Raw genomic sequence first — 57,671 nt, forward strand, 5'->3', positions numbered from 1 at the left:
CGCCCAGGTGTTGATTGCCATCGGATTGACGTATTGCAACAGCGTCGCGTCTGGACATAGCTGCATCATGTCCTGCGCCACATCCCACAGCACAGGCACGGTACGCAGCCCGCGCATTATCCCCCCCACACCCAACGTATCGGCAATGGTTTGACGCAGCCCGTATTGTTTGGGGATCTCAAAATCCGTCAGCGTACAAGGTTTGTAACCGCCAACCTGAAAGGCGGTGATAACGAAATCCGCACCATCCAGCGCTGCCTGACGATCCGTATGGGTGGACACAGTTGCCCCACTGCCGACCGAACGGATCATGGCGCGGGCCACGGCTTCGCTTTCGGCCAGACGGGTCGGGTCGATATCCATCAACGCAAAGTGGCTGTCGGACAGGGCGGGGGTCAGCAGAGCATCGCCCACGATATTCTGCATGAAGATCGTGGAGCCTGCTCCAACAAAAGTAATTTTAGTCATGTGGCAAACCTTGGTTTGACGTTATTTTACGGCACCGAGGGTCAATCCCGCGATAAAGTGTTTCTGCATCAGGAAGAACATGGCCACCGGCGGCAGGGCTGCAACGATGGAACCGGCGCTCATTAATTGATACGCGGCCCTGAACTGCGCATTAAAGCTGGTGATCCCCGCCGTTACAGGCTGGCTCTCTGCGCCTTGGGTCAGAACAACGGCCCAAAAGTAATCGTTCCAGATGAAGGTAAAGATCAGCACGCTGAGCGCCGCGATTGCGGGCTTCATCAGCGGCAGGACAACATACCAGAAGATGCGCCATTCGCTGATGCCTTCGACCCGTGCGGCCTCGATCAGTTCGAACGGCAGGGCACGGATGAAATTGCGCATGAACAGCGTGCAGAATCCGGTCTGAAAGGCGATGTGAAACAGAACCAGTCCCGTTTTGGTGTTGTACAGCCCAAGCTCGAGGGTCAGGTCGCGGACCGGCACCATCAGAATTTGGAACGGTACAAAATTGCCTGCAACGAACATGAAGAAGATCCAGATGTTCGATTTGAACTTATAGATCCCCAGCGCAAACCCGGTCATACTGCTGAGCGCGACGCACCCGAGCACCGTTGGGATGGTGATCAGGAACGAGTTCATCAGATAGCGTGGCATGTCCGAATTGAAGAAGACTTGCCCATAGTTGAAAGCACCTTCAAAACGGGACGGCATCCCCCAGTAATTTGCGTTGGTGAAATCCGCTTCGGGCTTGATCGAGAAAAGCGCAACCGCAAGCAGGGGGCCTAGCCACAGCAGCAATGCAACCGGCAGCATCGCCTTATAGGTGATTTGTGCTGCACGGGGTTGTTTTTCGATGGGTTTGGGAAACATTTCAGTGCCCCCTTTCTTCGCGGTACATCGACCACAGGAAGTAGGCGATGAAGCACAGCATGATCAGGAACAGGATGACCGCAATTGCAGCGCCGTATCCCATGCGGAACCCGTATTCGGACAGCGCGACTTCGAACATGTAATAGGCCAGAACGCGGGACGACCCGAACGGCCCACCTTGCGTCATGATTGAAATCAGGTCGAACGAACGCAGCGCCCCGATGATTGTCACAACAAATGCGATGAAGGTTGCCGGGCGCAGTTGCGGTAGGATGATGTGCCACAACATCCGCGCGCCCTTGGCGCCGTCGAGGCGACCAGCTTCGATCTGTTCGGGGTCAACGGCGTTCAGGCCAGTCAGATACAGGATCATGCAATAAGCCGTTTGCGGCCATAGACCCGCAAAGATGATGCCGTAAGTCACGAACCGCTCATCCCCCAGCACGTTCAGCGGGCCAAGACCGAAGAAGCCCAGAAACTCGTTCAGCAAGCCAAAGGTCGGGTCATAGAACCAGGTGAACACGAGGCCCACGACCACCTGAGAGATGACAAACGGGAAGAAGAAAAGCGACTTATACAGACGAATGCCCCAAACTGTCTGGTTCAGAAACAGCGCAATGAACAAACCCGCCGGGATCGCTGCCAGATACAGAAGCAGCCAGATCAGATTGTTCTTGAGCGAGATGTAAAACGCATCCCGGTCAGCCCATTCCCAATACAGGTCTTCGTAGTTGCGAAAGCCCACGTATTCGGCGGCACCAAGACCATCCCATTCGTACAGGGACAGATTAAACGACTGGAACACCGGGATGATCACATAGACCATAAAAAACAGCAGACCGGGGGCCAAAAACAGCCAGGGCGCGATGCGCTGTTGGTTTCGATGGAACCAGCTTTCTTGTTCTGGGACGTCAACGGCTGACATGGGAAATCTCGGGTTAGGTCAAAGGAGTAAGGCGGGTTGTCACCCGCCTTACGCAGGTCTGGGTACAGCCCGGGCCGTGGCCCGGCCTGACCGGATCAGTTGTCGTAAATGCGCTGACGCGCGCGTTCCAGTTTGGCCAGAATACGGTCTGCATTGTCCGGCTTGACCATGAACTCCTGGAAGCCTTCCATCGACGCCTTGGCCATTTCAGCCGGGGCATCGCGGTCCCAGAACTGGGCCACACCGCCTGGGCTGTTGGACGACAGCATCTCAAAGCCCTGGTTCAGGAACTTGTCGCTATCAACCGAAGACTGCGCATTTACCGGCAACTGGCCCAGGTTTGCACCATTGTTGATCTCGGTCTGCACGTCCGGTGAGACGACAAAGCGCAAGAATTCGCGCGCGGCTTCTTTGTTGGCGGCATTTGCCGGAATGTGGAAGGTATCCGTCGGCGCATCTTCGGCCAACTCAACGTCAGGGTTGATCGCAACAAACTGATAGAAATCAATCTGATCGTCGGACAGACCCGCTTCGCGCAGGGGCGCGACAGCAAAGTTGCCCATCAGATAGGCAGTGGCGTCCCCATTGACCATGAAGGGCAGGGCTTCTTGCCAGCTGTAAGTCTGGTGGTTGTCGATGAACGCGCCCATGTCGATCAGCTGTTTCCAGTTGGCGAAGGTCTGCTTGACCCGATCATCTTCCCAGCTGATTTCCCCATTAGCCAGCTGCTGGTGAAAATCGAACCCGTTGGTGCGCATGTTCAGGTAGTCGAACCAGCCACCAGCGGTCCACAGGAACTTGGTGCCGATGGTGTAACAGGCGCGGCCCGAATCGACGATTTTCTGGCAGTTGGAAATCTCTTCTTCCCAAGTGGTCGGCTCGCTCAGGCCCAGTTCGTCAAAGATGTCTTTGCGATAATAAACGCCCCACTGATAGTAGGTGTAGGGCACGCCCCACTGCTTGCCGTCGATGGTCATCGCACCTTTGGTCGAGGCCAGATTGTCGGCAATCGCAGGCTCGGCCCACAGGTCCGAGACGTCTTCGAACAGGCCGGCGTCAACATAAGGCTTCATCCGGTTGGCGGCATACCAAGTAGCAACATCCGGCGTATCCGCCGTCAGGAAGTTGCGGATCTGGGTCTTATAGGCTTCGCGGTCGATAACCGTTGTTTCAATTTCCAAACCCGGATGCTGGGCCGCGAACTGATCGATCATTGCCTCCATCGTTGCACGCGGAGCCGGGTTCGATGTGTCCAGGAAAATGCGCAGTTCGCCAGTCAGTTCGGCAGCCGCCGGTGCAGCGAGCGCAACGCTCATGGCCAGCGCGGCCGTTGTGCGCGTGAAGATGGAATGCATGGTTTCCTCCCTTAGCTTCCATTTTAGTTCCAATTAATGAAACCGAGTTTTATATATTGAAAACTACACATCATATCGGTTAGTCTTGTCAAGACCCTCGTGCCATCGGTCGGGGGAAAGTGGAGGAGAATACGCGCCGTGGCTGGTGACGGAACAATAGGAAAAGCATGTGACGTGCTGGAGCAGGTGGCGGCGTTTGCCCGCCCTGTTCGATTCGCGGAATTGCTGGAAAGCAGCGACTTTCCCAAGGCTACGCTGTACCGGTTTCTGCAGACTCTGACCAATCAAGGCATGCTGTCCTACGACCCGGATCGGCAGACCTATGCACCCGGAATGCGTCTTGTGCGTCTGGCTCATGCGGCGTGGACACAAAGCTCTCTGGCGCCGATTGCGCGGCCATTTCTGGATTCACTCAGTCGCGAAACCGGGGAAACAGTGCATCTGGCCCAGCTTGATTCCAGTCAGGTCTTATATGTCGACAAACGCAACGCAGCCCAGCCGATAGAGATGTATTCACAGGCGGGCAAGGTTGGACCGGCCTATTGCACCGGTGTGGGTAAGGCGATGATGGCCTTTCTTGAGGATGAGGCCCTGAACAAGGCGGTCTCTCAGCAAAGCTATCACCGGTTCACCGACAAGACACTGGCCTCGGAAAAAGCCTTGCGCGCCGATCTCGACCTGATCCGCGGCCGGGGCTATGCCGTCGATGATGAGGAACACGAGCCGGGGATCATCTGCATTGCCTGCCCGATCCTGACTTCAGGCGGACGAGTGCTGGGGGCAATCTCGATCACCGGATCAACCGAACGTATGAATTTTGACCAATTGGAATCCTGGGTTCCCCGAGTTCGGCGCGTGGCCGAACAGATCGGAATCGAAGCCCAGGCCTGGCGGTTCCCTGAGACCCGCACAAACGCTCACAACGACAGGATGCAAGCAACATGACAGGTGTCACTCTGAACCAGGCAATCAAACGCTACGGACAGACTCAGGTCATTCACGGCATTGATCTGCAGATCGAAGACGGTGAGTTCTGTGTGTTTGTCGGCCCCTCGGGCTGTGGCAAGTCCACATTGCTGCGGATGATTGCAGGCCTTGAGGAAACGTCCGAGGGGCAGATTCACATCGGCGCACGTGATGTGACCGATATGGATCCGGCGAAACGCGGCGTGGCGATGGTGTTTCAGACCTATGCCCTCTACCCACACATGAGCGTGGCCGAGAATATGGGCTTTGGCCTGCGGATGAACGGGGTCGCCAAGGACGAGATCAACAAAAAGGTGCAGGAAGCATCAAATATTCTGAAGCTGGACCAGTACCTAAAGCGCAAGCCCAAGGCCCTATCGGGTGGTCAACGCCAACGCGTGGCCATTGGGCGGGCCATTGTACGCGGACCCGAGGTGTTTCTGTTCGACGAACCTTTGTCCAACCTCGATGCTGAACTGCGCGTTGAAATGCGGGTTGAGATTGCGCGTCTGCATAATGAAATCGGCGCGACGATGATCTACGTGACCCATGATCAGGTCGAAGCGATGACCATGGCCGACAAGATCGTGGTGCTGCGCGATGGCCGGATCGAACAGGTTGGCGCTCCGATGGATTTGTATCGGGACCCGGACAATCGGTTTGTGGCCGGATTCATCGGCTCTCCGGCTATGAATTTCCTGGATTGCGATATCGTGGACGGAAAGATCGCGCACCCTGCGCTCAGCGAAGCTTTGGTGCCGACCGTAAATGTGCCTGCAGGCATGACCAAGGTGACACTTGGCATCCGCCCCGAACACATTGAGATTGACCGGTCTGGCGATACTTGCACCGTTGATCTGACCGAAGCGTTAGGGGGCGTAAGCTATACCTATCTGCTGACACCAAATGGTGACAAACTGATCGTGGAAGAGCGTGAGGATCAACGCAGTGCGCAGGGCGAACGCATTGGGATCACTTTTCGCCCCGAGCGGACCATGTTGTTTGATCCCGAGAGCGGACAGCGATTCCGGTAACGCATTTAACCACCTTCAATGCAAGCGCGCCGATCTTCCGATCCGGCGCGTTTTTTGTGGCAGATTTGATATGGATTTTGTATCCAATATCCGATATGGCGAGTCGAAAGGGTCATTTCTGTAGGCCCAGGCCCTGTTTCTTTGGAAGGATGACATCGATGTCGACCAATGTTTTCGCCGGCACTATGCCTGCACTGATGACCCCTTGTACGGCAGATCGTGCTCCTGATTTCGATGCGCTCGTTCGAAAGGGACAACAGATGATCGATGTCGGCATGTCGGCTGTGGTCTATTGCGGTTCGATGGGGGATTGGCCGTTGCTGACCGATGAACAGCGGATGGAGGGGGTCGAGAGGCTGATCGGGGCAGGGCTGCCCGTTGTTGTCGGCACCGGGGCCATCAACACCAAGTCCGCCGTAGCCCATGCGGCCCATGCGCAAAAAGTGGGCGCGGTCGGCCTTATGGTCATTCCTCGGGTTCTGTCACGAGGCAGTTCTCCGACCGCGCAAAAAAATCACTTCAAGGCGATCTTGTCAGCAGCACCGGACGTACCGGCAATCATCTACAACAGCCCCTATTATGGCTTCGCAACGCGCGCTGACTTGTTCTTTGCCCTGCGCGCCGAACATCCCAACCTGATCGGGTTCAAGGAATTTGGCGGAAAAGATGATCTGCGTTACGCGGCCGAAAACATCACCAGCCAGGACGACCAAGTGACCCTGATGGTCGGCGTTGACACCGAAGTTTACCACGGCTTTGTCAATTGCGGCGCCACTGGCTCAATCACCGGGATTGGTACTGCCCTCCCGCGTGAGGCGCTGATGCTGGCGGAATTGTCCAAAAAGGCCGCAAAGGGCAACGCCGAAGCTCGCCTGCGCGCACAGGAATTGACGGAAGCCATCCAGGTTCTGTCCACCTTCGACGAAGGTCCTGACCTGGTGCTGTATTACAAGCATCTTCTGGTTTTGAATGGAGAACAGGAATATCGTCTGCATTTCAACGAAAGCGATGAGCTGACTGACGCGCAGCGCAATTATTGCGAACAGCAATACGCGCTGTTCGGAGCTTGGTTCTCTGATTGGTCCAAACAGGGTGGGGTGATCGCTGAATGCATGTGATCGACAGCCATACGGGGGGCGAACCAACGCGTGTTATCCTGGACGGCGCGCCTGATCTGGGATCCGGCCCGCTGGCCGACCGCGCCCTCCGTCTGGCCACCGAACATGAAGAGTTTTATCGCTCGGTGATGCTAGAGCCGCGCGGCCAGCCGGCTATGGTCGGCGCGCTGCTGGTCGAACCCGTTGACCCGACCTGCGTAACCGGCGTGATCTATTTCGACGTGGATGCCGTTCTGGGCATGTGCGGGCATGGCACTATCGGACTGACAGTCACGCTTGCCCATTTAGATCGGATCGACGTTGGGATGCATCGGATCGAAACCCCTGCCGGAATTGTTACGGTCGAATTGCACGATACCCACACGGTCACTGTCACAAATATCGAAAGCCGCCGGGTGGCCGCTGATGTCACTCTGGACGTGCCCGGGTATGGCATGGTTACCGGGGATGTTGCCTATGGCGGCAACTGGTTCTTTATCGTTGATCCCAGCCCGATCCAGATTGAGGCCAGTAACATCCAACACCTGACCGACATGGCAATCGCTATTCGAACGGCGTCCATTGCGCAGGGCATCGGTGGCGAACAGGGTGAACCGATTGACCACGTGATCTTTCAGGACGCATCACCAGCCCCTGACATTCACAGCCGCAATTTCGTTCTGTGCCCCGATGACAATTATGACCGCTCCCCCTGCGGCACAGGCAGTTCCGCGCGGTTGGCGTGCCTGGCCGCTGACAGGGCGCTGCCACCGGGGCAGGAGATCGTCCAACAAAGCGTCATCGGCAGCACTTACCGCCTGTCGTATCAGCCGGGTCCGACCGGAGGCATCATCCCCTCGATCACTGGGCAGGCCCATATCATGGCCGAGGCCAAGTTGATCTTTGACCCAAACGATCCCTTCCGAAACGGGATCGCCCCATGACCCAGAAGGTTGTCGTGATCGGGGCCGGTGTCATCGGCATCACGACAGCGCTGGACCTACAGCGCCGGGGGCACTCTGTTCTGGTTCTGGACCGCGGGGATGCCGCCACGCAGGCCTCAGCCGGAAATGCCGGGGCTTTTGCCTTTCCCGAAGTGGAGCCGCTGGCAACGCCAGGCATTTTGCGAAAAGCGCCAAAATGGTTGCTGGATCCACTGGGCCCATTGTCGATCCCACCCGCCTATGCGCTGCAGATTTTGCCCTGGATGGTGCGATTCCTGCGGGCCAGCCGTTCGGATCGCTACGCATCCCTTTTATCCGCCCAAGTTAGTTTGATGAAACTGTCCAGCACGGCCCTGAACCGCCTGATCGCGTCAGTTGATGCCGAGCCTTTGCTGCAGCGTGACGGCCAGATGCAACTTTACGAAAGCGAGGCAGAGTTCCAGGCCAGCCTGCCGACCTGGACCCTGCGTCGGGATCACGGGATTGAATTTGAACTGCTGGACAGCCGCGAAGCGATTGCAGAAAAACAACCTGGCCTAAGCCCTCGATTCACCCATGCGGGCTATACGCCCAACTGGATGAACACTGTCGATCCGGAAAAATGGGTTGCGCATCTGGCACAATCCTTCCGAGACCGAGGGGGGCGGATCGAAACACAGGATATCCGGGCACTCTCCCCGGCGAATGACGGGATAAAGATTGCCTTTGGCGATGGCCATGTCGACGCGAGCAAAGTCATAGTCTGCGCCGGGGCGTGGTCGCATCACCTTGCCCGCACGCTGGGTGATCACATCCCCCTTGAGACCGAGCGCGGCTATAACACAACCCTGCCCGCAGGGACCTTTGACCTGCGCATGCACCTGACATTTTCGCGCCATGGTTTTGTCGCTAGCCGCATCAATAACGGCGTCCGGATCGGTGGCGCGGTTGAACTGGGCGGGCTGAACCTGCCGCCGAACTACCGACGGGCGGATACTTTGCTGACCAAGGCCAAACAGTTTCTACCCGGACTAAAAACCGAAGGTGGTACACAATGGATGGGGTTTCGCCCCTCGATGCCGGACAGCATCCCGGTTGTCGGACCTTCGCCGAAATCGGCCAGGGTCATCTATGCTTTTGGTCACGGACATCTGGGACTGACACAATCTGCCGGAACAGCCGAGCTTGTGGGCGCATTGGTCGACGGCCAGCCCAACCCGATCGCGATGACCCCATACTCTCCCAACCGGTTCTAAGGAGGACACATGCGCAGTGCCAAAACCATCCATGTCATCTCGGCCCATGCAGAGGGCGAGGTCGGCGACGTCATCATCGGCGGGGTACAGCCACCACCCGGGGATACTATCTGGGACCAACGCTCGTTCATTGCGCAGGATCAGACTCTGCGCAACTTTGTCCTGAACGAACCGCGCGGCGGCGTGTTCCGCCATGTCAATCTGCTGGTCCCGCCCAAACACCCCGAGGCTGATGCTGCCTTTATCATCATGGAGCCAGAAGACACACCGCCCATGTCGGGATCGAACTCAATCTGTGTGTCGACCGTGCTGCTGGATGGCGGGATAATCCCGATGCAGGAGCCGGAAACACATCTTACCCTTGAGGCACCCGGAGGGCTGGTTCGCGTGCGCGCTGAATGCCGCCAAGGCAAGGCCGAGCGCATATATGTACAGAATGTCACCAGCTTTGCCGATAAACTGGACGCGCAGGTTGAGGTCGAGGGGATCGGAACCCTTCGCGTGGATACCGGGTTTGGCGGCGATAGTTTTGTGATCGTCGATGCCGAGGATCTGGGGTTTGCCCTGACCGCGGATGAGGCCGCCGATCTGGCGCGATGCGGCGCAAAGATCACCGATGCGGCCAATGAACAACTGGGCTTTCATCACCCCGATGCCGACTGGTCACACATCTCGTTCTGTCAAATTGCCGGCCCGCTGAGGCGCGAGGGCAAAGTTTTGACCGGCCGCAACACGGTTGCAATCAAGCCGGGCAAACTGGATCGGTCCCCCTGCGGAACCGGCGCATCGGCGCGTATGGCGGTGATGCTGGCCAAGGGTCAGATGGGCGCGGGTGACATTTACCACGCGCGCTCTGTTATCGACAGTGAGTTCCGCTGTCGCATTGTGAAACAAACCGAGTTGCAAGGCCGTGCAGCCATCATCCCGGAAATCTCGGGTCGCGGCTGGATCACCGGTACCCATCAACACATGCTGGACCCCGATGATCCGTGGCCCGGTGGGTATCGGTTGAGCGACACCTGGGGCGTATAAACAACCATTACGGTTAAATGTGTTACTTTTCAGACTCACTTTCAAAGGGTTGGAGGTTAAAAGACTTGAGGGACAGCCGGACTCATACCACCTAAAGATTAGTATTGCTGACCCAAAGGAGCCCTGATGCACATACGTCTTGCTGCCCTGATCATCGTTATCGTCACCCTGATTTTGTCGTTCAATTCGCCCTCCAAATCGGGACCGGATTACACGCAAATGGCCGAGGCATGTCTGGGCAACAAAGGTGGGATGTCACACGTGGTCGCAGCCTGCACAACGCTGATGGAAGGCGAGGGTGTTAGCCTGGAAAACCAAAGCAGGCTGCTGAGAGCCCGTGGTTGGGCCTACTACTGTGGCAAGCAGTATAAAGACGCAATTTCCGACTATGAAAAAGCACTGGACTTGCGCCCCGGCGATACAATTTCACGCTTGAGGCGCGCCAAAGCTCTGGATGCCCACGGCAACCCGGATGCGGCGAAGGATGATTACGCCAAAACACTGTTGATGGATCCGACCAACACAACTGCGTTGCTCGGAATGTCGAGAATAGATGAAAAACAGGGAAACCTTGCGGAAGCCATCCTGGGTTATAAGCGGGTGCTCGAGATCGAGCCTAGTAGTGAAGGAAGCGGTTATGCAGTTGCGTATCTGATAAATAAAATTGATGGGAAAGAAGGCGTTAAGCAGTTTTTGGATCACGCTTCAACGCGCTGGCCAGAACAGCCTTGGGCTTACGAGCTGCTCGTGGAATACCACCTCAGTTACACTGGCAATCACTTGGAGGCGTTGGAAGCTATATCAGAAATCGCCTGTTTGACGTCTGACATTGAGACGGTGTTGGCGTTACGGGCCCGCGTGCACCTTGGAATTGGTGATGAAAAAAAGGGGATAGACTACGTTAAGAAACTGGCTGCTCACCAATATGCAAATGATGATACCAAAAAAGGCTTTTTCATAAGGCGTTGGTTTAATGCTGCGATCAAATGGTATTTGTGGAGAGACAAAGAAGAACTGTTTTTTCGCGGGTATCTCTTTGCAATTTTTAACCGACCGGACTTGGCGGCGCAGGACTATGAAAATGCTCTACAGGCGCTAGGATATAGAGGTCGAAAAGAGATTTTGGATATTTTCGTTCGGGACGGAGTGTCAGTCTCTCAACAAGCGTATGCCGGATCTGCCGAGCATCTTGAGAAAGTGATTTCGGACTACGTGGTACAATCTGGCAAAAGGTTGGAGCGCCTCAGGTTTCAACCAGTAAACGCAGCGCCACACGACTTGAAAGAAAATTAGCCTGACGGTTCAGAGATGTTACAGCTTTCAGCAATTGCTTGCTTTCTTAACCCCGTGTCAATTTGCGCCCCCTCTAAACGATTGATCCCAAGCCAAACCTGATTTATGGGAGGCCCTGTCAAATCAGAGTCACCAGCGGGGCGGCTGCATTCACAAGCCCCGATATCCGCCACGCAGATGTGGCACGCTCTTGGATCGCACGCCCCGAAAGGCTTAAAAAAGGTAAAAGAATATGGCAGATAAATCAAACTTCGACATATTGTATACCATTGTAGACGAAGCGCCCGAACTGGCCAGCGCCTCGTTCCTGCCCATTATTCGCAAGTTCGCCTCGGCCGCGGGCGTCAGCGTTGGCACCAAGGACATTTCCCTGGCTGGCCGCATCCTGGCGACCTTTCCAGAGAATCTGACTGACGCGCAGCGTATCACCGATGATCTGGCGGCGCTGGGTGAATTGGTAAAAACACCCGATGCAAACGTGATCAAGCTGCCCAACATCTCGGCCTCGGAGCCGCAGCTGGTGGCCGCCATTGAGGAACTGCAATCGCAGGGCTATGATATCCCGACCTATCCCGAAGAACCCTCGACCGAAGAGGAAAAGGCGATCCGCGCGCGCTATGACGCAATCAAAGGCTCAGCCGTCAATCCGGTACTGCGCGAAGGCAACAGCGACCGCCGGGCCGCGCGGGCGGTAAAAAATTACGCTCAGAAGAACCCGCACTCGATGGGTGAATGGGCATCGGACAGCAAGACCAAAGTCTCGTCCATGCCGGGCAATGATTTTTACGCCAATGAAAAATCGGCCACCATCACGGCTGCTAAGGCCGGCGATGCCAAGATCGAATTTGTTGGCAAAGACGGCAGTAAAACCGCCCTGAAAGACGGCTGGCCGCTGGCCGAAGGCACTGTGGCCGACGCGACATTCATGTCGGTCAAAGCGCTGTCTTCATTCCTGGCGGAAGCTATCGAAGACACCAAGACAGACGGCACCATGTTCTCGCTGCACATGAAGGCCACAATGATGAAAGTCTCGGACCCGATCATTTTTGGCTATGCGGTCAAAGCATGGTTGGCCCCGGTTTTCGAGAAGTTCGGCGCGGAGCTGGACGCTTTGGGTGTGAACCCAAACTCGGGCCTGGGTGATCTTCTGGATCGCGTTCAGGGCAATGCCGGCATCATGGCCGCCATCGACGCGATCAAGGGCGAGCGCCCGGCCATGTACATGGTCGACAGCGACAAAGGCATCACCAACCTGCACGTGCCGTCAGACGTGATCATCGACGCCTCAATGCCAGCCGTAATTCGCGCAGGCGGCAAGGGCTGGGACGAGACCGGTGCAAAGGGCGACACCAACTGCGTCATCCCCGACCGGTGCTATGCCACTGTCTATGACGAATCGATCAATTTCTTCAAAGCCAATGGCGCGCTGAACCCGGCCACGGTTGGTGCCGTTGCCAACGTTGGTCTGATGGCGCAGAAGGCCGAAGAATATGGCTCTCACCCGACCACGTTTGAGGCCCCGGCCGATGGCACCATCCGCATCGTTCTGGCCAATGGCGAGATTTTGCATGAACATGCGGTTGAAAAAGGCGATATTTGGCGGGCCTGCACTGTCAAGAAAGCACCGATCGAGAATTGGATTCAGTTGGCCATGGACCGTCAACGCCTGACCGGGTCCGAGGCGATTTTCTGGCTGGATTCAAGCCGCGCCCATGACGCAGAGTTGATCAAATACGTCAAACCGGCACTAGACGCTGCAGGCGTTGCCGACAAGTTCCTGATCATGGCCCCCCGCGAAGCGACCCGTCAATCGCTGGAGACGATCACCGCAGGAAACGACAGCATAGCAATCACTGGCAACGTGCTGCGCGACTACCTGACCGACCTGTTCCCGATCCTGGAACTAGGCACCTCGGCCAAGATGCTGTCGATCGTCAAACTGATGAATGGCGGTGGTCTGTTTGAAACCGGCGCGGGCGGGTCGGCCCCGAAACACGTGCAGCAGCTGGTTGAAGAAAATCACCTGCGCTGGGACTCGATGGGTGAGTTCTGTGCGCTGGGGGAATCTCTGAATTTCCTGGCCGACAGCAAGGGCAACGCCAAGGCAGGTGTTTTGGGCGCAGCGGCAGAGGCTGCAACGCAAGGCATTCTGGACGACAACCGCTCACCCAGCCGCAAGGTTGGTCAGCCGGATAACCGCGACAGCCATTATTGGTTCGCGCGCTACTGGGCCGAGGCATTGTCAGCGCAATCCGACGATGCCGCCCTGGCCGCCGAGTTTGCGCCGGTTGCGGCAGAGCTTGCGGCGAAGGAAGAGCAAATTCTTGGCGAATTGGCTGCTGCACAAGGGCCCGCAGCAGATCTGGGCGGCTATTTCCACACCGATCCTGCCAAGACAGCTGCGGTAATGCGCCCAAGTGCAACACTGAACGCGATCATTGACTAAGTACACAAGGCCACGCCCGACGGGCGTGGCTTTTATCGTCAAAAAACAATCTGTTGGATAGAAAAAGGGCCGACCCCCAAAGCCGACCCTTTTTGAGTGAGTGGAGAGGCCTGAGCCTCACCGGTGTAGTTGTCCTTACCGTAACAGCCCCAGAAACTATGGGTATTAGGGATTTCCCGTAGCCTGTACTTGCCTGCAACTGGAACGAACAAAAAGGGGCCGGTCCCAAGACCGGCCCCAAAGCGTTTAGTTAACCCGAAGGGTCAGTTCGATGCTGCATTCAGCTTTTCGTTTTGCTCACGCAGGGTATCCGAGATAATCGCATACCACTCTCCGGACTCACGCATTTCGATCAGACCCTTGTTCATCATCGCAACGTATTCCCGCGCGAACGGGTTGGTGCGGTGCGCAAGGAAGCTCATGGATGACAGCGTGGAAACATAAGGGTTTTCCACGATGTCAGCAGATGTCAAACCCATGTCCTTCATGGTTGATGCGAACAGATCAACTTCGAATGCTGCCACATCCGCCGTACCTGTCAAAACGGCGTCAAGACACTCGCGGGCAGAGCTGGGGTGGACCAACGTCAAGTTTTCGGAATTAAGCCCGACTTCTTCAAGCACAACCATGCTCCAGCCATCCATACGGCAAAGGGTTGCGCCTTTGAGGTCTTCAAAGTCTGTAGCCTGTACGTATTGGCTTTCCGGCAGGGTAAAGAAACCGCCAACAACATCATAGACAGGGACCGAAGCAACAAACTCGTTACAGCGGGATTCTGTAGCTGCGGACCACTCGTAGGTCCGGTTTGTACAATCTGGCACTGTCCAGGCGATCGAGATATCGAAAGCACCAAGCGGCAAGAGAGTCTCCAGATGCGAGCTCCAGTCATCTACAAAGCTAACCGAGAAATCGCGTTGGTTGCCCGCGCGCTGAAGACTGGTCGTTGCCAGGCGGGTCATGATTCCACCACCACTCAGGCTTTCAGTTGTAAACGGTTCCCAGCCGTTGCCAGCCACCAGCTTGATCGGCGGCGCATAGACGTTCGAGCGTTTGACGCTGGCCGCACGCTGTTCTTCAGCTGCGATCAGTTCCTGCGCGGACTGACCGTTCGGCAAGCTTCCATCCTCACATGGCAAGGTCAGAACCAAGCCGGGTGCCAGATCGTTAGGGTTGGTAATGACATTGCGGTTGGCGTTGAAGATCGGCTGATAGTTCGATGTGCCATAGGCCGCGATGGCGATTGTTGCCATCGTGTCGCCGTCTCCGACTGTATAGTTGGTACAGGCCTCTTGTGCGGCGGCTGCGCCGGCGCTCAGGGCGGTGAGGGCTGTCGCCGACAGTACTGCTTTCTTCAGTTTCTTGTTAAACATGTCCACTTCCTCCAGACTTTTTGTTTTGTCAGGCCAATTGCTGCTTTAGCCATTTTCCATTTGGTGACGCAGGGCGGTTGACACGATGTCACGCCATTCGCCGGATTGCTGCATGATCGCCAGACCCTGGTTGAGCGTCTCAAGGATCGCTTCCCCATCCGGATTATCTTTGTGGGTCATGACGTTAAGCGACTTGATGGCCGCTAGGTTGGGGTTCTCAATGATACGGTGCTGGTAGCCCAACCGCCCGATGGTCTCGACGGCCAAATGGGCCTCAATCGCGACGATGTCGGCTGTGCCGTCCATCACTGCGTGAAAACAATCATCCGGCGAGACGGGCCGCATAAGAGAGACCGCTGGTTCGTAAAGCCCAACGGCGTCCATGTGGGACAGTGACCAGCCTTCTGGACGACAGATGGTTGCTCCGGCAAAATCCGCATATGTCAGGGTTTCTTCATAACCCGACCCCTCGCGCGCAAAGAATGTGTCTACCACTTCGTAGAACGGGTTCGAGAAGTTGTAGGTTTCACAGCGCGACCGATCCTTTTCAGACAGCGCCGCCGGTTCTTCGCAATTCGGGCGCGACCAGGGGAACGTGCCGTCAAAGGCCAGCGTTGGCATCAACAGGTCCAGATGCGAGGACCAGTCATTGACGAACTGGATCTTGTAAGACTGCTCAGGCGCGGCCCGCAGCATCGCGGTTTCCACAAGGTCTGTATACAGCCCGCGATTGGGCAAGGCCTCATCCGTGAACGGCGCATAGTTGCCGCCTGTTATCAACAACAACTGACGATCGCGGATTTCCGGGCGCTCACCCGCATCCGCGTTACGGATAAGTGCTGCGGCTTCGGCGCGCGCGGCTTCGATTTCTTTCTTCGCCTCAGCCCGTGCCGCAACAACAGCGTCTTCGCTGGCTTTGTTCGCCTCAGCGATGGCTTTGGCGGCACGATCTTCGGCAGCTTTGACCATCTCGGACGCCATTTCAGCAGCCATGGCTTCGGCTTCGGTCTGCGGTGCAGCAGGTGCCCGGCCAACGTCTTCCAGACAGGGGAATGTCAGCACGTCACCGACCCTGATGACATTCGGGTTGTTGCCGATGACATCGCGGTTGGCGTCAAAGACGATGCGAAAATCTTCGGTTGAATAAACCTGGATGGTCAATTCCCGCAGGCTGTCGCCGGGTTGAATTTCGTATGTCGAGCACGCCTCTTGCGCCGAGGCGGCACCGGCCGCAGCAGCAAGTGCTAGGCTGGATATGAACAGATGGTGTTTCATGGGTCCTGTATCTTTGCCTTGGTTAGTTTCTTGTTAGTTTCACAACGCCGATTGAAGCATTGTCTTGGTCCGGATGATCTTTGGCTTTCAACGCCCGCAGCAAGGTATCGGCAATGTCTTGTGCCAGCGCGTTCACATTGTCCTGCAGGATCGTCTGAATTTCCGCGTTACTGAGGTACTGCAACCCGTCGCTGCCCAGGATCAGAATGTCTGATGCTGCCAGGGCCAGTGGGTCTTCGGGGCAGTCGACTTTGGGAATGGCTGCGCCCATGATCACCGACGTCAGTTGGTTGCGATCAGGATGCGCAAGTGCTTCAGCCTCGGTCAGGGTGCCTTCTGCAAGCTGCGCATCAATCATCGGCGCCATGGAATGGTCTTCGTTAATCTGACGCAGCGCCCCGCCCCGGAACAGGTATAGAGGGCTGTCTCCGATCGAGATCCAGAACACGCGCGGGCCGATTAGCAAGACACCCAACATGGTAGAGCCCATATTGAACCCTTCACCCTGTTCCTCGCAGAAATTGGCGATTGAGGCGTTGGCCTGCATTGCCGCCAACGGCAGTGCGTCTGCCAGTGCAGCCTCTGAAGGCGTTGGACCCTCAAGCTGAACGTCCAGCGCGTCGCGCCAGGCTGAGATCACCAGATCCGAGGCAACCTCGCCAGCTGCGTGCCCGCCCATTCCGTCTGCCACGACAACATAACAAGCATCCGCCGCATCGAACGTGCGCGCCGCGACCGCATCTTCCTGCGTGTCCCGCTGCCCCTGATCCAGGATCAGTGCAATATCATATGCCGGAGTAGCCAGCATCTATCAGGCATCCCGCCAATCAAAGCCATCATCACAGAAGGCTGAAAAGCGCAGCGAAGTTTCGCTGATCCGGATCAGGTCGCCACTGGCCAGTGGAACGGTACTGAGCACTGGTTTGCCGTTCAGGCGTACCAGATTGGCTTTGCCACCATGTCCGAGATAGCATTTACGATCTTCGGGGTCGTAGGCGATCACAGCGTGACTGCTGCGCGATATACCCGTGTCACCGAAGTCCAGCTGAATCGCCTGATCATCGTTGCGACCAATCTGCATCAGACCTTCGGTCACAGTAACGCAGGATCCACGACCCGGCCCGTTTGTGATAACCAGCCAGCCAACCGGAAAAGTCTCTTGTGCGGCTTCTGCTTTCGCAACCGGTTCGGCCGTTTCGATCAAGTCCTGAACATGAGTATCGGCACGCTCAAACCCAAGGAAAGTGGTTTTGACGCGACCACGGCGATCCGAGGACGGGGCAGGCTGCTGTGGCTCGGGTAGTACTTCCGCTCCGGGTTGATTTTCTGGTTCTAACACCGGCTCAACAGAAATTGGCTCAACCGCGGCGGTCTCGACGGTCTCCGTGATCACTTCAACAACAGGTTCTGCATGCTGCGCTACAACCTCAGCGGCCTCTTGCGGTTCGTCAACCTGAGGGGCCACCTCGGCTGTGACATCTTCATCCGTGGCCACATGCAAAGTAACCACAGCATCTTCTACCTCAGCTTCGGCTTCGGGGGCCTCAAAGATGTTGTTCTGTACCTGGGCGACCACTTCAGTCACCACAATCTCATCTTCCGCTTCAGCGGTGACCGCGTCTTCGCTCTCAGAAAACTCGGGCATATCCTCTTCCGGTATCAGCTCATCGCTGTCTTCGTAGCTGTCCGAAGACATGTTGCCACCCGCCAAGGCCTGGCGCAGCGCGTTAAAATCCGCAATGGGCTGAGGTTTTTCTGCCTCGGCTTCGACCTCGGTTTCAGGCGCGGCAACCTCGTCCAGATCGTCTTCGGATTCTTTGGCTTTTCCGGCACCTTCGAGAAGCCGGCTGAGAGGGCTCTTGTATTTGAACATGGTGTCGACACCTTTGTATCTTGGCACGGATATCTGTCCCGTGGGGCTGCTACTCACCTCTGCGCAAATCGACGCAACGGCACTTTCGAACTTTCTGTTTCTGGCGGATCACATAACGAACCGGTCAGACTACTCCTGCTTTAGCGGCATGACGGCCTGCGTCTCAGTGCCATTGCGCAACACTGTCAAACGCGCCTGAGGTTGATTTTCGGATACAAGTGTTTCCAACAGGGCATCCAAACTTTCGGACCCGGCAATGGCCGCGCCGGTCTGCATCTCCGAGATCAGAATATCGCCTTTCTGAAGGCCGCCCGCCGCATCCACTGGCAAGCCAGTCACGACCGTTTTCCAACCCTGACTGTTGGTGTTGCGCACCGTAAAGCCATAACCGTTTTCCAACCCGATCATTCGGTTAGCCGGCAAGGCCAGCAATCCGTTCTGTGCCCGGGTCTTGCCAAGCGGTCGATACCGCGCGGTAACACGGATAAACCCATCCGGATCAACCGAAAGGTCGTCCAACACCTGAGCGGCAAAGCTTGCATCGGCCCGAACCGGTTCTCCGTTCAGGGTATAGATCGCCGCACCGCGTGTGACCCAATCGCCAATAACGCTCATGTCCTGGGCGGGATCGATGCCGGTCACCGCAATGATATTACCGGTTGATGCACGGCGTCTGGACGTCTGAAACGGGATTTCTACATCCCAGTGCGAAAACGCAACCTGCGCATCGGCCAGATTAACCGCAACTGCCGCGACAGGTTCCGTTGTCGTCGTCTCGGCTGTCTGAGGTTGCTCCTCTTCTGCGACAGCCGCTTCGGCCTGTATCTGCTCGACAGGCACTTGTTCTGGTTCTTTCTGTACAGGCGCAGCATCGACCGTTTCCGGTTCAACCGCTACCTCGGCAACCTGTGCGACCGGTTCTTCCGCCGGTACAGCAATATCCACCGTTTCTTCAGCCTCTTCGGCAATTGCCGGCGGTTGGGCAACCGCCACATCCTGTTCCGAAGCCGTATTGTTCCCGAACATCAGAAAGAACCCGCCTGCGGCCAGACCAACCGCGACAACCGCGATGCCCGCAAACATCTTACCGCTTCCGCCTGACCCGCTTTTTACCACGGTATCGACCGTAACCTGGGGTTCTTCGGCGGCTACGAACTTGGCCAGTTCATCCTCGTTCTTGTCTTCGTTGCCCAAGGCCAGATCAGCATTTCCTGCCAAAAGGGCGGTAACGACCGCTTCGGCGTTTTCGCTTTCGGCTTTTATGCGTGCCTTCTCGGCCGCTTCGTCCTTGCGATCCATGGCGACGATTACCGAGATTGGGCGACGTTCAAACGTATCGAACATGACACCGGGGCCCCGGAACATGCGCAACCAATCCAGAGCAGTCTGAAGGCGGTCGGTGGCGTGAACTTCCATCGCCTTATCAATTGCTCCAAGGAAACCTTCGGGGTAACCCTTGTGGCGTCCGGCCAACGGCACGTAGGGGTCATCCTGACCGTTGTTGAACGCATTCAAACGCGTCTGACCATCGATCGGGCGCTCGCCACTGATGGCGTGGTACAGAGTGGCTGCCAGAACATACAGGTCGCTGCTGGGGCCTTGCTCGGCCCCGCGTACGTAAAACTCATGCGGGGAATAGCCGTCCTTGATAACCCGCAATGTCAGCAACGCGGCAGACTGGTTCGCTGCCTGTTCCCGCGCGGCACCGAAATCGATCAGGATCGGCTCACCGTTTTCGTCGATCAGTATATTGTCGGGCGAGATATCGCGGTGCAACATGCCGCTGTCGTGAATGAAAGACACCGCCGACAACATCTTTTCGGTGACCTGAACGATGAAATCAGGGTTTGTTTTGTTGTCTGGGTTTTCGACGTAATCCAGTAGATCACAACCCTTGACAAAGTCCATGGCGATATAGGCGGTGTCATTGTCTTCGAACACCTGATGCACGTCGACGATGTTGGGATGTACCAGCCGCGCGTGATTGCGGGCCTCCTGAATGAACAGGTCGATGATAGCGCGCAGATCATCTTTATGATTGGGATCTGTGGGTTCAACCAGGTCGCCGTTGCGTGTGCAAACCGCGCTTGGATAGCATTCTTTGATTACAACTTCGCGCTCCAGGCTGTTGCGGGCCAGGTAGGTAATTCCAAATCCGCCATTGCTGAGGAAGCGCAGGATCTCATACTGCCCGCGCAACAGCTTGGCGCCTGGTTGGAGTCCGTCAATTTTCGGTTCGTCGTGCGATGCACCGACAGCCTGGTTGTGGCTCATTTCTTTCCGCCCGTTCTAATCGTTTTGCGGTTTTGTTAACTGGGAAAAAACCCGCGAACTCACAACCAAATACAACCGCAGATCACTTAAGACGGTTAGACGTTTCAAATTTGACTTTATTGGGGCCGCCTCATGGCTTCACTAAGGACCCTTTAAGGTCAAAATCATCATATAGTGGATTATCATGTGCCTTTATCTATATGTAGATGTTCGGCGTCTAAATCCTGCAAACTGAATCGCAGTTTTCACCTGATTGATCACCGAATTCGAAACAATAAAACGCCGATTCTCAGAGCTTCGAATCGGCTCTTAGCGACTCAATCTTAACGAGAGGTTGTCAGGTTCCGGTTTTGGGTTGCATCGAATCCACCCGGCTGCCGGCCCAGGCGAGGTTGTCGCTGAGCTGCGCCAGGATACTGATCGCGTCTTTCAAGGGTGCATCACCGGTTTCGAATTGCAACAGCAACAGCAGATCTGTGGCCTTTTCGAACTCACCAGGAATCCAGTCTGCTGACGGGTCGATTTCTCCACCCTGCTCAAGCCGTTCGGCAAAATCCTCGACGATTTCCTGACAGCTGTTGAGAAAGGCCGCCGGCTCAATGGCCGAGGATTTGCGCAGATCTGCATAGATGCTGGCAATCGCAGCCAGCCAGTCTTCGAGAATGGGATTCTCCAGCGGTGGCAGGGTCGACTCGATGGCGGCCTGTACCGCAGAAGCGTCGGCCTGAGACTGTTCCTGCTCTGGCCCCTGCAAGTCTTCGAGATAGGGCAGGAAGTCCTGCTTCAGATCCGCGCGTGCGGCTTCCAGGTCTGATTGGCGGCGGTCTGAGGCGATTTTCAATACGTGCTCGGCCAAATTCTGACCACCACATGTTTCCCACAGGGCAAAATCGGGCTCTGGTTCCTGCGCCATGGCGCGGACCGCGACAGGTGTTCCGATGGGCACGACGGCCCGGAACATCTTGTTTTTTTCCTTGTTCAGCCGTGCAAGCACACGGTCCAGCGCATCACGGACAGGTGGCAGGTCTGCATGGGTTACGGCCAGCAGGCTGTTGTCGCGCAACTCTGTCGGAACTTGCGCCCACAAGTGACGCTCTGTCTCGCGCCAGGCGTTGGTTCCGTTGGTGCACCAGATTGCGCAATCAACGAATTTCAACAGATCGAGCGTGGGTTTGTAGGTATCATCCAGTGCCCCGGCCCCTGGCAGGTCGAACAGGGAAATTTCCTTCAGGGCAGGGGTATTCAGACCGACCGAGATAAAGTCCGGGTTGTCCGCGGCAGCTTTTTCCAGCGCAATACCGGAATAAACTTTGGGCTCTTTGCCCCACCAGCCGACGGTGGTTTCAGGTGTCTCGGAAAAGGCTACGATGACCAGCGGTAGTTTCAGATGTTGCGGTCCGGTGGGCAGAATGTCGGCCCCGGCCAGCATGTTGGCAAGGCTGGATTTCCCAGCCCCAAATTCCCCTGCGAAACCGATATTGACCGCGTTGGACAGCTGTTCAGCATGGGCGAGGGCGCGCGTGCGCATCTCTTCCATTGCCGGGTCGGCTGTCAGGTCTTCGGTCGCGGTCAGAAAGCGTTCAAGTTGTCTTACTTCCTGGTCGGTTCCGGGGAAATCTATCATTCCGCAGCCTCTGCTAATCTTTTGTCTACGTAATCCGCGCTGTATACGGCGCTCAGTTCATCCGTTATGCGCTGTGCCTGGTCATAAGCGGTTTGGGCCTCGGCACGGGCGTTTGTTTCACTGCTGCCAGAACGGTGTTCCAGATGTCCGGCCAGCAACGCCATGTAGTGGTCCAGAACGGTGTTCAGACGCTCCAACAGATCGCCACGAGCGGTATCCACCAGATCGTCTCCGATCATCTCGAACTCTTGAACGATCATCCGTTCGGCGCGCGCAACTACACTTTTACGCGAAATCAGTCGCGACAGCCAGTTAACCCGCAATTCAACGGTGATGCCCCGTGTCAGGGCCGTGGTATCCGGCCGAAACCAGCGCACGGCACTGGTATTCATCCGGTTGTCGGTCGGGTCCTGCCAGCCGGGCAGGGCGCGCAGGGCGGCGTTGCTTTGCATGTCGATGGCATAAAGCTCGCTCAGCATCCGCTGACGGACAACCTGCGTGGCACCCTGAACAAGCTCGCGCATGCGATCACGCAATGGGGTAAAGTTCAGCTCGGTCTCGCCGCCTTTGGCCAACAGCGGGGAATCCCCGTTCGGGCCCCGCACCACCGCCGAGACAGCCTCGGCCACGGTGTCGTCCATAACACCGCGCAAATTGGCCAGTACATCGTCCATGTCGCTGACAATATCTGTCGTTTTCTGAGTGACCAGATCACGCAGCTCTGCCAGCGTTTTGTCATTTTCGTCAGCGTTCCCGGCGTCCGGGCTGATTTCATCTTCGATCACACGCAGATGCGCTTTGGAGCGTTCAAGTTCGCCTTGGGCGAAACTGTTCAGGTGCTGCCACGCCATGCGCAAATGTTCTTCGCGTGGGCCCTCGGTCAAGGCGCGAGTGACATGTTTGCGCAGGTCCGGCAGACCCGAGGCGATCATCGCGGCAAACCGCAAAACGCCTTCGCGGCTAATCGGGCCGGGGCCCTGTTTGATCTCTTCCACCCCGTCCAGATACTGTTTCATCTGTTCAGGATGCGCGCGCAGCCATGCCAGAACGTGGTCATGATCCACGCCGGTGTCATCCCCGGTCAATGCGTAATGTGCCCATTGGGCACTGCCCATCAGGACATCAATGTCCGAGTTTCCAAGCGCCTGTTCCAGGCCTTCCATGACATCGGCCCGCACCTTACCCGCATCCTCGGCACCACCGCCAAGCTCATCAACTCGGTTGATGAAGACAACGATTTGACCCAGTTCCAGCGCCTGCATAAGACGGAACAGTTTCAGATCGGCCCGTGACAGCGCCTGATGCGCCGAAAGGACCACGACAAAGAAATCGGATTCCCTTAGATATTGCCGCGAGATTTCCTCTCGGATCAGCAGCGGGTCATTGACACCCGGCGTATCCGTGACGGTCAGCGGAAAAGGGAAATGGCCAATGTCGAAATAGACCTCGGCCTTGCGGGTGATATCGCTGTACAGACCCCGATCCGAGCCCGGATCATACGTTCCTTCATCGGTGGGATCATCGCCTGCGCAGACGTAGCGTGCCAGATCGTCTGTGGTCAGGCTGTCCAGATCATGGTGCTGACCCAGCAGGTGCTTATAGCTTTCGCCCAGACGCAGTTTGGCGCGGGTCTTCATCGCTTCGACCTGCTCTTCGATCATCTCGCGCTTATAGCTGTCCTCGTCATCGGGGAACATGTTGCGCAGTTCTTCACCCTCGGCAATCAGCGATTCCCACTGGCGATTGTCGAAAAAGTGGAACTCGGCCCCTTGGGTCCGGCCCGAGGGGTGCCCAAAGTGCATGTCGGTAATCACTGTTGTCCACGGGTTCACATCTGAGGGCAGGTATTCAGCCTGACCGGTAAACCCATTGATCAACCGGGACTTGCCCGCCTTGATCTGCCCAACAAAAGCGATCGATGGCTTCAGATTTGAAAGATCACCTACAATGCGCGAAATGAACTGACGAGTCTCATCGTTGCTGGAACCGTTCATGTCTTCGGCAATGCGAATTAACTCGCGACGATTGTTTTCACTCATAAACTTTACCCTGGTAACTTATAAACACGATTTGAATTCTTCGAAAAATTGAACTTTAGCGCCGGTCTCATTCGTCCGGCCTCGTTAGTGTTGCCCACAGATTGACTACGGCGCCCAGTTTACGAGCTTGGTGCACCGCCATTGCAAACTGTTCGTTGTCGCGCAGGATGGCCAACCCGGCTCCTTTGCCACCAGAAGGGCGCATGACGATCAGCTGCGGCAAATCCAAATTTGATGCGTCCGCAGACCAACCGGAAAGGTCGCGCGCAAACTGGCTGAGCAATTCCTGGTCCGGGTGTAGCGGTTGGGCCTGGCCACACGTGCCCTCTGCGCGAAGTTCCGCACCGTCTTTCGCCTGGGCCAGCACGCGGCCTTGCGCAAATCGGTCGGCACCTTCGAAGAAACGACTTGCAAGTCCGTCAAGTAAGGGTTCGGCTGTCACCTCATCCTCAGCAGACTCGGCATTGGCAACAATGGAAATGACGGGCTCTGCCGTCAGTTCAATGCCTTCGCACGCGACCTCAATCTCGCTGAACGTAATGCCGACATCGTCCGCCTCCAGGGCGGTGTCGGGCTGCAAGGAAACCAGCTCCAGCGGCGCCGTAGCAGAGGCGATATCTGACACCAATCCAGCCAGTTTGGCGGCAAGATCTTCTCTGGATTCAGTTTCGAAGTCCGGTGCGATGCCAGCGTGCACCCGAAACACATCCGTGACCCGAGAGCTGTTGACTTCAATCGCTAGGCAAACCCCGTTGGCGGCCGTAAATTCCAAGCGGCGCGGAAGGATGGTACCCCGTATGATATTCAGCACTTTGTCGCGCCGCTCCTGAGCAGTATCGCCGGGTATAGTAACCGCCGGGTTAAGACGAGCCACTGCCGAACGCCCGATGTCATCGAGCATTTCGAGTATGTCTGTGTCCATCATGCCGTGACCCCCTCTGGTCCCGTCTAAACTGCGGCCGCAACCGGCCCCAGACTGAGATGCGATTTTGTCAGTGCCAACCCAACATTGGCGCTGCTGTTGCAGATGTAGCAGACCACATGATCAGGATACTCCCGGGTCCGCAAAAAGATGTTCAACCGGTCATTCGAAAATACCGCGATTTCCCCAAATCCCGGGTATTCCGCCTCTTCAGCGTCAGAGCTGCGTAACAAATCCTCGAACGCTTTCACGCCGCGGCCCTGAAACAGGTTAGCCACGGCAATGGCCAGACTGTCCAGCGCATCGGCAGCATCAGGATCAGAGGTGTTGGTCCCCAGCAACATCCCCGTTTCCATATCGACATACCCGGCTGCAATACAGTCGGGTATGGTCGCTATCGCGTTGTTCAATGCTGTTTCGATAGACATCGTTTCTACCTGAACTTCCTTTTACGACACATGCCATTCCGCCCCGCCACCGTCAGGAGCTTTGGGAACCGGACGGGCCGATCCTTTTGTTTTACGCGCGATATGTTCAGCTGCAATTACATCGAATTCTTCGAGAAATGCCTTGAACACCTTTTTCAGACCTTCTGCGTCCTGTGGCAAATCCTCATCTTCGGTAATCTCACGCCACATGGACGCGGCGCTAAGCGGTGCGCCGGCTGGTACATTCAGCAAATCCTCAAGCGCGTCATCCTTTCTGCCGGCTGCAACGGGTGCATCGGGGGCTGTTCCATTGGACAAAGGAACCACTTGCATGTCCATCAGGCCCTGGGATTCCGGCTCGGGTTCGAATTCGTCCTCTGAGTTTTTCGATTGCTCCGCCAGAAGGGCACTGATCGAAGATACAGAGGTTTCCGCCTGCAGTTCGTCTTGCTGATCCGTGGGCGCTTCATCCTGTTCGGGTGCGTTGCCCAACTTGTCCTCCAGCGAGGCCATGAAGTTATCCGCCTGTGCGGTCTCTTCCAGAGGCTGATCCGCCTCTTCTTCCGACAGAAGATTGAGACCGTCATCCAGGTCATCTTCGTCCAACTCGTCAATATCCAGAAGGTCGAACTCGTCCTCGTCCTTCATCGTATCCGTATGCCCGGTCAGGTTCAGAGGCTGACTGTCCGCCTCCCGAAAGAACGAGCGCAGGTCATCCTCATCGACTTCGACAACCGGTTCAGGAGCTTGTGTCTTTGCCGTCATCTCGGCGCGTAGACGGTCAGCTTCTTCCGCGTCGATCCGTTCAGCGCGGTCGGTGTCTTCGGTGCGGCGTTCCACACGCGAGGGACGCACTGGAAAACTGGTAACCACTTCGTTATCAGCGTCGATATCTGCAACTGGGTTCACAAGTTTCAGCGGCGCAGGCTCTTCTGCGCCTTCAGATTTCCGCTGGGGTCGTATCGGCTGAACACGCGGTCCTCCGGCCAGGCTGTTGTCTATCTGATATCGCGACAACTGATCGGCACGGTTGTCCATGATCTGTTCTGTGATCTCAAGGAAGCTGTCGACCATCTTCCCGCCACCGCTACGCGCCCACAGCTCGGTATCGCCGCTTTTGTCGCGCGCGGTGATTGCATCGCGCGCCGAAAAGAGGATCGAGCGGTTGAACAGATGTCCTGCTTCGCGGTTCACCCGTCGCAGCACTTTCTGACGATCTTTTGCGCCCAAAACATCAGCACGGGTCACCAGCAACAATGAGTTATGCTGCAAGCGTTCCGGCAGCGACACCCAAGTCGCCCGCTCTGTCTCACGCCAGGCCTGGGTCGCATGAGTACACCACAACACGCCATTGGCCTGCCCAACGGCGCGGCGCCAGACATCATTGGAAATCTTCGGATCCGAGATGCCTGGGGTGTCGATCAGATCGACAGCTTCCAAAATGTCGGATTCCAGGAAAATGCGCACAAACTGGACGTCGTTGACACCCACGCCCTCCAGTTGGTCCAGCGTGATATCTTCGCGGCTACCATCGTGGCGCTGTACGTAAGCCGACTGTTTGCCCCAGCTGAACCAAACCGGTGGCAGCTGTGTCGCTGTCACCTGCGTTGGCAGCGCCTGAGAGCGCAGCAGAAAGTTCATCAGTGTCGATTTCCCGGCACTGAATTCGCCCATGAGCGCAAAAACGGGTTTCCGGCGAGACCACTTCTCGATGCGTTCCCATGCCTTAGGAGAGACGAAGCGGGTTTGTATATCTTTTGCCATGTCGCTACTTATGCTGCCTCGTTACTAAGATCTTTCAGGATGTCGCCCAGAATGTCGTCACGCGACTTTTTGGGTGCCATGCCTGCCATCAGGGCGGCCTGGTTCGGGTCCTGTTCGGCCGAGGCCGAGATGTTCAGCAGGGTTTCCTTCTGCTCGCGCAGGAAGTCTGCCAAACCAGCCCGGACATTTTCCAGTACCGCCGCGATTTGATTTTCCTCGATGTCTTTGGTGATCGAGTTTGCCTCAGACGCAATCAAGCGTGTGTAGTCCGCGGCATAAGCCTCGAACCCTTTGCGCTTTTGCCACCAGCGCCGCCACCACGTGCTTTGCAAATCCAGCGCAATTGTGCGACCGATGCCCAATGGGGGCGGGACACGCGGCACAATGGGCGCTTCGATGCTGAATTCACCCAGGTGGTTACCCAACAGCTTTTGATACAGCGCTTCGACATCTGCCGCAGCAGCGTTATACAACGCGCCAGCCTCTTTACGCATTGCACGGGCAAAGCTGAAATAGGCCGCCTTTTGCAAGGTACGAAGTCCGGCCGGGTCGTATTGCCATGTGCCTTGCTCGCCATTCTGTTCAAGATGCGCAATCAGCGAATCCGTCGCGCGTTTGACAAAGTTGGTCTCGGCCGAATTCAAACGTTCCAGCACTTTTTCACGCAGCGAAGTGGTCAGTTCCGCCGCCTTCTTTTCGTATTCGTCAGAGACCCTGGCAATGGCCTCTTCTGCGGAAACACCGTCCAGATCGCGGACAACACCACCCCCTTCGGACAGGGTTTTAGCAACCGCAGTTGCGCGAATCTGACTGGCAATGTTTCGGGCCCGGTGGCGCACCTTGTCCAACAGGCGCGTTCCCGCGCCCTCGGCAATGCGTTCATTCATGGCAAGCAGCAAGTCCGGCAGACCGGACAGTGCCCAGATTTTATCAAGCGACGGGGCCTGATCGCCAAACCCTGCGGCCAGATAAAATGTGTTCAGCGCCTGGCGCGACTCTTCAGTCAGGATGTCGGGATTGCCGGTCAGGGCGGCCTCGGCCCACAATGCGCTGCCAAACACCACACTTGTGTTGGTGTCGATGTTGTTCTGTTTCAGAGTGTCCTGAATCCGGTCGCGGATTTCGGGAACCTGACTGACCGGATCAGCCAATTCGTCGATCCGGTTCACAAAAAGAATGATCTGACGGTTTTCGAACTGCGCGATGATCCGCATCAGCGCCATATCCATGGTCGTCAGGGCCTGGCTGGCCGCCAGCACAACCACACAGACTTCGGACCCGCGCAGGCTGCGAAGGGTGATCTGCTCGCGCACCATGAAAGTGTCGTTGACGCCAGGCGTATCGCACAGCTTCAGCGAGATCGGATATTGCGGAATGTCCATAAACAATTCGGCAGATTTGGTAACATCCGCAAATCGACCGGTTTTCGGGTTGATATCAGGGTCATCTTCGTCGCCAAGGCAGACATAGCGTTGGATCAGTTCGTCATCGAAATAGTCATACTGATGGCTCTGGCCTAGAATCAGGTCGAAATGTTGGCCCAGCCGAGCCTCGGACTTGTTCTTCATCTCGCCAATCTGTCGGCGGATATCGTCCATCTCGTCATCTGCACCGGCGCGGTTGGCCAGCTCACCCAAACGGCCGCCGCCGACCATCAGGTTGTCCCATTCTTCCTGTTCGAAGAAGGTAAATTTGGAGCGTGTATCGCCTTCGGTGCGGGTATTGATGTTCAGCGTGGTCACTACCGAAGTCCACGGGTTCACATCCGAGGGCAGCAGAGCAGGGCGCCCGGCCAGGATGTTCACGATCGAAGATTTACCGGCCTTGACTTGCCCGACCAGCGTGATGCTGGCCGTGAAATTCTCCATCCGCGTCTTGAGCGTCGCAAGCCGCGCCGAGGACCGCGCATCCGCCACCTCTGTCAGTTGGTCAATCTGTGTGGACAGCGATGCAATGGCCGAGGTCATCGGTGCCAGTGCTTCGTTGCCTACGGACAGAAGATGGTCGTTGCGGGCCATGGTTAGCCTCCGGTTCCAGTAGCAGCGATGTGGGGTTGGATCTGACTGTCCGGGGTGCTGGTCAGGATATCAATGCGGGCAATCAGGTTCAGCGCGTTGCCAAGAATGGCAGCTTCGGCCCCCGGTGAAAGGTCATCATAGGCCTGGGAATCTGCAAGGACTTCGATTGAGCTGAAATGCTCGCTGTTCTCAAGGCAGGCAACACTGCGCCCGGTTGGAAACCCATCGGATTTCGTTTCAGGCAATGGCATGCGCGAGTTCGCAAGCAGATAGTGCCCCCCGGAACGGGTGCGAAGTGAAACGCCAAAGCCTGTATTCGGATGGTTCCGATTCAAGGACTTCAGTTCACCAAGAAAACTTTCACGGGCAAGACCAAGTGCGTCTTGCTCTGCAGCAGCGGAGTTCATCATATTGGTCACGGTTCAGACCCTTGTTCTGGAGTTGAGCAAAAAAACTCGTACGGTGCCCGGAAGCAAAAAGACTCATTAACTCCTTGCGCCTATCAACTACTGGCAAGGCGGTGTTATTTTGACGCGAATAAGATTTTTTGGCGTTTGGAATGTGGCGCAATTGTGGTCCCCATCCCTCAACTCCTTGCAACCTTTGGCAGTATGTCAGAGTTCCCGACCCGGAAACGCCCGCACGGTATAGCGGCACTGGCGGTCGTTGAGTGCGCGCTTTCTTGAATAAACTTTCCTGTCTAACTCTTTATTTTATTTAGTTTTTTAAAAAACCTGTGTGTAATCATACACCCAACAACGCCCGATCAATCAAGCCGTACATCGAGCGGGATGCCCTCGTAAAATTCCCCTCAGTATGACAAGCAACTCAACGTATAGGTATCTTTAAAAGGCACATCTTTTTAATGTTCACGATATAGATACAATAAAATCGAACAATTCGAGTATTTTGACACAAGATCCAACCTACTTCTGTATCCAAAGAACCCGGGTTTGCAATTCACGTTGGCTTTGCGCCCTTGTCCGTTCGTGGCGGCCAGGTACCCTAACGCATCCACGCGCCGCATATGGCGGCGCTGCTCTTGTATCTGGTACGTGTTCAATAATCTTTGCCGAGCCGCGATTTTCCCCCTCGCGCTTGGCGGCAAGCTTTGCTATTGAGCGCGTCAATCCGGCTGACCTGACCGGTGATGCGGGTGTGGCGAAATTGGTAGACGCACCAGATTTAGGTTCTGGCGCCGCAAGGCGTGGGGGTTCAAGTCCCTCCACCCGCACCAAAAACAATCAAAACTCTCTACCTTTGAAAAATTCAGCGTTTCAAAGTTGACCTTAACCCCAATTCAGGGGCCAACCTAAAAATCGTGATTACCCGCGTTGGACGGCTGGAGTTATCAAATCGAAAGTCAGATCATAATTTCGTACAAAGGCGTGCACTAACTTTGGTATGGCTGTTACGACCGGCATAGGCGCAACCTTGCTTGCTCTGTTTCTGATCGGGTCCCGCGGATTTTATTTGTCGATAGGAGACTCGCCGCTGTTTCGCTTGCGGTCCGGGCTTTTTACTAAGCTAAACCAAGATCATTCGATGGCACCGCAAATAGACATGATGGCCAAATTGGGTATCCTGAGTGCAGAAGAGGCCCCGCGATCACGTTGACAGAAACGTTCTTACATCCGTGGTAATGGGTAAAGAGATCCCCAAAACAGACTGTCCCGAGGACCCTTTGCAACTTGAAGCGGGTGATATCCTTATCGCCGCCACCGATGGGCTTCAATTTCTCAGAAACGAACAGATCCGGGATTTAATTCACAGCAATCGTTTCCGATCAGCTGCCGTTATTGCTCAAAGACTGATTAAAAAGCTCGACGCTTTACACGCACCTGAACAAGACAATTATGCTTTGTCCGTAATAAGGGTCACATCATGACAGTACACGCCCTGTCGCGATTAACGGCGGGCCTAGCGCGAAGTGACGTGCCGGAACCTACCACTCACCGGTCTTGGAATGACGCGGAACCAAACGTATCAATACCTTACCCGATACAGCGAGAGCGTCTCTGACCGCGCTGGGATTTTTCGGCCACGGGAGGAACAAGATGCAGTTTGACTACGTGATTGTTGGCGGAGGATCGGCTGGATGTGTGTTGGCCAGTCGGTTGACAGAGGATCCCGCGGTGACCGTATGTCTGCTGGAAGCTGGCGGTGGTGGAAACAGCCTTTTGGTTCGGATGCCGGCCGCCGTTGTTGCAATGCTGCCAGGCAAGCCGTTCAAATTAAACAACTGGGCCTTCGAAACTGTTGCGCAGACCGGTTTGAACGGGCGGAAGGGGTACCAGCCCCGTGGCAAGGCTCTGGGCGGTTCCAGCGCGATAAACGCCATGCTTTACGTGCGCGGCCAGCGTCAGGATTATGACTCATGGGCCGATCTGGGGTGCGACGGCTGGGATTGGGATAGCGTACTGCCCTTTTTCAAGAAGTCAGAAAACCACGAAGGCGGCGGTGACGACCTGCGCGGTGGAAACGGCCCTTTGCAGGTTTCGAACCAAAAGGAACCCCGGCAGATCACTAGGGATTTTGTCGAGGCAGCAAAGCAACTGCAGATACGGGAAACGCAGGATTTCAACCGCGGCGACAACGAAGGGGTTGGGCTTTACCAAGTCACACAGTTCCATGATCCTGCCAAAAACGGCGAGCGCTGCTCGGCAGCCGCCGCCTATCTGTTCCCGGTCCTGGACCGCCCCAATCTGACTGTGATCACACATGCCCACGCCAACGGGCTGACATTTGACGGCAACCGGGCCACCGGCGTGACCTACAAGGAAAAACGCAAAGAGCAGACCGTTAACGCAAAGCGCGAGGTCCTTCTTTCCGCCGGATCACTGAAGTCGCCCCAACTGTTGCAGCTGTCGGGCATTGGCGATCCCAAAGACTTGGAAAAGCACGGAATTCCAGTGCGCCACGCCCTTCTGGGCGTGGGAAAAAACCTGCAGGACCACGTAGACTTTACCCTTGCGTACAAGACCCGCGATACCGACACATTCGGTATCGGCCTTGTTGGGGGGATCAAACTGTTGGGTCACCTCAACCGGTGGCGCAAGACCGGCGCATCCATGGCCTCAACCTGTTTTGCCGAGGGCGCAGCGTTCTTGAAAACCTCTCCTGATTTGGAGCGGCCGGATGTTCAGCTGCACTTTGCCATTGCGATGGTGGACAATCATTCGCGCAAGCTGCATTACGGGTATGGCTTCAGTTGCCATGTTTGCAAGCTACGACCGGAAAGCCGCGGCACGGTGACCCTGAACAGCGCTAATCCTTTTGATACGCCCGCCATCGACCCCGCCTTCCTCACAGACCCGCGCGATCTGGACACGATGATCAAAGGGACAAAGCTGATGCGTGAGATCTTGCAGGCTCCTGCGCTGGAAAAGTATCGCAAGTCGGAAATGTTTGGAACCGACAGCGCCAAGACAGATGCGGATTGGGAACAGCATATCCGCGCGCGGGCCGACACAATCTACCACCCGGTTGGCACGTGCAAAATGGGCATCGACGACATGGCTGTTGTCGATCCCCAGTTGCGCGTACGCGGCATCGAAGGTTTGCGGGTTGTGGATGCGTCAATCATGCCGAACCTGATTTCCGGCAACACCAATGCACCGACCATGATGATTGCAGAGAAAGCAGCAGACATGATCAAGGCGGGTGTTTGACGTAATCAGCTTGGGCTTTAAACCGACCGGTACAAAAAATCTCAACCACTGTCTGAAACGTTGGGGCGGCTTTTCCCTGTTTAACAAAGACGCCTTTAGCGCATTGTTTTATTGGTCGGAGTGAGAGGATTCGAACCTCCGACCCCTGCCTCCCGAAGACAGTGCTCTACCAGGCTGAGCTACACTCCGACCGTGGCGCGTGATTTATACCCCGATATTTGGATGTGCAAGGGGGATTTTGTTGACCCTATCGAGAATTGGCAGGGTCCTTGAGGGGCAGGAAATCGCCACACAATAAAGTCACGGCAGGGGGTTCGTTTTGTATAGTCGGACCTTGGTACCGCCGTGGTCGACCACGGGGCCGTTGGGCAAAAATGGTAGGCGCGTCGCGCGGGCCAGCGATTGGTTGCTGGTTACGATGCCCACCCGCCAGCCTGAAAATCGTGTCATTAGAACTTTGCCAAAGCTGCCGTACAGGGATCGCAGACGCTTTTCGTCTCCGATTCTTGCACCGTAGGGTGGATTGGTGATGACAATTCCGGCGGGACCTGCCGGTGGCTTTATGTCACTTATTGATCGGCACTGAAATCTCGTGGAGGCCGCCACACCAGCGCGGTCGGCGTTGGTGGTTGCCGCATCAATTGCACCGGCGTTCCGGTCCGACCCATAAAACTGCGGTGCGGTATCTTGTTGCCCCTCGTGCTGACGCATTTCGTCCCACGCCTGCGCATCGAAACGGTGCAGGTCTTCAAAGGCAAACTGGCGCGAGCGACCGGGATAAATCCCGGCGGCAATCTCTGCGGCCTCAATGATGAACGTGCCCGATCCACACATGGGGTCCAGGACCGGATCGGTCCCGTCAAATCCGCATTCACGCAGGAACATGGCTGCCATCGTCTCTCGCATGGGGGCTTTGGCAACGGCTGGTTTATGGCCGCGCTTGTGCAGGGGCTCACCAGAGGTGTCGATGGAAAAGGTGCAGATGTCTTTTTCGATCCGCAAAAGCACGCGCACCGCTGCGTCAGAGGAGATCGGTGCGCCCAGCGTTTCCGAGATTGCCCGTTCCACCCGCTGCCGCGCGGCCCCCGCGTGGTAGATTCGGGATTTGCGACTTGTCACCTCGATCTTGACCGGAACATCCGACCGCAGAAAATCGGACCACGGAAACTTGCGTGCCCGTTTGTCCAACTGGGCCAGGTGAACCGCCGGAAAATTGCCGATCCGCACCAAGACCTTGTTGGCACCCCGCAAACACAGATTGGCGCGCCAAACCTCAGACCAATTTCCGCGGCAGCTTACGCCACCGGGCAGGATAATTGCGCCAGCGAATCCTTTTTCGACGGCTTCGGCATGCAGGGGGGTTTCTAGACCAGGTGTTGCCACCAGGAATATCTCTAGGTCATTGCTTGGTTCCATGTCCGGTCCATACACCGGAAGCGAATTGGACGCGACATGCAATTTATGACGGGTAAATCGCTGCCACCTGATGGGAAAGTGAGAATTTGCTGACAGAATTTGCGGTAACAGGTTTGCGTTTGGACCGAACCCCGCGTAAAGGGTCCGTGATCGGAACGAAGCTTGGATCGGGAACAGGGTTTCTTTGCCTTTTCTTGATCTCAAGCTCCCACATTCGCACCGTTTTGTGCCAATATGCCAGGGCCGGAACGATGTGGTGCAGGAAAGAGGCTTGGAAGACCGTAGCGACATGCAAACTTTCAATCTGAAAAAAGGGCTGGAATTGCCGGTGCAGGGTGCCCCGGATCAAACTATCCAGCCGGGTCCTGAATTTTCTTCAGTCGGGGTTTTGGGGGCTGACTATCTGGGCCTCAAACCACGTGTGCTGGTTCAGGAAGGGGACGAGGTTCAACGCGGCACACCGTTGTTCTGCAACAAGGATGTGCCCGAGGCAATGATAGTTGCCCCGCTCAGCGGTAAGGTCATAGCCATCAATCGCGGCGCACGCCGTGTGCTGCAAAGCGTCGTGATTGACGTCACAAATGCCAATGACACCGGGATTGATTTCTCGGGCACAGGCGACGCAAACAGTGCCGAGGGTGTAACCGCCAAGCTTTGTGCCGCCGGGTTGTGGACCGCGTTTCGCACGCGGCCCTATTCCAAAATGCCTTCGCCGGGCTCTAAGCCTGCCGCGATTTTCGTGACCGCAATAGAGAGTGAGCCGCTGGCAGGTGATGCCAGTGCGATCATCAGCGACGCCAGCGACGCCTTTGCAACCGGTCTTGCGGCGATTGCCCATCTGACGGAAGGCAAGACCTATCTATGCCACAAAGACGGCGACACGGTTCCAGGTACGGATCTGCCGGGCATTGAGGCCGCCGCATTCTCGGGTCCGCATCCGGCGGGTCTGGCTGGGACGCATATCCATTTCCTTGAACCGCTGGCGGGAGACAAACAGGTCTGGACCATCGGGTATCAGGATGTCATTGCCATTGGCCGGCTGATGCAAACCGGTCATCTGGACCCCAACATCGTCATCGCACTGACCGGCCCCGGCGCACGTCAGCCGCGGCTGATCCGCACCGTCATGGGCGCCTCGACCGAGGATTTGACCCGGGACGAAGTGAATGTCGACGGATCTGCCCGGATCATTTCCGGATCGATCCTGTCCGGGCAGCACGCCGAAGGGCCGAACGCCTATCTGGGCCGTTTCGCGCGCCAGATCACCATTATCCGAGAGGATAGCGACCAGATCCCAATGGGTTGGATTCGCCCGATGTCGTCGAAATTTGCCGTGCAACCGGTGCTTGGCTCGGCTTTTGCCAAAAAGTTGTATGCGTTCACCAGCAACCTGAATGGTGGTCGTCGTGCGATGGTGCCCACAGGTACATTCGAAGAGCTGATGCCGCAGGACTACCTGCCCACACAGTTGCTGCGCGCGCTGCTGGTGATGGACACCGATACCGCACAGGCGCTGGGTGCGCTGGAACTGGACGAAGAGGATCTGGGCCTTGTCGGCTTTTCCTGCCCGGCGAAATATGAATACGGGCTGGCGCTGCGCGACTGTCTGTCCAAAATTGAAAAGGAGGGCTGAGCCGAATGGGTTTGCGCAGCTTCTTTGATCGGATTGAGCCGAACTTTACCAAGGGCGGCAAGTACGAAAAGCTTTTCCCCATCTACGAGATGGTGGAAAGCTTTATCTACACTCCGAAAACCGTCACCTCCGTTGCCCCACACGCACGGTCTTATGTGGATATGAAGCGGATCATGACCTATGTCGTGATCGCTACGATCCCCTGTATTCTTTGGGGGATGTGGAACACCGGATATCAGGCGAATTCTGCTATAGCCACACTGGGCCCGGACGCGGCGACAGGCTGGCGGATTGCAGTGTTGCAGATGTTTGGCATTTCTCTGGACCCGTCCAGCCTTATGGCCAACGTGTTTCACGGGATGCTGTATTTCCTGCCGATCTACATCGTCACTTTGGTGGCCGGCGGTATATTCGAGGTGATCTTCGCCACCGTACGCGGCCATGAGGTGAACGAGGGGTTCCTTGTTACGTCAATGCTTTACACGCTGATCCTGCCTGCAACAACACCGCTGTGGCAGGTCGCTTTGGGCATCATCTTTGGCGTTGTTATCGGTAAAGAGGTGTTTGGCGGCACTGGCAAGAACTTCCTCAACCCCGCTCTGGTGGGACGGGCGTTTTTGTATTTTGCCTACCCGGCGCAGATGTCCGGAGACGCGGTCTGGACCCCGGTTGACGGGTTTTCGGGCGCCACCGCGCTGGCCGTGACCGCCGCGGATGGCGTGCAGGCTTTGGCCGCTGACGGGATCACCTGGTCCAGCGCGTTCCTCGGTCAGATCCAGGGTAGCTTTGGGGAGACGTCGACGCTGGCTTGTATGATCGGTCTTGCCTTCCTGTTGATGACCAAGATTGCCAATTATCGCCTTATTGTGGGCTGTCTGGCGGGAACCATTGGCTTTACTCTGCTATTGAACCTGATCGGGTCGGACACCAACCCGATGTTTGCGATGCCCTGGTATTGGCACTTTGTGCTGGGCGGGTATGCGTTTGGTCTGGCCTTCATGGTGACCGAGCCGGTCTCGGCCAGCCATACCAATGTTGGCCGTTATATCTATGGCGCGTTGATTGGTGTCATGGTTGTGATGATCCGGGTGATAAACCCGGCCTTCCCCGAAGGCATGATGCTGGCCATCTTGTTCGGCAACGTCTTTGCACCGCTGATCGACCACTTCGTCGTTCAGGCCAACATCAAACGGAGGGCGCGTCGCCATGTCTGATACGCAATCCCCGGAACCAAAGGGCGCCATCGCCAAGTTTCTGGCAGCCTCGCCAGATTCAGTCGGAAAAACAATCTTTGTCGCCGTCGCTGTGTGTCTGGTTGCCTCGATGGTTGTATCCGCAGCAGCCGTTAGCCTGCGTCCGGTCCAGGAAGCAAACCAGTTGAAGGACAAGCAGGTCAATGTTCTGCAGGTTGCTGGTGTCTACGAGCCCGGCATCGACGTGACCGAAGCCTTCGCGGCCTTTGAGCCGCACGTACTTGAACTGGCAACCGGCGCCTTTGTCGATGATCAGTTCGACCCGGCCACTTTTGACGATCAGGCTGCTGCCAGCGACCCGGATCTGAGTGTTGCATTGGATGACGATCCCGCAGGGATTGGACGCAAGTCGAAGTATCGCGTGATCTACTTGCTGCGAGACGACGCAGAAGGTTTGGACAAAGTGATCCTGCCCCTGCATGGCTATGGGCTGTGGTCCACGCTTTATGGCTTTATCGCGTTGGAGAACAACGGCAACGATATCTACGGCCTGCAATTCTATCAACATGGTGAAACCCCCGGCCTTGGCGCGGAAGTGGACAACCCGCGCTGGAAATCGCTGTGGAATGGTAAAAAGCTGCGCGACGATGCCGGCGATCTTCAGATCACCGTGTCCAAATCTCAAACCGCTGCCGGGCCGGATTTTTATGTCGATGCGCTGGCCGGGGCCACGCTGACTTCAGTTGGTGTCGATAACCTGGTGAAATTCTGGATGGGCGATGCGGGCTATGGTCCCTTCCTGGCCAAACTGCAAGCAGGAGAGTTCTGATGTCTCAGACCAAGAAAGAGATGCTGGTCGACCCGCTTGTCGACAACAATCCGATCACGCTGCAGGTGCTGGGCATCTGTTCGGCACTGGCGGTGACCTCGTCGCTGCAGGTGTCTTTTGTGATGGCCCTGGCGGTCACCTTTGTGACGTCGTTCTCGTCCTTTTTCATCTCGTGCCTGCGCAACCAAATCCCCGGCTCGATCCGGATCATCGTGCAGATGGTGATCATCGCTTCGCTGGTGATCCTGGTGGATCAGGTGCTAAAGGCCTACGCCTTCGAGATCTCTAAAACCCTGTCAGTTTTTGTCGGGCTGATCATCACCAACTGTATCGTGATGGGCCGCGCCGAAGCGTTTGCGATGAAGAACCCACCTGTCGCCTCTTTCATTGACGGGCTGGGCAACGGCATGGGCTATGGCCTGATCCTGTTGCTGGTCGGCTTCATTCGCGAGCTGTTCGGTGCCGGGTCACTGTTCGGTGTCACCATTCTGGAGACCGTCAACAACGGCGGCTGGTACGTGCCCAACGGTATGCTGCTACTGCCGCCTTCGGCATTCTTCATCATCGGTCTGATCATCTGGGCCTTCCGGACATGGAAGCCAAACCAGGTCGAAGAACGTGAATACAAAATCCAGCAGGTAGAGGCGCACTGATGGAAGGGCTTATCTCTCTGGCCGTAAAGGCCATCTTTGTCGAAAACCTGGCGCTCAGCTTCTTTTTGGGGATGTGTACGTTCATCGCCGTGTCCAAGAAGATTTCCACTGCGCTGGGGCTGGGCATTTCGGTGATGGTTGTTCAGGCGATCACTGTTCCCGCGAACAACCTGTTGCTGACCTATCTGCTTAAGCCGGGCGCGCTGGCCTGGGCTGGGTTTCCGGATGTGGACCTGACCTTCCTTGGGTTGATTTCGTATATCGGTGTGATTGCGGCCATGGTGCAGATTCTTGAGATGATCCTGGATAAGTACTTCCCACCGCTTTACAACGCTTTGGGGATATTCCTGCCGCTGATCACGGTGAACTGCGCCATCCTGGGCGGTTCGCTGTTCATGGTAGAGCGGGACTACAACTTTGCCGAAGCGACAACCTACGGCTTGTCCTCCGGTTTTGGCTGGGCACTGGCGATCACTGCAATGGCAGGCGTTCGCGAAAAGCTGAAATATTCGGATATCCCCGACGGCCTGCAGGGTCTGGGTATCACCTTCATCACCGCAGGACTGATGGCGATGGCCTTCATGTCCTTCTCGGGCGTCAAACTGTAAGGAGGGGCGAATGGAAACTTTCAGCTTAGGCGTCGTCCTTTTCACCCTGATTGTTCTGGGTCTGGTTGGGATCATCATGGCCGCGCGTTCGCGGCTGGTGTCGACGGGCAACGTCAACATCACCATCAATGGCGAAAAAACCGTGTCGGTTCCGGCAGGCGGCAAATTGCTGCAAACGCTGGCGGCTGAAAAGCTGTTCGTGCCGTCCGCATGCGGCGGCGGCGGCACCTGCGCACAATGCCGGGTGCGGGTGCATTCGGGCGGCGGGTCAATCCTGCCGACCGAGGAAAGTCACATCACCAAGCGCGAAGCTGCCTGCGGCGACCGCCTGTCCTGTCAGGTGGCCGTCAAACAGGACATGAATATCGAAGTTCCCGAAGAGGTCTTTGGTGTCAAAAAATGGGAATGTACGGTGCGTTCGAACGAGAACGTGGCAACCTTTATCAAGGCCCTTACACTGGACTTGCCCGAAGGCGAGGATGTGAATTTCCGCGCCGGTGGTTATATCCAGATCGAAGCACCAGCGCACCAATTGGCCTACACCGATTTTGATGTCGAAGAGGAGTACCGCGAAGATTGGGATAGGTTCAATCTGTGGCAGTACAAGTCCGTTGTGAACGAACCCATCGAGCGCGCCTATTCGATGGCGAACTATCCGGATGAACGTGGCATGATCATGCTCAACGTTCGCGTGGCTTCTCCTCCTCCGGGGTCCGAAGGCATTCCGGCAGGCCAGATGTCGTCTTACATCTTCAACCTAAAGCCGGGGGACAAGGTGACGATCTCGGGGCCGTTTGGCGAGTTTTTTGCCCGCGACACCCAAAAGGAAATGGTGTTCATCGGCGGCGGCGCGGGTATGGCGCCCATGCGCAGCCATATCTTTGATCAGCTCAAGCGTCTGAAGAACAAGGATCGCAAGATCAGCTTCTGGTACGGTGCGCGTTCAAAGAAGGAAATGTTCTTTGTCGAAGATTTCGACCAACTGGCCGAAGAGTTCGACAATTTCGATTGGCACGTCGCCCTGTCCGATGCGCAGCCCGAGGATGACTGGAACGGCTATACCGGCTTCATCCACAATGTTCTGTTCGAGGAATACCTCAAGAACCACCCGGCGCCGGAAGATTGCGAGTTCTATATGTGTGGCCCACCCATCATGAACCAGTCGGTGATCAACATGCTGCTGGATATGGGCGTGGATCGCGAAGACATCATGCTCGACGATTTCGGCGGGTAACACTTGAGAAACCGGCTTATCTTACGCCGGTTTTTTTTATTTGTTGTAGTAGTCGCGGTACCACGCAACAAACTGCGCAATCCCATCTTTGAGCTCTGTTTGCGGCCGGTATCCGGTCAAGCGCTGCAACAGGCTGTTATCGGCCCAAGTGGCAGGCACGTCACCAAGTTGCATGGGCATATAGTTGCGGACGGCCTTCTGACCAACGGCTTCTTCGATAGCATCAATAAAATCCATCAACCGCACCTTGTCGCCATTGCCAATATTGACGACTCGGTAGGGGGCAACCGGAGACAGGCTGTCGCCAACTTCTATATCGTCCGCACTGGCAGGACGAACGGGCGGCGCGTCGATCAGCAACCGGATGCCGCGTACAAGATCTTCGACATGGGTGAAATCCCGATACATGTCGCCATGATTGTAGATGTCGATGGGTTTGCCATTCAGGATCAGATCGACAAATTTGAAATACGCCAGATCGGGCCTACCCCATGTGCCGTAGACAGTAAAAAACCGGAACATGGTGGTGGGAAGATCCCATAGATGGGCATACGAGTGCCCCATTGCCTCGTTCGCCTTTTTGGTCGCGGCATAGATTGTCAGCTGGTTGTCGGCTTTGTCCACCTCGGTAAAGGGCATATCCTCGTTCGCACCATAGATGGACGAGGTCGAGGCCATCAGCAAATGTTCAACTTTGTGTTGCCGGGCCGCCTCCATCACATTGAAAGTGCCAACCACGTTTGTGTTGATATAGCTGCGTGGCTGTTCCAGGCTGTAACGCACTCCGGCCTGCGCAGCGAGGTGGACAATGACTTCGGGCTGAAACTCATCAGCAATCTGCAACAGCCGCTCGTGGTTTTCCAGAAGATCCTCGGTGGCAGAAAACCCGGGCGATTGCAGCAGCATCTGGTGGCGACGTTGCTTCAAGGTGACGTCATAGTAATCCGTCATCCCGTCATAGCCATGCACCCGGAACCCTTCGGACAAAAGCAACTTTGCCAGATGGAACCCGATAAACCCCGCAGTGCCTGTGACCAGAACCCGTTTCATGCAACCCTCGACCTTAACACAAAGTACCAGCCATCAGGGATACCGTCACCGGGGCAAGGTCAAGGGGATTCTAGGCGTATGGACCTAGCCGACGATCATCTGTTTCATCCGCAGTGCCTCGTATTCCAGTTCTTTTAGACGGAAATGAACAACGTCGCCGATGGTGATCACACCGTGCAGTTTGCCGTCACTGATGACAGGCATGTGGCGAAACCGCCCTTCGGTCATGGTTTTCAGCACGTCGTTCAACAGATCGCCGGGCGCGCAGGTCTTGACCTCGCGGGTCATAAGATCTTCGACCGATTGCGGCAGGGTTTGACCGGGCGTATCCGCCATGCGGCGCACAATGTCGCGTTCGGACAGGATGCCCAGCAACGTGCCGTTTTGATCGGTTACAACCACGGCGCCAATCCGCTTGTCCCGCAGCGTAATCACCACCGAATGGATAGTTTCCGTCGGGCGCACGGCAAACACCGCATCCCCCTTACCCTCAAGCAGCTTGGAAACTGTTGTCTGCGTGTGGGACAGGTTGGATTCGACCGATTGGCTGCGGGTCGAGGCATCGGTCTTGTCGCCTCGTGTGGGCGGCTGGTAAGAGCTTGGGGCCATTGGCAATCTCCTCTTATTCCTGAGATGGCTTTGTTTTACCTTACCGCAGCCAACTGACCTGTATAGGGTACAAATGCCCTCACCGGGGAAAACTGCCGCTAACCAAGGATATTCGGCCTGTTGTCCAACTTGTATCTGACCCCACCCATAGCCGCGTTGATCTTTTTTTTTGTTGTTGTCTGTGGGCACAACTTTCGAAAAGCTTGGAAACAACAAGAACCGGGCTGGCAGAAGAAAGCCTGGCTGTTTGGTGTTCCGGCGGGTATCGGCCTGCTGATGCTTGGGTTTCTACCACTGAAATTCTGATGTCGGTTTGACTCTGATTGGGGCCGCTGGCATACGCCGGTCACGGCTTTCCTCAGGAGGTTCCCGATGCGTCTTTTACCAGTTCTGGCTGTTGCGACACTTGTTTCCGGCTGTCTGTTCGACAAAGAGCCCGAAGTGGTGCGTCTGTCCGGGGAAACGATGGGGACCACCTTTAACATCACTGCAATCGGCACGGATGTGGATGAAAACGCGCTGGCCGAAACGGTTCAGAACACGTTAGCCCAAGTAAACGCAAAGATGTCCAACTGGGATCCGAATTCGGAAGTCTCAAAATTCTCGGCATCACCCAGCACCGACCCTGCACCGGTGTCCAAAGAGTTTGCCTTTGTCATCAATGCGGCAAACGACGTACACGCGAAATCCGGCGGGACCTTTGACGTTACCCTCGGGCCACTGATCGAGCTGTGGGGCTTTGGTCCGCGCGAACCCGATGATCCGGTTCCCTCGGATGCCGACATCCAGGCGGCGCTGAACAGCGTGGGGCAGGCCCGCTTGCTAACGCTGAACACCGAACAAGGCACCCTGACCAAGGCAGATCCCGGCGTGGGCATCAACCTGTCAGCCATTGCTAAAGGGTATGGCATTGATGCGGTCGCCGAAACGCTGCGCGAAGCAGGGATCGAAAACTACATGGTCGAGATCGGGGGTGATCTGGTCACCCTGGGCACCAACGACAAGGGCGAAGCCTGGCGGATCGGGATCGAAAAGCCCGAAGCGGGGTCACAGAACCTGCAGTTGATCGTCGAACTGGATGATTTGGGCATGGCAACCTCGGGCGATTACAAGAACTTCTTCGAACAGGATGGCGTGCGCTATTCGCATATCATCGATCCGACCACAGGCCGGCCGATCACCCACCGGACAACTTCGGTTACGGTTCTGGCCGAAAACGCGATGATGGCGGATGCCTGGGCAACTGCGATGCTGGCACTGGGTCAGGACAAGGGCATGGAACTGGCGGAGCAGCATAAACTTGCCGTGTATTTCATCTCACGGGATGTGACAGGCGGCGAAGATGCCTATATTACCGTGCATAGCACCGCGTTCAAAGATGCTTTGGGCTCCAACTGACGGGTAACCTGAGATGAGCACTTTTATTCTGGCTTTTGTTCTGTTGTTGATCATCATGGTCGGCATGTCGCTGGGCGTTATGTTGATGGGCAAAACCATCAAAGGCAGCTGCGGCGGGCTAAACGCGATCTCAGGCGCGGATAAATGCGTTGTCTGCCAAAAAGACGTCGATCCTGACAGTCCTTTGCGGGACCAGTTGCAGTGCAAGCGGGCCAAAAAGATGCTGGAACAGATGGAAAGACAAGCCTGACGTCAGTTTGCGCTTCGTCCTGACGACAGGAATGGCTAAAGAGGTCTTCGACAATATTCGGGGGACTCGGATTTGGCCAAGACCAAAAACATCCTGTTCATCATGTTCGATCAGCTGCGCTGGGATTACCTGAGCTGCTACGGTCATCCTCATCTACATACCCCCAATATCGACCGTTTGGCCGCAAAAGGCGTTCGCTTCGACAAGGCCTATATCCAATCGCCGATCTGCGGTAGCTCTCGGATGTCAACCTATACCGGGCGCTATGTGCATTCACATGGGGCCTCGTGGAACGGCATCCCGTTGAAAGTGGGTGAGATCACCATGGGTGATCACCTGCGCAAAACCGGGATGGGATGCTGGCTGGTCGGCAAGACCCACATGCGCGCCGATGCCGAAGGCATGGCGCGGCTGGGATTGGAGCCTGACAGCCTGATTGGCGCGCGTGTTGCGGAATGCGGGTTTGATGTGTTCGAGCGGGACGACGGCATGCTGCCCGAAGGGCCCGATGGTTACTACGACCCCGACGGCGCAAAGGAATACAACAAGTTCCTGACCTCCAAGGGCTATGAAAGCGACAATCCCTGGCATGACTTTGCCAATTCCGGACTGGATAAGGATGGCAACGTCCTTTCGGGCTGGTTCCTGAAAAACTCGGCTGAGGCGGCAAATATCGCCGAAGAGGACAGCGAGACACCCTATCTGACAGGGCGAGGGATCGAGTTCATGGAAACCCATGACGGTCCGTGGTGCTGCCATCTGAGCTTTATCAAACCCCATTGGCCTTATGTTGTTCCGGAGCCTTATGCCTCGATGTATTGGCCGCAGCATGTTTTGCCGGTGGTCCGCTCAGACGCTGAACGTCAGAACGCCCAGCGGGTACTGAAGGCGTTCATGGATACGAAAATCGGCCAGACCTTCTCGCGTCAGGATGTGCGGGACGCGGTGATCCCGGCCTATATGGGGCTGATCAAACAGGCCGATGATCAGATGGGGCGCCTGTTCGACTGGATGGAACAGACCGGGCGGATGGAGGACACGATGATCGTGCTGACCTCGGACCACGGAGATTTTCTGGGCGATCACTGGATGGGTGAAAAGACGTTCTTTCAGGATGCCTCGACCAGAATACCTCTGATCATCTACGACCCGTCGCCCGAGGCCGACGCGACCCGAGGCACGGTGTCGGAAGCGCTGGTGGAATCCATTGACCTGGCCCCCACATTTGTCGACGCCGCCGGAGGGGAGATTGCCGGGCATATCCTGGAGGGCCACTCTCTGCTGCCAATTCTGCACGGCACTGCCGATGAGACACCGCGAGAGTTTGTGATCTGTGAATATGACTACTCGGCCTCACCCATTGCGGATTTGCTGGGCGTGACCGTGCGTGAGGCCGTGATGTTCATGGTCGCAAACAAAAAATGGAAACTGATCCATTGTGAGGGCGGCTTTCGCCCCATTCTGTTCGACCTTGAAAACGACCCGGATGAGCTGATCGATCTGGGTGACCGCGCAGACCACGCGGATGTCATCGCCGGGATGTATGATCACCTGTTCAGCTGGACGCGCCGCCAGTCGCAGCGCACAACCCGGTCGGAACAGCAATTGATCGAGATGCGCAGCAAAAGCCGGGGCAAGGGCATTGTTCTTGGCGTCTATGACGAAAACGATGCGCCGCTGGATCTGACGGTCAAGTATCGGGGACGCACGGCGCGGCCCCACCAGGACTATACCAAACCCTCGGGGGATTAATTCTGCGCAACAGGGCACAAAAGGCGGTTCACCCGCAGCAGACCAGACGGTACAAGACGGACCAAGAGCAGAAACCCGGAGAGTCGAAATGACCGCCCCCAAACCTGTAGTCCTTTGTATTCTTGATGGGTGGGGCCTGTCCGAGGACACAGAAGGCAACGCTCCCTACTTGGCCGACACACCGACCTTTGACGCGATCATGGCAAAGGGCCCTCATGGCAAACTGACCACACATGGCCCCGACGTGGGCCTTCCCAGCGGGCAAATGGGCAATTCTGAGGTTGGCCATACCAATATCGGTGCCGGGCGCGTTGTGGCCATGGACCTTGGCCAGATCGATCTGGCCATCGAGGATGGATCGTTCTTTGCAAACGACGCCCTGCAGGGGTTTATCAGCAAGGTGAAAGCCGCAGGTGGCACCGCGCATCTGATGGGGTTGGTCTCGGATGGGGGTGTGCATGGCCACCTGAACCATATCGTGGCCGCCGCCAAGGCGATTGCAGATGCAGGCGTGCCAGTGGCGTTGCATGCAATGACGGATGGGCGCGATGTGGCGCCGAAGTCTGCCTTTACCTATATAGCCGAACTTGAAGACCGCCTGCCTAAAGGCGCACGTATCGTCTCGGTCTGCGGGCGGTATTTTGCGATGGATCGCGACAACCGCTGGGAACGCGTCGGCGAGGCCTATAATGCACTGGTCAAAGGCAAGGGGCGGTTTGCCGCATCAGCCCATGGGGCGATCGATCACGCCTATAACCAGTCCGAAACTGATGAGTTCATCGCCCCCACGGTTCTGGATGACTTTGACGGCATCCACGATGGTGACGGCCTTTTCTGCCTCAACTTCCGCGCCGACCGCGCCCGTGAAATCCTGCGCGCTATTGGTGAGCCAGGGTTTGCAGAATTCGACACTGGACCCCGGCCCAGGCTCTCGGCTTTGCTTGGAATGGTCGAGTACTCCGATGGCCACAACGCTTATATGACCACCGTGTTTCCCAAACGCTCCATCGTGAATACTCTGGGCGAATGGGTGGCTAAAAAGGGATTGCGCCAGTTCCGTCTGGCCGAGACCGAGAAATATCCGCATGTGACGTTCTTTCTGAACGGTGGCAAAGAAACTCCCGAAGTGGGTGAAGATCGCTTCATGCCGCAATCGCCCAAAGTGGCGACTTATGATTTGCAGCCCGAGATGTCTTCGGCCGAGGTGACCGCAAAGTTTGTTGAGGCGATAGAGGCGGGTTATGACCTGATCGTCACCAACTATGCCAACCCGGATATGGTTGGCCATTCGGGCGATTTGCAAGCTGCAATGAAAGCCTGCGAAGCGGTAGATCAGGGATTGGCGCAGGTTGTTGTCGCGCTTGAAAAAGCCGGTGGCGCGATGATCGTAACCGCTGATCACGGCAATTGCGAGATGATGGTCGACCCTGAAACCGGCGGGCCGCATACGGCGCATACGCTGAACCCGGTGCCTGTGGCACTGGTCGGTGGCCCCCAGGGTGCGACGCTGCGCGACGGACGCCTGTCCGATCTGGCCCCAACTTTGCTGGACCTGATGGGTATTGAACAACCACCGGAGATGACCGGCAAGAGCCTGTTGTCATGACCCTGCGTGCGCTTCTTCTGGCGACGTTGTTGTCGACGCCAGTCCACGCACAGATGGACCCGTCAACAGCCGCATTGAATGCTGCACAAATGCTGGAACAGGCGTCGGTCTCCTTGACTGATGCGGACAGCGCCCGCGACCGGGTTCGCGCCCTGACCAAAACGATCCAGGCCTATGAGGCCGGTCTGGCCGCAATGCGCGAGGGCTTGCGCCGAGCCGCCACGCGTGAGGCACAGCTGACGGCAGAGCTTCACTCGCGGGAAAAAGACATCGCACAATTACTGGGCGTGCTGCAGACCATTGAAACCACCGCGCCACCGGTATTGATGCTGCACCCGTCCGGGCCGCTGGGATCAGCTCGGGCTGGAATGATGCTGTCCGAGGTCGCCCCCGGCCTGAACGCCCGCGCACAGGCGCTGGCCCATGATCTGCAAGAGGTTCAGACCCTGCGACAATTGCAGCAAAGCGCCTCGGAAACCCTGACCGAGGGCCTGTCCGGCGTTCAGACTGCGCGCACTGAACTCAGCAAGGCCATCGCCGACCGCACTGATCTGCCGCGCCGTTTTGTCGAAGACCCGGTGCGGACCGCCATCCTGATCTCATCAACAGAAACGTTAGAAGGTTTTGCCAGCGGATTGTCGGAAATCTCCGAAGGTGAGATTGCTGAAATCAACGCCGATGTGGCAGATCGCAAGGGTCAGATCGATTTACCTGCCCAAGGCATTTTGCTGCACCGTGCCGGAGAAACCGATGCAGCTGGCGTCAAACGCCCGGGCGTGGTGCTGGGCACCCGGCCGCGCGCGATTGTTACATCGCCGACTGCGGCCACGATTCGGTATCGCGGGCCATTGCTGGATTTGGGCAACCTGGTGATCCTCGAACCCCAGCCTGGGTTACTGTTTGTTTTCTCGGGCCTGCAAGAGGTGTACGGCAACCCCGGGCAAGTGATCCCCGAAGGCACTCCGGTTGGTTTGATGCCTGGCGAAACGCCGGAAATCGGCGCAATTTTGTCAACAAGCAGTGATGGCACTGGAACTGACCGGTCAGAAACGCTCTATATAGAGGTAAGACAAGATAACAGCCCCGTGGACCCGGAATCATGGTTTCGGACCGACAAGGATGGATAAACGAGTATGAAGAAATTTGTGATGGCCGGTCTGGCCGGAACCGTGGCAGGTATAATCGCAACCACTCAGATTGCCGGCCCCTTGCTGGCGCAAGAAGCAGAGAGCAAAGCCAGCGTCTATGAACAGCTGGATCTGTTTGGCGATATCTTTGAACGCATTCGCGCCCAGTATGTGGAAGAGGTCGAGCCCGAGGAACTGATCGAGGCTGCCATTGATGGCATGCTAACCTCGCTGGATCCGCATTCCAGCTATCTGTCGCCAGATGATGCCGAGCAAATGCGCGTTCAGACACGCGGTGAGTTCGGTGGGCTCGGAATTGAAGTCACGCAGGAAGAGGGCTTTGTCAAAGTCGTCTCACCCATCGACGACACCCCTGCAGACGAGGCCGGGATCGAGGCGGGCGACTATATCACCCATGTCGACGGAGAGAGCATTCTGGGCCTGACCCTGGACAAGGCGGTTGATCTGATGCGCGGCCCGGTCGGCTCAGAAATCGTGATCACCGTTGTGCGCGAGGGTGAGCAGGAACCGTTCGATATCACCATTATTCGCGACACTATCAAACTGACTGCTGTTCGGGCCCGAACCCAAGGCACCAGCGTTGTGCTGCGTGTGACCACGTTCAATGATCAAACCTACCCCAATCTCGAGGCTGGTCTGAAAGAGCAGATCGAAGAGGTCGGCGGCATCGAAAAAGTAAACGGCGTGGTGCTGGACTTGCGCAACAATCCGGGTGGTTTGCTGACCCAGGCGATCAAGGTATCCGACGCGTTTCTGAACGAAGGTGAGATCGTTTCGACCCGGGGTCGCGATCCGGGCGAAGGGGAACGGTTTAACGCGACAATTGGGGATCTGGCTGAAGGCAAACCGATTGTGGTGCTGATCAATGGCGGGTCAGCCTCGGCTTCCGAGATTGTGGCTGGCGCGCTTCAGGATCATCGCCGGGCCATTGTTGTCGGCACCAAGAGTTTTGGCAAAGGCTCGGTCCAGACGGTGATGCCACTGCGCGGTGACGGCGCAATGCGCCTGACCACGTCGCGCTACTACACGCCCTCTGGCCGCTCGATCCAGGCGCTTGGTGTGAGCCCTGACATCATTGTCGAACAGCCGCGTCCTGTGGCTGATGCCGAGGACGAGGAAAGCGATGCGCGCACCCGCTCTGAGGCTGATCTGCGCGGCAGTCTGAATAATGACAGCCTGAGCGAAGACGAAATCCGCCAGATCGAAGAAGACCGCGCCAAGGCCGAAGCTACGGCCGAGTTGCGGGAAGAGGATTATCAACTGGCCTATGCCATCGATATCCTCAAAGGTCTGACGGCCTTTAGTCCGAACGGACCGTCTCAGTAGACAACCAGGGGCCGCCGAAACAGGCGGCCCTATTTTCTAGTGGTCAAGCTTCCACCTTATGCAGCTTTTCCTCATTCAACATCATAGCCAAAACAACCCCGACCGACACCGACAGCGCGGCAAAGACAAAGGCCATGTTCATTCCGGTGTCAAAGGCCGCAGCGATGGCTGATTTGACCGTTTCACCCTCGGCTGCGCTAAGCTTTTCCATCACCGCGCGCGCAGATTTCGTCGACAGGGTGCTGCCGTTGATGGCCTTCTGATCTGCGTCAGACATGTTGACGCCCGCAGATGCCAGCTGCTTGGCCAGACTGCGCAGGCTGACAACGTACATGATGGCCGTGGCACAGGCGACGCTGATCGCGCCGTATACCAGATGGGTCATAAAGCTTAACCCGCCGACCAGTCCGGCGCGTTCCGGTTTCACCGCACAGACTGCGGCCGTCCCAGAGGGTCCGACGGTCAGAGTTGCCCCCAATCCGATCATGGCCATGCCGGGAAGGATCTGGAAATAGCCCAAGCCGGCGGGTAAAACCACCACGCTGACTGCACCGGTTGTCGCGATCAAGTATCCCCAGAACAGCAGTCGTTTCGGTCCAAAGTCATTGTATAGCGTCCCGGACACTATGGAGCCTACAGCAAGCAATACGGTCAGTGGCGCCAACCCCAGCGCCGATTGCAAGGTCGACCAACCCAGTACCTTTTGCATGTATTGCGGAAAATACAGCAACCCGACAAACGCCGCAGAAACATTGAACATGTTCAGGCCCAGAGTGATCCGAAACTCCCGGTTCTGCATCATCTGCGGCAGCAAAAGAGGCTCTTTCACGCGTTTTTCCACTTTGGGGAACAGGAAAAACAACGTGGCGCTGACAAAAACCAGCGAAAGCAACGGAACAGATGTCCAACCCCAGTCCTCGCCTACATCCAGGCCGTAAAGCAGCAGCAGAACAGCAAAGGACAGGACGGCCATCCCGGCAAAGTCGATGTGTTCGCCTTTTTTATGCTGCTTCTCGCGCTGCATCAGGAACAGGGCTGTCAGCATCGAAATGGTTGAAAAGACCACATTTGCCAGAAAAAACAGCCGCCAGTCTCCGTAATTCACAGCCGCCCCGCTGATCAGCGGGCCAAAGACATTACCGCTGGTGACGCCTGCCAGGATCAGGCCCATGATCATCGCCCGGTTCTCGGGGCGGGAGACCCTCGTGGCACCAAACGCAAGTGTACAGGGCCAAACGCACCCTGCGCCGATCCCCTGCAATGCCCGCGCACCGATCAGGAAATCCAGACTTGGCGAGAAAAAGCACATGACGGATGAAAACAAAAAGATCGACAGGCCGATCAGCATCATCTTACGATGGCCAAACATGTCCCCCATCCGGCCGCCTGCAACCATGGTCATGGCAAAGAACAGGGCGTAAATGTTCAATACCCATTGCGTGCTGGTGATATCCGCATCAAAGCTGTTTTCAATCGCCGGAACCAACATCAGTGCACCGGTGAAATCGATGCCGATGCCGAACCCAGTCACCATCAGCGCAATGACTTTGATAATGCTGCTTCTGTCCATGGGGCGATCCTGGTTACTGCGATCACCTCATGATGCACGTAAAACGTTCAAAAGATAGGGAATGACCTTTTTCTGCTACAGAACGTTCAGCCGTCCGGGTGTTGCATTCGGCGAAAAGCCCGTTTCAACATGTCCAACTCGGCGCGCAAAAGCTCAATCTGGGCGCGCAAGTCCTCAGATGCGGGACTGCCAGCAATGATTGTGAAATCACCCAGTTTCTCTGCCGTGGATGCGTCCAAAATCACAAAACAATGCACACCATCCGACAGGGCCGAGATTGGAATCTCAACGTGCAGATCCCAGCCGTTATCCGCAGCTGAGACCGTGAAGTCTTTTAGAATCTGATCGCGGTAATGTACTTGGACTGCAGGCTCTGTTTCGGTCTGGATATGCCCCATCCAGATGCCATCTTCGAACAGGACGGGGGTCAAAGTCGAATGTGTCATAGCCAGGGTCTCACAAGTCAGCGCGGTGATGGCGGCAGAAGGTCAGATCGCGTAGAACCACGCGGTTCATACCGGGGTTTTCAAAGATCAGGTCCAGCCAGATCTTCTCAATCCGTCGTTCGTTCAGGGGCAAATGCGCAAGGTCGAAATCAATAGCAATGGACGGGGCGGACAAGTCCAGTTTGCGCAGAACCTGATCCGAATTTGGCCCGTGCTGGATGTTCAAACGGCCAAAAACCTCCAGCGCGCGCTCGGCCTCAAGCAAAAGGTCCACACGCATTAGATGCTGTTTCGACAGACCCTGCGCTGCTTCAGGTGGCAATTCCACCGAAAGAGACAGAAACGAACCAGCAAACCCGAATACTTCGACCGTCAGCGCGAAGGCCGCCAGATCACTGTCACGGGTGTTTCGGATTTGCCGCATCCCTATCTCGGACAGCTTGCAGTCGTGAAACAGTGTTACTTGCCGATCCAGCACAGCCTTGCGCGGGGCCGAGGCCACACCCGGTCGGATCAGCGGCCCACGCCAAAGATCCGGCCTCCAAGACCAGTCCGTGCCCAAGGGTTTCGGGAATTGCTCGGAACCGATCAAGGGGCGCGTCAGCCGACCTTCGGCCATGTGCAGCAGCATATCCAGATGAGAACGCAGCTTACGTGCCTCGTCGCGTTGTTGCCGCAAATCAGATGCCGGAGCATCATCGGCGTCACGCGCGGCCTTGCGCCAGCGTTCCAATACCTTTCGGTGAATATAGCGATCCAGAAGTCTGCCCATGGTCCCATCGTGTGAACGTGCCTCCTTATTAGTCAAAGACGGCCCAGGGGATAAGAGTGAATTGACATTTTGGCGCCTGAAAATTCCGGAACCGTAAACGCGCATGTGACTGGGCATTGCGACTTCGGTCTGATAGAGCGAGCGCTATTCTTGCAATCGATCAGGTCAGTGCGTACCGTCCGACACGTGGTTGCACAGGATCATCCAAACAAAAAAGCACCCATTATAATTCGAGGCACGTCCGGGGCATGGAACCCACTCTTTTTGCATTCATCTGGAAATACTCAAAGAAACAACAACTTGTGCTGTTGTGTTTGACGGTATTATCGTTTCCGTTTCTTTACGCGTCGCTTGAGCTGCCCAAACAGATCATAAACGACGCTATCGGCGCGCCCAATGACACCGTGACATTCCTTGGCATCACGGTGACGCAGATCGAGTATCTGTTGATCCTGTGCGTGGCCTTTCTGGCAACCGTGATCGCAAGCGGCCTGATGAAAATGCGCATCAACACGATGAAGGGCGTCCTTGCCGAGCGGATGCTGCGCCGCCTGCGGTTTACCCTGATCCATCGCAGTATGCGGTTTCCGAAATCCTATTTTGCCACCACCAGTCAGGGTGAGCTGGTGTCGATGATCACCTCCGAAGCTGAACCGATGGGAGGGTTGATGGGCGATGCGATTGCCCAGCCAGTATTCCAGTTCGGTCAGATGATGACCATCGTGACCTTTTTGTTCATGCAAAGTGTCTGGTTCGGGCTGGCCAGCATCGCGCTGATCCCGCTGCAGGCTTGGTTGATCCCGAAACTCCAGCGACAGATCAATCTTCTGAACAAGGACCGTATTCAGCAGGTACGCCACCTGAGCTCGGAAATCGGGGAAAGTGCGGCGGGTATCAGCGACCTCCGCACCAATGGCGGCTGGCGATACCGGCTGGCACAATTCAGCCACCGGTTGGGAACCTTGTTTGAGATCCGGTTCAAGATCTACAACAAGAAGTTCTTCATGAAATTTCTCAACAATCTGATCACTCAGATGACGCCGTTCCTGTTCTATTCGGTCGGCGGGTATCTGGCGATCACGGGTGAGGTCACCGTTGGTGCCCTTGTGGCTGCTCTTGGCGCCTATAAAGACCTCAGCGGCCCCTGGAAGGATCTGCTGACCTATTACAACCAGGTGCAGGATATGTCGCTGCGGTGGGAAATTGTGACCGAACGGTTTGCGCCGGACAACATGGTGCCGGAGAACCTGTTTTTGGGCGAACCGGAAACGATCCCTCATCTGACCGGTGACATCGTCTTGCACAATGTCACCGTGCGCGATGACGACGGCAAAACCATCCTGGAAGATATCGACCTGACGATCCCCAAAAGCGCACGTGTCGCGATTCAATCGTCAAGCGCAGCTGAACGCAGCGCATTGGCTCAATTGCTGACCCGAGAGCTTTTGCCCGTGCAGGGCGACGTCACGATCGCCGGGCATGACATCCAGACCCTGCACCAGTCCGTGATCGCGGCGCGGATCGGGTACGCCTATTCTAGGCCCTACCTGTTCGACGGGACCTTGGGCGACAATCTTTTGATGCCTCTGCGCACGCACCCGCAGCACGAAGCCGAGGCGCTAAAGGCCCCATCACGCTGGCAGATCGAAGCCGCCCGCGCAGGCAACCCCACAGATTCCCTGTCGGACGAATGGATCGATCCGGGGCTGGCTGGTCTGGACGATATCGAGGACATCCGCGACTGGTGGTTTAAGCTGGTCGAAGCGATGGGCATTGATGAGTTCATGTTTCGCCGTACGTTGCGTACTCAGTTCAATCCCCAACAGCACCCGGCACTGGCGAAAGATATCGTGAACCTGCGCGATACAGTGGCTGAAAGGTTGCGGGAGAAGGGGTTGGACAGGTATGTCTATCGGTTTGATCCTGCACGTTTCAATCCCGCCGTCCCGTTGGGTGGAAACCTGCTATATGCAGCACCATCGCACGACATCTCGCCGGATATTCTGGCGGGCGACGGCCGGTTCATGTCCATGCTGCGACGACACGAGCTAGACGACGATGCGATGGCAATCTCGAACGCAGTAATTGAGACGCTGAACCAGACCTTTGGACGCGATGGCACCGATCATCCGTTATTTTTGCGTCTGGGTATGACAAAGGACATGTACCACCGACTTTTGGATATTGAAGAGCGGCGCAAGTCCAAGGGCGAAGCAAGTATCTCTGAACAGGAACGCGCCTTGTTGCTGACCGTTCCGTTCCTGTTGACCGCGGAACAGATCGGTCCGGATTTTCCAGACGAATACAAGGACAAGATCCTGACCATTCGCAGCGGTCAGGCTGAAAGGCTGCGGGCGTCGATGAATGGCATGTTCATTCCGGTGACACCCGACGCCTATATCGCCCGTATGACGGTGATGGAAAATGCACTGTACGGGCGCATTTCCCTTATGGCCGGGGCACATAGGGACGAGATTGAAGATGTTGTGGCCGACGCCATGAACGAAGCCGGAATGCGCCGCCGCGCCGCCGCGATCATCTATGACCTGCCCTCGGGTCTGGGCGGAAACAACCTGCCGACGGTGTTTCAGGAACGTGCGGCGTTCTCGCGCGCCGGGATCAAGCGCCCGGACGTTCTGGTCCTGGACAAGGCCCTGGCCAGCCACGATTCGGAAAGCCGGTTGAGAACACGCCTGAAGCTGCGTGAGTTGCTGCCGGAATCGATCATGATCTTTATGGAAGATAACTTCGCTCATCCCGAAGCCTATGACCTATTCGTCGAAATCAAGGACGGTCGCATTGATGGGGTATCGAAAACACATAGTCTGGATGACACAGGCGCGACAGCTGATCTGAGCCGCAAGCTCAAGATCATTTCCTCGACCGAGTTGTTTTCCGGCATCGACGGCCGCAACCAGCGCCTGCTGGCCTTTTCAGCGCAATGGTATGATGCGGCGGCTGGTCAGGTCATCTTTTCCAAGGGGCAGGCCCCGGACGCGGCCTATCTGTGCATCACAGGGCAGGCCAGGTTGGATTGGCCGGATGACACGGGCGGGAAACGGGTTGTGTCGGTAATCGAGCCCGGTCGCCTGATCGGTGATCTTTCCATTATCACTGGCGAGGCCCGGCAGTTGGATCTGGTCGCCAATACCGATTGCTCGTTCCTGCGTATTGGCGCGGAGGAATTGCGTGCAGTGCTGGAAAGCGATGCTTCGGTCGCAGCGCAGCTTTTGAAGGCCGTCGCACTGAACCTGACTGGGCTGGCCAGCAGAATCAGCGATGCCGAAAACCCCAACGCCTTTTTCCCAGAGGTTCCACAGATCGTTGGCGTGGAAGATGCAGGTGAGAATGCGTAATTCGGCCTATTCATCCCATGAAGGGCTTGTGCGGGATGGGCGCGCCAAACCCGAGTTTTGGCGGTTTCTTTTAGGTATGGCCATCGTCGCAATTGTTGTGACCGGGTCGAACCTGGTCCTGTTCACCTCGGTTGCGTCGCTGGGATCTTTTGAAAGGGCCGAGGATTTTTTGCGCGGCGCAACCCCAATGGCCGTGGTTATCGTGCTTGCCAGCTTTGGTTTTACCACCCTTGGTGTGGCTCTGGCAGCGCAGCAGCTGCAACGTCGGTCACTGCGGTCGATTCTTGGCCCTTACAGCCTGGCGATCACGCAATTTCGGCGTGTTTTTAAAGCTTTACTAATAGTAACTCTGATCATTGCGGTTCTACCTCCTTATGGGCTGGGGCAGCCGCTGGAGCAAAATCTGGAATTTTCGCACTGGCTTGTTTTTCTGCCCTTGGCCCTTGGGGCCGTTTTTATTCAGACCAGCGCCGAAGAGGTTCTGTTTCGCGGCTACATGCAGCAATGTCTGGCTGCACGTTTTCGATCCCCGATCATCTGGATGGGGGTACCGTCGTTATTGTTTGCCGCTGGCCACTATGCGCCCGGCATTGCCGGTGAAAACGCGATGCTGATTGCTGTCTGGTCTTGCGTCTTTGGCCTGTGCGCTGCAGATCTGACCGCGCGGGCAGGGACCCTGGGCCCGGCTATCGCCTTGCATTTTTTCAACAATATCGTAGCCCTTCTGTTCATTTCGCTGCCCGACAGCCTTAGTGGGCTGGCGCTGTACTTGTTTCCATATGACATGTCCGACACAAGCGTTCTGCGGCAATGGCTGTATGTGGATTTCGCCGTGATGATGATCAGTTGGCTGACAGCACGCCTTGCACTCAGGCGCTGATTGCATTTCCTTCCGTAGCGTCTTATTTGACGTCAAAGCCGCACTAGCAAGGTTCCGATATGAACTGGATCACAAACTACGTCCGCCCCCGGATCAATTCGATCTTCTCGCGCCGGGAAGTGCCTGAAAACCTTTGGCACAAGTGCGACGAATGCGGCACGATGCTGTTTCACCGCGAACTGGCCGACAATCAGAACGTCTGCACCCAGTGCGATCATCACATGGGTATCACGCCGCGCGACCGGTTTTCGCACCTTTTTGATGGCGGAATTTTCACCGAAGTTTCGGTTCCCGCACCCAAGGACGATCCGCTGCAATTCCGAGATCAGAAGAAATATCCTGACCGGATGAAAACCGCCCAGAAGAACACTGGCGAAAAAGAAGCGATGCTGGTCGCGAAGGGTGAGATCGGACGCACACCAATTGTGGCCGCCGCACAGGATTTTTCGTTCATGGGCGGCTCGATGGGCATGTATGTCGGCAACGCCATCATCGCGGCTGCGCAAGAGGCGGTAAAGCTAAAGCGCCCGCTGATCCTGTTTTCAGCCGCCGGTGGCGCGCGGATGCAGGAGGGCATCCTCAGCCTGATGCAAATGCCGCGCACCACTGTTGCGGTTGAGATGCTGAAAGAGGCCAATCTGCCTTACATTGTTGTGCTGACCCATCCGACCACGGGCGGGGTGACAGCGTCTTATGCGATGCTGGGTGATGTCCATATCTCAGAACCCAACGCGCTGATCTGTTTTGCCGGACCGCGTGTGATCGAACAGACCATACGGGAAAAACTGCCCGAGGGCTTCCAGCGAGCCGAATATCTGCTGGATCACGGCATGCTGGACCGGGTGACCAAACGGACCGAGATGCGGGACGAACTGATCACCATCACGCGTATGCTGATGAACCAGCCCCCGGCGGTAAAAGGCGATCTGCCTGCGCCACAGCCCGAGGACACCAAGGCCGAAACTCCGACCGAGGACCCGGGCAAGACATGACGTCCCAGACATCCGACCGGATCCTGG

49 protein-coding genes and 2 tRNA genes (2 of these 51 running past the window's edge) are annotated in these 57,671 nt (G+C 56.5%); 28 read left to right on the top strand and 23 right to left on the bottom strand.

Annotated elements, in window-relative coordinates:
* From melA to SJY13_RS20920, 4 genes are all read right to left on the bottom strand, one after another.
* On the bottom strand, positions 1-468 hold the beginning of the coding sequence (gene melA / locus SJY13_RS20905; RefSeq protein WP_377193992.1) for an alpha-glucosidase/alpha-galactosidase. Its footprint begins 873 nt before the window's first position; the window shows 468 of its 1,341 coding nt (coding positions 1-468); the start codon lies at positions 466-468; its stop codon lies beyond the left edge, outside the window.
* 21 nt (positions 469-489) lie between these two features.
* A complete protein-coding gene (locus SJY13_RS20910; protein WP_085822161.1) occupies positions 490-1,338 on the bottom strand; it encodes a carbohydrate ABC transporter permease in 849 nt (282 codons plus the stop codon).
* A gap of 1 nt (position 1,339) precedes the next feature.
* Entirely contained in the window at positions 1,340-2,263 is a 924-nt protein-coding gene (locus tag SJY13_RS20915) for a carbohydrate ABC transporter permease (protein WP_377193994.1), read from the bottom strand.
* A 95-nt stretch (positions 2,264-2,358) separates the two neighbouring features.
* Positions 2,359-3,618 carry an ABC transporter substrate-binding protein gene (locus SJY13_RS20920; RefSeq protein WP_085822163.1) on the bottom strand — a complete coding sequence of 420 codons (1,260 nt, stop codon included), beginning with the start codon at positions 3,616-3,618 and terminating at the stop codon, positions 2,359-2,361.
* A gap of 138 nt (positions 3,619-3,756) precedes the next feature.
* Between SJY13_RS20920 and SJY13_RS20925 the strand changes: the two genes are divergently transcribed.
* The 8 genes from SJY13_RS20925 (at position 3,757) to SJY13_RS20960 (ending at position 13,665) form a co-directional block, all read left to right on the top strand.
* Positions 3,757-4,563, top strand: a complete 807-nt coding sequence (locus SJY13_RS20925; protein ID WP_377193996.1) for an IclR family transcriptional regulator — start codon at positions 3,757-3,759, stop codon at positions 4,561-4,563.
* Positions 4,560-5,618 (top strand): ABC transporter ATP-binding protein, encoded by a 1,059-nt coding sequence (locus SJY13_RS20930; protein WP_085822165.1) that lies wholly within the window; start codon positions 4,560-4,562, stop codon positions 5,616-5,618. Before SJY13_RS20925 ends, SJY13_RS20930 begins: the two co-directional genes overlap by 4 nt.
* 158 nt (positions 5,619-5,776) lie before the next feature.
* The gene (locus SJY13_RS20935; protein ID WP_377193998.1) at positions 5,777-6,736 is read left to right on the top strand and encodes a dihydrodipicolinate synthase family protein; all 960 of its coding nucleotides are present in this window, start codon (positions 5,777-5,779) and stop codon (positions 6,734-6,736) included.
* Positions 6,727-7,659: a 4-hydroxyproline epimerase gene (locus SJY13_RS20940; RefSeq protein WP_377194000.1), complete on the top strand. Its 933-nt coding sequence runs from the start codon at positions 6,727-6,729 to the stop codon at positions 7,657-7,659. Before SJY13_RS20935 ends, SJY13_RS20940 begins: the two co-directional genes overlap by 10 nt.
* Positions 7,656-8,894: an NAD(P)/FAD-dependent oxidoreductase gene (locus tag SJY13_RS20945; RefSeq protein WP_377194002.1), complete on the top strand. Its 1,239-nt coding sequence runs from the start codon at positions 7,656-7,658 to the stop codon at positions 8,892-8,894. Before SJY13_RS20940 ends, SJY13_RS20945 begins: the two co-directional genes overlap by 4 nt.
* Positions 8,895-8,903: 9 nt before the next feature.
* A complete protein-coding gene (locus tag SJY13_RS20950) occupies positions 8,904-9,926 on the top strand; it encodes a trans-3-hydroxy-L-proline dehydratase (protein ID WP_377194004.1) in 1,023 nt (340 codons plus the stop codon).
* 126 nt (positions 9,927-10,052) lie between these two features.
* Positions 10,053-11,219 carry a tetratricopeptide repeat protein gene (locus SJY13_RS20955; RefSeq protein ID WP_377194006.1) on the top strand — a complete coding sequence of 389 codons (1,167 nt, stop codon included), beginning with the start codon at positions 10,053-10,055 and terminating at the stop codon, positions 11,217-11,219.
* A gap of 232 nt (positions 11,220-11,451) precedes the next feature.
* A complete protein-coding gene (locus tag SJY13_RS20960) occupies positions 11,452-13,665 on the top strand; it encodes an NADP-dependent isocitrate dehydrogenase (RefSeq protein ID WP_377194008.1) in 2,214 nt (737 codons plus the stop codon).
* Positions 13,666-13,928: 263 nt separating this feature from the next.
* Here SJY13_RS20960 and SJY13_RS20965 read toward each other — a convergent pair whose 3' ends face one another.
* The 12 genes from SJY13_RS20965 to SJY13_RS21020 all read right to left on the bottom strand — a co-directional run bounded on the left by SJY13_RS20965 (position 13,929) and on the right by SJY13_RS21020 (position 29,662).
* Positions 13,929-15,035: a peptidoglycan-binding protein LysM gene (locus tag SJY13_RS20965; protein ID WP_377194010.1), complete on the bottom strand. Its 1,107-nt coding sequence runs from the start codon at positions 15,033-15,035 to the stop codon at positions 13,929-13,931.
* Between the two features lie 45 nt (positions 15,036-15,080).
* Positions 15,081-16,310 (bottom strand): type 2 periplasmic-binding domain-containing protein, encoded by a 1,230-nt coding sequence (locus tag SJY13_RS20970; protein WP_085822174.1) that lies wholly within the window; start codon positions 16,308-16,310, stop codon positions 15,081-15,083.
* A 22-nt stretch (positions 16,311-16,332) separates the two neighbouring features.
* On the bottom strand, positions 16,333-17,118 hold the full coding sequence (locus SJY13_RS20975; RefSeq protein ID WP_377194012.1) for a PP2C family protein-serine/threonine phosphatase: 786 nt from the start codon (positions 17,116-17,118) through the stop codon (positions 16,333-16,335).
* Between the two features lie 3 nt (positions 17,119-17,121).
* Positions 17,122-18,183, bottom strand: a complete 1,062-nt coding sequence (locus SJY13_RS20980) for an FHA domain-containing protein (protein ID WP_377194014.1) — start codon at positions 18,181-18,183, stop codon at positions 17,122-17,124.
* A 129-nt stretch (positions 18,184-18,312) separates the two neighbouring features.
* The gene (locus SJY13_RS20985) at positions 18,313-20,457 is read right to left on the bottom strand and encodes a serine/threonine protein kinase (RefSeq protein WP_377194016.1); all 2,145 of its coding nucleotides are present in this window, start codon (positions 20,455-20,457) and stop codon (positions 18,313-18,315) included.
* Between the two features lie 337 nt (positions 20,458-20,794).
* Positions 20,795-22,081 carry a dynamin family protein gene (locus tag SJY13_RS20990; protein WP_377194018.1) on the bottom strand — a complete coding sequence of 429 codons (1,287 nt, stop codon included), beginning with the start codon at positions 22,079-22,081 and terminating at the stop codon, positions 20,795-20,797.
* Positions 22,078-24,120 (bottom strand): dynamin family protein, encoded by a 2,043-nt coding sequence (locus tag SJY13_RS20995; protein WP_377194020.1) that lies wholly within the window; start codon positions 24,118-24,120, stop codon positions 22,078-22,080. The genes SJY13_RS20990 and SJY13_RS20995 overlap by 4 nt, the downstream gene beginning before the upstream one ends.
* Positions 24,121-24,187: 67 nt before the next feature.
* Positions 24,188-25,021, bottom strand: coding sequence for a hypothetical protein (locus tag SJY13_RS21000; protein WP_377194022.1), 834 nt, complete (start codon positions 25,019-25,021; stop codon positions 24,188-24,190).
* Between the two features lie 47 nt (positions 25,022-25,068).
* Entirely contained in the window at positions 25,069-25,470 is a 402-nt protein-coding gene (locus tag SJY13_RS21005; protein ID WP_085822181.1) for a hypothetical protein, read from the bottom strand.
* Positions 25,471-25,491: 21 nt separating this feature from the next.
* Positions 25,492-27,234 carry a dynamin family protein gene (locus tag SJY13_RS21010; RefSeq protein ID WP_377194024.1) on the bottom strand — a complete coding sequence of 581 codons (1,743 nt, stop codon included), beginning with the start codon at positions 27,232-27,234 and terminating at the stop codon, positions 25,492-25,494.
* Positions 27,235-27,242: 8 nt separating this feature from the next.
* Positions 27,243-29,252 (bottom strand): dynamin family protein, encoded by a 2,010-nt coding sequence (locus tag SJY13_RS21015; RefSeq protein WP_377194026.1) that lies wholly within the window; start codon positions 29,250-29,252, stop codon positions 27,243-27,245.
* Between the two features lie 2 nt (positions 29,253-29,254).
* Complete coding sequence (locus SJY13_RS21020) at positions 29,255-29,662, bottom strand: hypothetical protein (protein ID WP_377194628.1); 408 nt, start codon at positions 29,660-29,662, stop codon at positions 29,255-29,257.
* Between the two features lie 742 nt (positions 29,663-30,404).
* On the opposite strand from SJY13_RS21020, the gene SJY13_RS21025 reads away from it, so the two are divergent.
* The 3 genes from SJY13_RS21025 (at position 30,405) to SJY13_RS21035 (ending at position 32,923) form a co-directional block, all read left to right on the top strand.
* Positions 30,405-30,489: transfer RNA gene (locus SJY13_RS21025), tRNA-Leu, on the top strand.
* A 405-nt stretch (positions 30,490-30,894) separates the two neighbouring features.
* Positions 30,895-31,140, top strand: coding sequence for a hypothetical protein (locus SJY13_RS21030; protein WP_377194028.1), 246 nt, complete (start codon positions 30,895-30,897; stop codon positions 31,138-31,140).
* A gap of 169 nt (positions 31,141-31,309) precedes the next feature.
* Complete coding sequence (locus tag SJY13_RS21035) at positions 31,310-32,923, top strand: GMC family oxidoreductase (RefSeq protein ID WP_377194030.1); 1,614 nt, start codon at positions 31,310-31,312, stop codon at positions 32,921-32,923.
* 112 nt (positions 32,924-33,035) lie between these two features.
* On the opposite strand, the gene SJY13_RS21040 is transcribed toward SJY13_RS21035, so the two are convergent.
* Positions 33,036-33,112: transfer RNA gene (locus tag SJY13_RS21040), tRNA-Pro, on the bottom strand.
* A 111-nt stretch (positions 33,113-33,223) separates the two neighbouring features.
* Entirely contained in the window at positions 33,224-34,339 is a 1,116-nt protein-coding gene (locus tag SJY13_RS21045; RefSeq protein ID WP_377194032.1) for a THUMP domain-containing class I SAM-dependent RNA methyltransferase, read from the bottom strand.
* Between the two features lie 289 nt (positions 34,340-34,628).
* On the opposite strand from SJY13_RS21045, the gene SJY13_RS21050 reads away from it, so the two are divergent.
* Genes SJY13_RS21050 through nqrF form a run of 6 tightly spaced genes read left to right on the top strand, consistent with a single transcriptional unit; the run spans position 34,629 to position 40,489 of the window.
* Positions 34,629-35,972: a Na(+)-translocating NADH-quinone reductase subunit A gene (locus tag SJY13_RS21050; RefSeq protein ID WP_377194630.1), complete on the top strand. Its 1,344-nt coding sequence runs from the start codon at positions 34,629-34,631 to the stop codon at positions 35,970-35,972.
* Between the two features lie 5 nt (positions 35,973-35,977).
* On the top strand, positions 35,978-37,186 hold the full coding sequence (locus SJY13_RS21055; protein ID WP_377194034.1) for an NADH:ubiquinone reductase (Na(+)-transporting) subunit B: 1,209 nt from the start codon (positions 35,978-35,980) through the stop codon (positions 37,184-37,186).
* Positions 37,179-37,994 (top strand): Na(+)-translocating NADH-quinone reductase subunit C, encoded by an 816-nt coding sequence (locus SJY13_RS21060; protein ID WP_377194036.1) that lies wholly within the window; start codon positions 37,179-37,181, stop codon positions 37,992-37,994. The genes SJY13_RS21055 and SJY13_RS21060 overlap by 8 nt, the downstream gene beginning before the upstream one ends.
* Positions 37,994-38,647: an NADH:ubiquinone reductase (Na(+)-transporting) subunit D gene (locus SJY13_RS21065; protein ID WP_085822202.1), complete on the top strand. Its 654-nt coding sequence runs from the start codon at positions 37,994-37,996 to the stop codon at positions 38,645-38,647. Before SJY13_RS21060 ends, SJY13_RS21065 begins: the two co-directional genes overlap by 1 nt.
* Entirely contained in the window at positions 38,647-39,255 is a 609-nt protein-coding gene (nqrE, locus tag SJY13_RS21070; RefSeq protein WP_085822203.1) for an NADH:ubiquinone reductase (Na(+)-transporting) subunit E, read from the top strand. The genes SJY13_RS21065 and nqrE overlap by 1 nt, the downstream gene beginning before the upstream one ends.
* Positions 39,256-39,265: 10 nt before the next feature.
* The gene (gene nqrF, locus SJY13_RS21075; protein ID WP_377194038.1) at positions 39,266-40,489 is read left to right on the top strand and encodes an NADH:ubiquinone reductase (Na(+)-transporting) subunit F; all 1,224 of its coding nucleotides are present in this window, start codon (positions 39,266-39,268) and stop codon (positions 40,487-40,489) included.
* Positions 40,490-40,525: 36 nt separating this feature from the next.
* On the opposite strand, the gene SJY13_RS21080 is transcribed toward nqrF, so the two are convergent.
* Together SJY13_RS21080 and SJY13_RS21085 are read right to left on the bottom strand one after the other, a co-directional pair.
* Entirely contained in the window at positions 40,526-41,539 is a 1,014-nt protein-coding gene (locus SJY13_RS21080; RefSeq protein WP_377194040.1) for a GDP-mannose 4,6-dehydratase, read from the bottom strand.
* A gap of 84 nt (positions 41,540-41,623) precedes the next feature.
* Complete coding sequence (locus SJY13_RS21085; RefSeq protein WP_377194042.1) at positions 41,624-42,148, bottom strand: CBS domain-containing protein; 525 nt, start codon at positions 42,146-42,148, stop codon at positions 41,624-41,626.
* 120 nt (positions 42,149-42,268) lie between these two features.
* On the opposite strand from SJY13_RS21085, the gene SJY13_RS21090 reads away from it, so the two are divergent.
* From SJY13_RS21090 to SJY13_RS21120, 7 genes are all read left to right on the top strand, one after another.
* Positions 42,269-42,454, top strand: coding sequence for a hypothetical protein (locus SJY13_RS21090; RefSeq protein WP_085822207.1), 186 nt, complete (start codon positions 42,269-42,271; stop codon positions 42,452-42,454).
* 66 nt (positions 42,455-42,520) lie between these two features.
* Positions 42,521-43,546, top strand: coding sequence for an FAD:protein FMN transferase (locus SJY13_RS21095; RefSeq protein ID WP_377194044.1), 1,026 nt, complete (start codon positions 42,521-42,523; stop codon positions 43,544-43,546).
* A gap of 13 nt (positions 43,547-43,559) precedes the next feature.
* A complete protein-coding gene (nqrM, locus tag SJY13_RS21100) occupies positions 43,560-43,796 on the top strand; it encodes a (Na+)-NQR maturation NqrM (RefSeq protein ID WP_377194046.1) in 237 nt (78 codons plus the stop codon).
* A 102-nt stretch (positions 43,797-43,898) separates the two neighbouring features.
* Complete coding sequence (locus SJY13_RS21105; protein ID WP_377194632.1) at positions 43,899-45,548, top strand: sulfatase-like hydrolase/transferase; 1,650 nt, start codon at positions 43,899-43,901, stop codon at positions 45,546-45,548.
* Between the two features lie 88 nt (positions 45,549-45,636).
* Positions 45,637-47,154 (top strand): 2,3-bisphosphoglycerate-independent phosphoglycerate mutase, encoded by a 1,518-nt coding sequence (gpmI, locus tag SJY13_RS21110; protein ID WP_377194048.1) that lies wholly within the window; start codon positions 45,637-45,639, stop codon positions 47,152-47,154.
* Positions 47,151-48,281, top strand: a complete 1,131-nt coding sequence (locus SJY13_RS21115; protein ID WP_377194050.1) for a murein hydrolase activator EnvC family protein — start codon at positions 47,151-47,153, stop codon at positions 48,279-48,281. Before gpmI ends, SJY13_RS21115 begins: the two co-directional genes overlap by 4 nt.
* Before the next feature lie 6 nt (positions 48,282-48,287).
* The gene (locus tag SJY13_RS21120) at positions 48,288-49,628 is read left to right on the top strand and encodes a S41 family peptidase (protein WP_085822213.1); all 1,341 of its coding nucleotides are present in this window, start codon (positions 48,288-48,290) and stop codon (positions 49,626-49,628) included.
* A gap of 43 nt (positions 49,629-49,671) precedes the next feature.
* On the opposite strand, the gene SJY13_RS21125 is transcribed toward SJY13_RS21120, so the two are convergent.
* From SJY13_RS21125 to SJY13_RS21135, 3 genes are all read right to left on the bottom strand, one after another.
* A complete protein-coding gene (locus tag SJY13_RS21125; protein ID WP_377194052.1) occupies positions 49,672-51,198 on the bottom strand; it encodes an MFS transporter in 1,527 nt (508 codons plus the stop codon).
* 86 nt (positions 51,199-51,284) lie between these two features.
* Positions 51,285-51,644, bottom strand: coding sequence for a hypothetical protein (locus SJY13_RS21130; RefSeq protein ID WP_085822215.1), 360 nt, complete (start codon positions 51,642-51,644; stop codon positions 51,285-51,287).
* A 10-nt stretch (positions 51,645-51,654) separates the two neighbouring features.
* Positions 51,655-52,416, bottom strand: a complete 762-nt coding sequence (locus SJY13_RS21135; protein WP_377194054.1) for a DUF6478 family protein — start codon at positions 52,414-52,416, stop codon at positions 51,655-51,657.
* Positions 52,417-52,664: 248 nt separating this feature from the next.
* Between SJY13_RS21135 and SJY13_RS21140 the strand changes: the two genes are divergently transcribed.
* The 4 genes in view from SJY13_RS21140 to SJY13_RS21155 are tightly spaced (at most 59 nt apart) and all read left to right on the top strand, a layout consistent with a single transcriptional unit that may run on beyond the window.
* On the top strand, positions 52,665-55,772 hold the full coding sequence (locus SJY13_RS21140) for an ABC transporter transmembrane domain-containing protein (RefSeq protein ID WP_377194056.1): 3,108 nt from the start codon (positions 52,665-52,667) through the stop codon (positions 55,770-55,772).
* Positions 55,765-56,652: a CPBP family intramembrane glutamic endopeptidase gene (locus tag SJY13_RS21145; RefSeq protein ID WP_377194634.1), complete on the top strand. Its 888-nt coding sequence runs from the start codon at positions 55,765-55,767 to the stop codon at positions 56,650-56,652. The genes SJY13_RS21140 and SJY13_RS21145 overlap by 8 nt, the downstream gene beginning before the upstream one ends.
* A 59-nt stretch (positions 56,653-56,711) precedes the next feature.
* Positions 56,712-57,644, top strand: a complete 933-nt coding sequence (accD, locus tag SJY13_RS21150) for an acetyl-CoA carboxylase, carboxyltransferase subunit beta (protein WP_377194058.1) — start codon at positions 56,712-56,714, stop codon at positions 57,642-57,644.
* Positions 57,641-57,671, top strand: the 5' end (the start) of a protein-coding gene (locus SJY13_RS21155) for a bifunctional folylpolyglutamate synthase/dihydrofolate synthase (RefSeq protein ID WP_377194060.1). The gene runs 1,244 nt beyond the window's last position; 31 of the gene's 1,275 nt are visible here — the first part of the coding sequence; its start codon is at positions 57,641-57,643; its stop codon lies off the right edge, out of view. Before accD ends, SJY13_RS21155 begins: the two co-directional genes overlap by 4 nt.

Origin of the sequence: Ruegeria meonggei, from assembly GCF_042768335.1 — a bacterium.
In the GTDB taxonomy this organism is placed as follows: Bacteria; Pseudomonadota; Alphaproteobacteria; order Rhodobacterales; family Rhodobacteraceae; genus Ruegeria; species Ruegeria meonggei.

Excerpts from the sequence above, each read along its gene's own strand:
- SJY13_RS20940 (WP_377194000.1), top strand. The coding sequence starts at position 6,727 with ATGCATGTGATCGACAGCCATACGGGGGGCGAACCAACGCGTGTTATC.
- SJY13_RS21125 (WP_377194052.1), bottom strand. The coding sequence starts at position 51,198 with ATGGACAGAAGCAGCATTATCAAAGTCATTGCGCTGATGGTGACTGGG.
- SJY13_RS20930 (WP_085822165.1), top strand. The coding sequence starts at position 4,560 with ATGACAGGTGTCACTCTGAACCAGGCAATCAAACGCTACGGACAGACT.
- SJY13_RS21035 (WP_377194030.1), top strand. The coding sequence starts at position 31,310 with ATGCAGTTTGACTACGTGATTGTTGGCGGAGGATCGGCTGGATGTGTG.
- SJY13_RS21015 (WP_377194026.1), bottom strand. The coding sequence starts at position 29,252 with ATGGCCCGCAACGACCATCTTCTGTCCGTAGGCAACGAAGCACTGGCA.
- SJY13_RS20995 (WP_377194020.1), bottom strand. The coding sequence starts at position 24,120 with ATGAGTGAAAACAATCGTCGCGAGTTAATTCGCATTGCCGAAGACATG.
- SJY13_RS21055 (WP_377194034.1), top strand. The coding sequence starts at position 35,978 with ATGGGTTTGCGCAGCTTCTTTGATCGGATTGAGCCGAACTTTACCAAG.
- SJY13_RS21010 (WP_377194024.1), bottom strand. The coding sequence starts at position 27,234 with ATGGCAAAAGATATACAAACCCGCTTCGTCTCTCCTAAGGCATGGGAA.
- SJY13_RS20910 (WP_085822161.1), bottom strand. The coding sequence starts at position 1,338 with ATGTTTCCCAAACCCATCGAAAAACAACCCCGTGCAGCACAAATCACC.
- SJY13_RS21030 (WP_377194028.1), top strand. The coding sequence starts at position 30,895 with ATGGGTAAAGAGATCCCCAAAACAGACTGTCCCGAGGACCCTTTGCAA.
- SJY13_RS21045 (WP_377194032.1), bottom strand. The coding sequence starts at position 34,339 with ATGGAACCAAGCAATGACCTAGAGATATTCCTGGTGGCAACACCTGGT.
- SJY13_RS20975 (WP_377194012.1), bottom strand. The coding sequence starts at position 17,118 with ATGCTGGCTACTCCGGCATATGATATTGCACTGATCCTGGATCAGGGG.
- SJY13_RS21140 (WP_377194056.1), top strand. The coding sequence starts at position 52,665 with ATGGAACCCACTCTTTTTGCATTCATCTGGAAATACTCAAAGAAACAA.
- SJY13_RS21085 (WP_377194042.1), bottom strand. The coding sequence starts at position 42,148 with ATGGCCCCAAGCTCTTACCAGCCGCCCACACGAGGCGACAAGACCGAT.
- SJY13_RS21135 (WP_377194054.1), bottom strand. The coding sequence starts at position 52,416 with ATGGGCAGACTTCTGGATCGCTATATTCACCGAAAGGTATTGGAACGC.
- SJY13_RS21065 (WP_085822202.1), top strand. The coding sequence starts at position 37,994 with ATGTCTCAGACCAAGAAAGAGATGCTGGTCGACCCGCTTGTCGACAAC.
- SJY13_RS20970 (WP_085822174.1), bottom strand. The coding sequence starts at position 16,310 with ATGAAACACCATCTGTTCATATCCAGCCTAGCACTTGCTGCTGCGGCC.
- SJY13_RS20980 (WP_377194014.1), bottom strand. The coding sequence starts at position 18,183 with ATGTTCAAATACAAGAGCCCTCTCAGCCGGCTTCTCGAAGGTGCCGGA.
- SJY13_RS21105 (WP_377194632.1), top strand. The coding sequence starts at position 43,899 with ATGTTCGATCAGCTGCGCTGGGATTACCTGAGCTGCTACGGTCATCCT.
- SJY13_RS20955 (WP_377194006.1), top strand. The coding sequence starts at position 10,053 with ATGCACATACGTCTTGCTGCCCTGATCATCGTTATCGTCACCCTGATT.
- SJY13_RS20920 (WP_085822163.1), bottom strand. The coding sequence starts at position 3,618 with ATGCATTCCATCTTCACGCGCACAACGGCCGCGCTGGCCATGAGCGTT.
- SJY13_RS21145 (WP_377194634.1), top strand. The coding sequence starts at position 55,765 with ATGCGTAATTCGGCCTATTCATCCCATGAAGGGCTTGTGCGGGATGGG.
- SJY13_RS21020 (WP_377194628.1), bottom strand. The coding sequence starts at position 29,662 with ATGATGAACTCCGCTGCTGCAGAGCAAGACGCACTTGGTCTTGCCCGT.
- nqrM (WP_377194046.1), top strand. The coding sequence starts at position 43,560 with ATGAGCACTTTTATTCTGGCTTTTGTTCTGTTGTTGATCATCATGGTC.
- SJY13_RS20990 (WP_377194018.1), bottom strand. The coding sequence starts at position 22,081 with ATGATAGATTTCCCCGGAACCGACCAGGAAGTAAGACAACTTGAACGC.
- SJY13_RS21005 (WP_085822181.1), bottom strand. The coding sequence starts at position 25,470 with ATGTCTATCGAAACAGCATTGAACAACGCGATAGCGACCATACCCGAC.
- SJY13_RS20950 (WP_377194004.1), top strand. The coding sequence starts at position 8,904 with ATGCGCAGTGCCAAAACCATCCATGTCATCTCGGCCCATGCAGAGGGC.
- SJY13_RS21130 (WP_085822215.1), bottom strand. The coding sequence starts at position 51,644 with ATGACACATTCGACTTTGACCCCCGTCCTGTTCGAAGATGGCATCTGG.
- nqrF (WP_377194038.1), top strand. The coding sequence starts at position 39,266 with ATGGAAACTTTCAGCTTAGGCGTCGTCCTTTTCACCCTGATTGTTCTG.
- SJY13_RS21060 (WP_377194036.1), top strand. The coding sequence starts at position 37,179 with ATGTCTGATACGCAATCCCCGGAACCAAAGGGCGCCATCGCCAAGTTT.
- nqrE (WP_085822203.1), top strand. The coding sequence starts at position 38,647 with ATGGAAGGGCTTATCTCTCTGGCCGTAAAGGCCATCTTTGTCGAAAAC.
- SJY13_RS21000 (WP_377194022.1), bottom strand. The coding sequence starts at position 25,021 with ATGCTCGATGACATCGGGCGTTCGGCAGTGGCTCGTCTTAACCCGGCG.
- gpmI (WP_377194048.1), top strand. The coding sequence starts at position 45,637 with ATGACCGCCCCCAAACCTGTAGTCCTTTGTATTCTTGATGGGTGGGGC.
- SJY13_RS20960 (WP_377194008.1), top strand. The coding sequence starts at position 11,452 with ATGGCAGATAAATCAAACTTCGACATATTGTATACCATTGTAGACGAA.
- SJY13_RS20915 (WP_377193994.1), bottom strand. The coding sequence starts at position 2,263 with ATGTCAGCCGTTGACGTCCCAGAACAAGAAAGCTGGTTCCATCGAAAC.
- SJY13_RS21115 (WP_377194050.1), top strand. The coding sequence starts at position 47,151 with ATGACCCTGCGTGCGCTTCTTCTGGCGACGTTGTTGTCGACGCCAGTC.
- SJY13_RS20985 (WP_377194016.1), bottom strand. The coding sequence starts at position 20,457 with ATGAGCCACAACCAGGCTGTCGGTGCATCGCACGACGAACCGAAAATT.
- SJY13_RS21095 (WP_377194044.1), top strand. The coding sequence starts at position 42,521 with ATGCGTCTTTTACCAGTTCTGGCTGTTGCGACACTTGTTTCCGGCTGT.
- SJY13_RS21080 (WP_377194040.1), bottom strand. The coding sequence starts at position 41,539 with ATGAAACGGGTTCTGGTCACAGGCACTGCGGGGTTTATCGGGTTCCAT.
- SJY13_RS20935 (WP_377193998.1), top strand. The coding sequence starts at position 5,777 with ATGTCGACCAATGTTTTCGCCGGCACTATGCCTGCACTGATGACCCCT.
- SJY13_RS21120 (WP_085822213.1), top strand. The coding sequence starts at position 48,288 with ATGAAGAAATTTGTGATGGCCGGTCTGGCCGGAACCGTGGCAGGTATA.
- SJY13_RS21050 (WP_377194630.1), top strand. The coding sequence starts at position 34,629 with ATGCAAACTTTCAATCTGAAAAAAGGGCTGGAATTGCCGGTGCAGGGT.
- SJY13_RS20945 (WP_377194002.1), top strand. The coding sequence starts at position 7,656 with ATGACCCAGAAGGTTGTCGTGATCGGGGCCGGTGTCATCGGCATCACG.
- SJY13_RS20965 (WP_377194010.1), bottom strand. The coding sequence starts at position 15,035 with ATGTTTAACAAGAAACTGAAGAAAGCAGTACTGTCGGCGACAGCCCTC.
- accD (WP_377194058.1), top strand. The coding sequence starts at position 56,712 with ATGAACTGGATCACAAACTACGTCCGCCCCCGGATCAATTCGATCTTC.